The sequence below is a fragment of the Xanthomonas sp. NCPPB 2250 genome, from assembly GCF_056725265.1.
Genome location: NZ_CM161520.1, coordinates 3,947,545 through 4,003,101 on the forward strand (window position 1 = coordinate 3,947,545; position 55,557 = coordinate 4,003,101).

At 69.4% G+C, this 55,557-nt stretch carries 54 protein-coding genes, 1 pseudogene and 1 riboswitch (2 of these 56 cut by a window edge); of the genes and pseudogenes, 31 read left to right on the forward strand and 24 right to left on the reverse strand.

Annotation, left to right across the window (positions count from 1 at the left end; genetic code table 11):
* A protein-coding gene (locus AC1PMG_RS15790) for a hypothetical protein (protein ID WP_017912407.1) crosses the window boundary here: on the forward strand, positions 1-632 show its 3' portion. 4 nt of this gene lie to the left of the window's left edge; the window shows 632 of its 636 coding nt (coding positions 5-636); the start codon falls outside the window, past its left edge; its stop codon occupies positions 630-632.
* A gap of 78 nt (positions 633-710) precedes the next feature.
* On the opposite strand, the gene purT is transcribed toward AC1PMG_RS15790, so the two are convergent.
* Both purT and AC1PMG_RS15800 read right to left on the reverse strand, forming a co-directional pair.
* Positions 711-1,898: a formate-dependent phosphoribosylglycinamide formyltransferase gene (gene purT / locus AC1PMG_RS15795; protein WP_481109513.1), complete on the reverse strand. Its 1,188-nt coding sequence runs from the start codon at positions 1,896-1,898 to the stop codon at positions 711-713.
* A gap of 35 nt (positions 1,899-1,933) precedes the next feature.
* Positions 1,934-2,806 carry a LysR family transcriptional regulator gene (locus tag AC1PMG_RS15800; protein WP_481109514.1) on the reverse strand — a complete coding sequence of 291 codons (873 nt, stop codon included), beginning with the start codon at positions 2,804-2,806 and terminating at the stop codon, positions 1,934-1,936.
* Positions 2,807-2,937: 131 nt separating this feature from the next.
* On the opposite strand from AC1PMG_RS15800, the gene AC1PMG_RS15805 reads away from it, so the two are divergent.
* From AC1PMG_RS15805 to AC1PMG_RS15860, 12 genes are all read left to right on the forward strand, one after another.
* Positions 2,938-3,942, forward strand: coding sequence for a quinone oxidoreductase family protein (locus AC1PMG_RS15805; protein ID WP_481109515.1), 1,005 nt, complete (start codon positions 2,938-2,940; stop codon positions 3,940-3,942).
* A gap of 151 nt (positions 3,943-4,093) precedes the next feature.
* On the forward strand, positions 4,094-4,966 hold the full coding sequence (locus AC1PMG_RS15810) for an SPFH domain-containing protein (protein ID WP_148828822.1): 873 nt from the start codon (positions 4,094-4,096) through the stop codon (positions 4,964-4,966).
* A 13-nt stretch (positions 4,967-4,979) separates the two neighbouring features.
* On the forward strand, positions 4,980-5,270 hold the full coding sequence (locus tag AC1PMG_RS15815; protein ID WP_481111688.1) for a hypothetical protein: 291 nt from the start codon (positions 4,980-4,982) through the stop codon (positions 5,268-5,270).
* The gene (locus AC1PMG_RS15820) at positions 5,267-5,446 is read left to right on the forward strand and encodes a type II toxin-antitoxin system antitoxin (RefSeq protein WP_148828821.1); all 180 of its coding nucleotides are present in this window, start codon (positions 5,267-5,269) and stop codon (positions 5,444-5,446) included. Before AC1PMG_RS15815 ends, AC1PMG_RS15820 begins: the two co-directional genes overlap by 4 nt.
* On the forward strand, positions 5,443-5,619 hold the full coding sequence (locus AC1PMG_RS15825; RefSeq protein WP_481109516.1) for a DUF4177 domain-containing protein: 177 nt from the start codon (positions 5,443-5,445) through the stop codon (positions 5,617-5,619). The genes AC1PMG_RS15820 and AC1PMG_RS15825 overlap by 4 nt, the downstream gene beginning before the upstream one ends.
* 1 nt (position 5,620) lies before the next feature.
* Positions 5,621-6,943 (forward strand): alpha/beta hydrolase, encoded by a 1,323-nt coding sequence (locus AC1PMG_RS15830; RefSeq protein WP_481109517.1) that lies wholly within the window; start codon positions 5,621-5,623, stop codon positions 6,941-6,943.
* Positions 6,940-7,299 (forward strand): hypothetical protein, encoded by a 360-nt coding sequence (locus tag AC1PMG_RS15835; RefSeq protein ID WP_481109518.1) that lies wholly within the window; start codon positions 6,940-6,942, stop codon positions 7,297-7,299. Before AC1PMG_RS15830 ends, AC1PMG_RS15835 begins: the two co-directional genes overlap by 4 nt.
* Positions 7,257-7,535, forward strand: coding sequence for a hypothetical protein (locus AC1PMG_RS15840; RefSeq protein ID WP_481109519.1), 279 nt, complete (start codon positions 7,257-7,259; stop codon positions 7,533-7,535). The genes AC1PMG_RS15835 and AC1PMG_RS15840 overlap by 43 nt, the downstream gene beginning before the upstream one ends.
* A 248-nt stretch (positions 7,536-7,783) precedes the next feature.
* Entirely contained in the window at positions 7,784-8,602 is an 819-nt protein-coding gene (locus AC1PMG_RS15845; protein WP_481109520.1) for an APH(3') family aminoglycoside O-phosphotransferase, read from the forward strand.
* Positions 8,603-8,684: 82 nt separating this feature from the next.
* A complete protein-coding gene (locus AC1PMG_RS15850; protein WP_481109521.1) occupies positions 8,685-9,494 on the forward strand; it encodes a M15 family metallopeptidase in 810 nt (269 codons plus the stop codon).
* A complete protein-coding gene (locus tag AC1PMG_RS15855) occupies positions 9,491-10,087 on the forward strand; it encodes a hypothetical protein (protein WP_481109522.1) in 597 nt (198 codons plus the stop codon). The genes AC1PMG_RS15850 and AC1PMG_RS15855 overlap by 4 nt, the downstream gene beginning before the upstream one ends.
* 37 nt (positions 10,088-10,124) lie before the next feature.
* A complete protein-coding gene (locus AC1PMG_RS15860) occupies positions 10,125-11,561 on the forward strand; it encodes an FAD-binding oxidoreductase (RefSeq protein WP_481109523.1) in 1,437 nt (478 codons plus the stop codon).
* 64 nt (positions 11,562-11,625) lie between these two features.
* Here the strand turns inward: AC1PMG_RS15860 and AC1PMG_RS15865 are convergent, their stop codons facing one another.
* The 4 genes from AC1PMG_RS15865 to AC1PMG_RS15880 form a co-directional block, all read right to left on the reverse strand.
* On the reverse strand, positions 11,626-11,997 hold the full coding sequence (locus tag AC1PMG_RS15865) for a DUF423 domain-containing protein (RefSeq protein ID WP_267093667.1): 372 nt from the start codon (positions 11,995-11,997) through the stop codon (positions 11,626-11,628).
* A 101-nt stretch (positions 11,998-12,098) separates the two neighbouring features.
* Entirely contained in the window at positions 12,099-13,265 is a 1,167-nt protein-coding gene (locus AC1PMG_RS15870; protein WP_342074423.1) for a polyketide cyclase, read from the reverse strand.
* Positions 13,266-13,721: 456 nt separating this feature from the next.
* Positions 13,722-14,363 (reverse strand): response regulator, encoded by a 642-nt coding sequence (locus tag AC1PMG_RS15875; RefSeq protein ID WP_017907693.1) that lies wholly within the window; start codon positions 14,361-14,363, stop codon positions 13,722-13,724.
* A complete protein-coding gene (locus AC1PMG_RS15880) occupies positions 14,363-15,553 on the reverse strand; it encodes a sensor histidine kinase (protein WP_152240199.1) in 1,191 nt (396 codons plus the stop codon). Before AC1PMG_RS15880 ends, AC1PMG_RS15875 begins: the two co-directional genes overlap by 1 nt.
* 140 nt (positions 15,554-15,693) lie before the next feature.
* Between AC1PMG_RS15880 and AC1PMG_RS15885 the strand changes: the two genes are divergently transcribed.
* The 5 genes from AC1PMG_RS15885 to AC1PMG_RS15905 all read left to right on the forward strand — a co-directional run bounded on the left by AC1PMG_RS15885 (position 15,694) and on the right by AC1PMG_RS15905 (position 18,781).
* Positions 15,694-16,287 (forward strand): GNAT family N-acetyltransferase, encoded by a 594-nt coding sequence (locus AC1PMG_RS15885; RefSeq protein WP_019801958.1) that lies wholly within the window; start codon positions 15,694-15,696, stop codon positions 16,285-16,287.
* 2 nt (positions 16,288-16,289) lie between these two features.
* The gene (gene minC / locus AC1PMG_RS15890) at positions 16,290-17,051 is read left to right on the forward strand and encodes a septum site-determining protein MinC (RefSeq protein WP_184643995.1); all 762 of its coding nucleotides are present in this window, start codon (positions 16,290-16,292) and stop codon (positions 17,049-17,051) included.
* A gap of 36 nt (positions 17,052-17,087) precedes the next feature.
* Positions 17,088-17,897: a septum site-determining protein MinD gene (gene minD / locus AC1PMG_RS15895; protein WP_209029460.1), complete on the forward strand. Its 810-nt coding sequence runs from the start codon at positions 17,088-17,090 to the stop codon at positions 17,895-17,897.
* Between the two features lie 2 nt (positions 17,898-17,899).
* A complete protein-coding gene (gene minE / locus AC1PMG_RS15900; protein WP_017910131.1) occupies positions 17,900-18,157 on the forward strand; it encodes a cell division topological specificity factor MinE in 258 nt (85 codons plus the stop codon).
* A 126-nt stretch (positions 18,158-18,283) separates the two neighbouring features.
* On the forward strand, positions 18,284-18,781 hold the full coding sequence (locus AC1PMG_RS15905) for a hypothetical protein (protein WP_481109524.1): 498 nt from the start codon (positions 18,284-18,286) through the stop codon (positions 18,779-18,781).
* A 10-nt stretch (positions 18,782-18,791) separates the two neighbouring features.
* Here the strand turns inward: AC1PMG_RS15905 and AC1PMG_RS15910 are convergent, their stop codons facing one another.
* Entirely contained in the window at positions 18,792-20,105 is a 1,314-nt protein-coding gene (locus AC1PMG_RS15910) for a sensor histidine kinase (protein ID WP_481109525.1), read from the reverse strand.
* Positions 20,095-20,796, reverse strand: a complete 702-nt coding sequence (locus tag AC1PMG_RS15915) for a response regulator transcription factor (RefSeq protein WP_010340248.1) — start codon at positions 20,794-20,796, stop codon at positions 20,095-20,097. The genes AC1PMG_RS15910 and AC1PMG_RS15915 overlap by 11 nt, the downstream gene beginning before the upstream one ends.
* Before the next feature lie 303 nt (positions 20,797-21,099).
* Here AC1PMG_RS15915 and AC1PMG_RS15920 point away from each other — a divergent pair, with 303 nt between their 5' ends.
* The 3 genes from AC1PMG_RS15920 to AC1PMG_RS15930 all read left to right on the forward strand — a co-directional run bounded on the left by AC1PMG_RS15920 (position 21,100) and on the right by AC1PMG_RS15930 (position 25,655).
* On the forward strand, positions 21,100-21,879 hold the full coding sequence (locus AC1PMG_RS15920) for a phosphatase PAP2 family protein (RefSeq protein WP_481109526.1): 780 nt from the start codon (positions 21,100-21,102) through the stop codon (positions 21,877-21,879).
* Positions 21,876-23,537: a phosphoethanolamine transferase gene (locus AC1PMG_RS15925; RefSeq protein ID WP_481109527.1), complete on the forward strand. Its 1,662-nt coding sequence runs from the start codon at positions 21,876-21,878 to the stop codon at positions 23,535-23,537. The genes AC1PMG_RS15920 and AC1PMG_RS15925 overlap by 4 nt, the downstream gene beginning before the upstream one ends.
* Positions 23,538-23,663: 126 nt before the next feature.
* Entirely contained in the window at positions 23,664-25,655 is a 1,992-nt protein-coding gene (locus tag AC1PMG_RS15930) for a M2 family metallopeptidase (RefSeq protein ID WP_481109528.1), read from the forward strand.
* A 127-nt stretch (positions 25,656-25,782) separates the two neighbouring features.
* Here AC1PMG_RS15930 and AC1PMG_RS15935 read toward each other — a convergent pair whose 3' ends face one another.
* The 10 genes from AC1PMG_RS15935 to AC1PMG_RS15980 form a co-directional block, all read right to left on the reverse strand.
* Entirely contained in the window at positions 25,783-27,132 is a 1,350-nt protein-coding gene (locus AC1PMG_RS15935; protein WP_481109529.1) for a Tle-like phospholipase domain-containing protein, read from the reverse strand.
* Positions 27,129-27,719, reverse strand: a complete 591-nt coding sequence (locus tag AC1PMG_RS15940; RefSeq protein ID WP_481111689.1) for a hypothetical protein — start codon at positions 27,717-27,719, stop codon at positions 27,129-27,131. Before AC1PMG_RS15940 ends, AC1PMG_RS15935 begins: the two co-directional genes overlap by 4 nt.
* A 70-nt stretch (positions 27,720-27,789) precedes the next feature.
* Positions 27,790-28,314: a hypothetical protein gene (locus AC1PMG_RS15945; RefSeq protein WP_481109530.1), complete on the reverse strand. Its 525-nt coding sequence runs from the start codon at positions 28,312-28,314 to the stop codon at positions 27,790-27,792.
* Between the two features lie 24 nt (positions 28,315-28,338).
* Positions 28,339-28,665, reverse strand: coding sequence for a hypothetical protein (locus tag AC1PMG_RS15950; RefSeq protein WP_481109531.1), 327 nt, complete (start codon positions 28,663-28,665; stop codon positions 28,339-28,341).
* A gap of 22 nt (positions 28,666-28,687) precedes the next feature.
* Positions 28,688-29,011 (reverse strand): DUF4189 domain-containing protein, encoded by a 324-nt coding sequence (locus tag AC1PMG_RS15955; protein WP_481109532.1) that lies wholly within the window; start codon positions 29,009-29,011, stop codon positions 28,688-28,690.
* Between the two features lie 230 nt (positions 29,012-29,241).
* Positions 29,242-30,360 carry a type IV secretion system protein gene (locus AC1PMG_RS15960; protein ID WP_481109533.1) on the reverse strand — a complete coding sequence of 373 codons (1,119 nt, stop codon included), beginning with the start codon at positions 30,358-30,360 and terminating at the stop codon, positions 29,242-29,244.
* A 49-nt stretch (positions 30,361-30,409) separates the two neighbouring features.
* A complete protein-coding gene (locus tag AC1PMG_RS15965; protein WP_150411133.1) occupies positions 30,410-31,048 on the reverse strand; it encodes a hypothetical protein in 639 nt (212 codons plus the stop codon).
* Positions 31,049-31,565: 517 nt separating this feature from the next.
* A complete protein-coding gene (locus AC1PMG_RS15970; RefSeq protein WP_481109534.1) occupies positions 31,566-32,096 on the reverse strand; it encodes a GNAT family N-acetyltransferase in 531 nt (176 codons plus the stop codon).
* A 4-nt stretch (positions 32,097-32,100) separates the two neighbouring features.
* Positions 32,101-32,511 carry a hypothetical protein gene (locus AC1PMG_RS15975; RefSeq protein ID WP_481109535.1) on the reverse strand — a complete coding sequence of 137 codons (411 nt, stop codon included), beginning with the start codon at positions 32,509-32,511 and terminating at the stop codon, positions 32,101-32,103.
* A 50-nt stretch (positions 32,512-32,561) separates the two neighbouring features.
* Positions 32,562-33,812 carry a multidrug effflux MFS transporter gene (locus AC1PMG_RS15980; RefSeq protein WP_267116810.1) on the reverse strand — a complete coding sequence of 417 codons (1,251 nt, stop codon included), beginning with the start codon at positions 33,810-33,812 and terminating at the stop codon, positions 32,562-32,564.
* A gap of 289 nt (positions 33,813-34,101) precedes the next feature.
* Positions 34,102-34,206: riboswitch (glycine riboswitch) on the forward strand.
* Between the two features lie 102 nt (positions 34,207-34,308).
* Between AC1PMG_RS15980 and gcvP the strand changes: the two genes are divergently transcribed.
* The gene (gcvP, locus tag AC1PMG_RS15985) at positions 34,309-37,170 is read left to right on the forward strand and encodes an aminomethyl-transferring glycine dehydrogenase (protein WP_481109536.1); all 2,862 of its coding nucleotides are present in this window, start codon (positions 34,309-34,311) and stop codon (positions 37,168-37,170) included.
* A 232-nt stretch (positions 37,171-37,402) separates the two neighbouring features.
* The gene (locus AC1PMG_RS15990) at positions 37,403-39,517 is read left to right on the forward strand and encodes a catalase (RefSeq protein WP_481109537.1); all 2,115 of its coding nucleotides are present in this window, start codon (positions 37,403-37,405) and stop codon (positions 39,515-39,517) included.
* Between the two features lie 820 nt (positions 39,518-40,337).
* Here the strand turns inward: AC1PMG_RS15990 and AC1PMG_RS15995 are convergent.
* Entirely contained in the window at positions 40,338-41,501 is a 1,164-nt protein-coding gene (locus AC1PMG_RS15995) for a zinc-dependent alcohol dehydrogenase (protein WP_342074443.1), read from the reverse strand.
* Between the two features lie 153 nt (positions 41,502-41,654).
* Here AC1PMG_RS15995 and AC1PMG_RS16000 point away from each other — a divergent pair, with 153 nt between their 5' ends.
* A complete protein-coding gene (locus AC1PMG_RS16000; RefSeq protein WP_017910143.1) occupies positions 41,655-42,005 on the forward strand; it encodes a nucleotide pyrophosphohydrolase in 351 nt (116 codons plus the stop codon).
* Between the two features lie 367 nt (positions 42,006-42,372).
* Here AC1PMG_RS16000 and AC1PMG_RS16005 read toward each other — a convergent pair.
* The 3 genes and pseudogenes from AC1PMG_RS16005 to AC1PMG_RS16015 form a co-directional block, all read right to left on the reverse strand.
* Positions 42,373-42,888: pseudogene (locus AC1PMG_RS16005) on the reverse strand (DUF6496 domain-containing protein); the annotation flags it as partial.
* Between the two features lie 198 nt (positions 42,889-43,086).
* A complete protein-coding gene (locus tag AC1PMG_RS16010) occupies positions 43,087-43,620 on the reverse strand; it encodes a phosphatase PAP2 family protein (protein ID WP_481109538.1) in 534 nt (177 codons plus the stop codon).
* Between the two features lie 359 nt (positions 43,621-43,979).
* The gene (locus AC1PMG_RS16015) at positions 43,980-45,365 is read right to left on the reverse strand and encodes a DUF763 domain-containing protein (RefSeq protein WP_481109539.1); all 1,386 of its coding nucleotides are present in this window, start codon (positions 45,363-45,365) and stop codon (positions 43,980-43,982) included.
* 388 nt (positions 45,366-45,753) lie between these two features.
* Here AC1PMG_RS16015 and AC1PMG_RS16020 point away from each other — a divergent pair, with 388 nt between their 5' ends.
* The 4 genes from AC1PMG_RS16020 to AC1PMG_RS16035 all read left to right on the forward strand — a co-directional run bounded on the left by AC1PMG_RS16020 (position 45,754) and on the right by AC1PMG_RS16035 (position 50,485).
* The gene (locus AC1PMG_RS16020; protein WP_481109540.1) at positions 45,754-45,969 is read left to right on the forward strand and encodes a DUF4291 family protein; all 216 of its coding nucleotides are present in this window, start codon (positions 45,754-45,756) and stop codon (positions 45,967-45,969) included.
* A gap of 133 nt (positions 45,970-46,102) precedes the next feature.
* The gene (locus AC1PMG_RS16025; RefSeq protein WP_481109541.1) at positions 46,103-46,693 is read left to right on the forward strand and encodes a hypothetical protein; all 591 of its coding nucleotides are present in this window, start codon (positions 46,103-46,105) and stop codon (positions 46,691-46,693) included.
* Positions 46,694-46,913: 220 nt separating this feature from the next.
* The gene (locus AC1PMG_RS16030; protein WP_481109542.1) at positions 46,914-49,196 is read left to right on the forward strand and encodes a glycoside hydrolase family 3 N-terminal domain-containing protein; all 2,283 of its coding nucleotides are present in this window, start codon (positions 46,914-46,916) and stop codon (positions 49,194-49,196) included.
* Positions 49,197-49,606: 410 nt separating this feature from the next.
* Positions 49,607-50,485, forward strand: coding sequence for an SDR family oxidoreductase (locus tag AC1PMG_RS16035; protein ID WP_481111690.1), 879 nt, complete (start codon positions 49,607-49,609; stop codon positions 50,483-50,485).
* Positions 50,486-50,853: 368 nt separating this feature from the next.
* Here the strand turns inward: AC1PMG_RS16035 and AC1PMG_RS16040 are convergent, their stop codons facing one another.
* Positions 50,854-53,370 (reverse strand): excinuclease ABC subunit UvrA, encoded by a 2,517-nt coding sequence (locus AC1PMG_RS16040; protein WP_481109543.1) that lies wholly within the window; start codon positions 53,368-53,370, stop codon positions 50,854-50,856.
* A gap of 131 nt (positions 53,371-53,501) precedes the next feature.
* Positions 53,502-54,143 (reverse strand): HD domain-containing protein, encoded by a 642-nt coding sequence (locus tag AC1PMG_RS16045; RefSeq protein WP_481109544.1) that lies wholly within the window; start codon positions 54,141-54,143, stop codon positions 53,502-53,504.
* Positions 54,144-54,370: 227 nt separating this feature from the next.
* Here AC1PMG_RS16045 and AC1PMG_RS16050 point away from each other — a divergent pair, with 227 nt between their 5' ends.
* The 3 genes from AC1PMG_RS16050 to AC1PMG_RS16060 all read left to right on the forward strand — a co-directional run.
* Complete coding sequence (locus AC1PMG_RS16050) at positions 54,371-54,832, forward strand: GNAT family N-acetyltransferase (RefSeq protein WP_481109545.1); 462 nt, start codon at positions 54,371-54,373, stop codon at positions 54,830-54,832.
* A gap of 144 nt (positions 54,833-54,976) precedes the next feature.
* Positions 54,977-55,237 carry a hypothetical protein gene (locus AC1PMG_RS16055; protein WP_267105021.1) on the forward strand — a complete coding sequence of 87 codons (261 nt, stop codon included), beginning with the start codon at positions 54,977-54,979 and terminating at the stop codon, positions 55,235-55,237.
* A gap of 78 nt (positions 55,238-55,315) precedes the next feature.
* A protein-coding gene (locus tag AC1PMG_RS16060) for a hypothetical protein (protein WP_043092857.1) crosses the window boundary here: on the forward strand, positions 55,316-55,557 show its 5' portion. The gene runs 181 nt beyond the window's last position; only the first 242 of its 423 coding nucleotides appear in the window; it begins with the start codon at positions 55,316-55,318; its stop codon lies beyond the right edge, outside the window.

The following is a 55,557-nucleotide window of genomic DNA, read 5'->3' on the forward strand; positions in this document are numbered from 1 at the left end:
CCGCCCCCGACCCGACCAACTCCGAACCGACCTGGCTGATGCCGACCCCGCACGGCGTGCTGCACGGCTTCGCCAGCGCCACGCCCGACCGCCTGCAGCGCGCGCTGCAACTGCTGCTCGGCGCGCACGGCGCGCTGTCGCTGCAGGAATGGCGCCAGCGCGTGGGCGGCGACGCACAGCGGCTACTGCAGGAGGCGCGCGAACAGCAATGGGTGCAGTTGCTACGGCGCGCAGTGCCGGGCCCGGAAATCCGCCTGGACGATTTCGCCCAGCACGTGATCGCCCCGCTGTCGGCCGAACGCCGCGCGGTGCTGGCCTCCGACAGCGGCTTCTGCCTGGGCCATGCCGGCCTGGACCAGGAACAGGCCGACACGCTGAGCGTGGCCGCGGCCGACTTCTCCGGCTTCGCCCAGCGCCAGAGCGCGCGCGGCTGGCACGGCGCGCACCGCTACGTGGCGTTCTACAGCGAGCCGCAACTGCTGCTGCCGGACTGGTCGTTCGTGCCGTTCTGGGTCGACGGCGCCGGCTACTGGCTGGTGCTGGGCGGCGAGGCCCTGCTCAACAACCTGGCGATGGTCGAACTGGTGTGGAGCATCCGCCTGGCGGCGGCACGGTTTGCGCCGCCGGCTTAGCGGCTGGGAATGGGGAATCGGGAGTGGGGAATGGGAAAGCGGGTCCCCTTTGGCCCCGCTTTCCGAGCGCTCGCAGTTTTATGCGTCTAGATCAATGGTCAGGGCAGCGGCAGCGTCGCGGGCGGTCTGGCGTGCCTGCTCGATGTCGGTGCCGCGGGCCAAGGTCACGCCGACGCGGCGGTGGCCGTGCACGCTGGGCTTGCCGAACAGACGCAGGGCGGTGTCCGGCGCCTGCAGCGCGGCATCGACATTGCCGAAGCGTGGCACGCCTTCGCCGTGCGCCAGCAGCGCGCACGAGGCCGACGGACCGTTCTGGCGGATCGACGGAATCGGCAGGCCGAGGATCGCGCGCGCATGCAGGGCGAATTCGCTCAGTTCCTGCGACACCAGGGTGACCAGGCCGGTGTCGTGCGGCCGCGGCGACACTTCGCTGAACCAGACCTCGTCGCCCTTGACGAACAGCTCCACGCCGAACAGGCCCCAGCCGCCGAGATCGTCGGTGACCGCACGGGCGATGTCCTGCGCGCGCTGCAGGGCCAGCGCCGACATCGGCTGCGGCTGCCAGCTCTCGCGGTAGTCGCCGTCCTTCTGCCAGTGCCCGATCGGATCGCAGAACGCGGTGCCGCCGGCGTGGCGCACGGTCAGCAGGGTGATCTCGTACTCGAAGTCGATGAAGCCTTCGACGATGCAGCGGCCGGCGCCGGCGCGGCCGCCGGTCTGCGCGTACTCCCACGCCGCATCGATGTCGGCGGCGCTGCGCAGCGTGCTCTGGCCCTTGCCGGAGGACGACATCACCGGCTTGACCACGCACGGCAGGCCGACCGCGGCGATCGCTTCGCGGTATTCCTCTGGCGTGTCCACGAAGCGGTATGGCGAGGTCGGCAGGCCCAGGGTTTCGGCGGCCAGGCGGCGGATGCCTTCGCGGTCCATGGTCAGCCGCGCCGCACGCGCGGTGGGGATCACCCGCTGGCCGAGGTCGCGCTCCAGCGCCACCAGGGTCTCGGTGTGGATCGCCTCGATCTCCGGCACGATCAGGTGCGGCTGCTCGCGCGCGATCAGTTCGCGCAGCGCCATCGCATCGAGCATGTCGACCACGTGGCTGCGGTGCGCGACCTGCATCGCCGGGGCGTCGGCATAGCGGTCCACCGCAATCACTTCCACGCCGAAGCGCTGCAGTTCGATCGCCACTTCCTTGCCCAGCTCGCCGGAGCCAAGCAGCAGCACACGGGTGGCGGAAGCGGACAACGGGGTTCCCAGAGTGACCATGGCGGCGGCGCCTGCGCGAAGAGGGGGTGGCTATTTTAAAGCCGCCCGTCCGCCGCCTGCACCGCATCGGCGATGGCCTCGGCGACCCGCTGCACGCGTGGCGCGCGGCGCACGTCCGGATGCACGACCAGCCAGATCTCACGCTCGACGTCGCAGCGTGGCGCCTCGGGCAGTTCGACCAAGGCCCCGCCGGCGCTCACCGCGGTCGCCTCCAGCAGGAACCGCGGCAGCAGCGCCACGCCTGCCCCGGCCGCGCAGGCATGCAGCTGCGCGGCCATATCGTTGGCGACGAACGCGAACCGGCGCCCGGCCGCGAAGCGCTGCAGCCATTGCTGCTGCGGGGTGTGCGCGAGCGCATCGTCGTAGCCGACGAATGGCCAGCTGGCAGGCGCCGCGTCGGCCCACTCCGGGCTCGCGCACAACGCGAAGCGCATGGTGCCGATGCGCCGCGCCACCAGTCCCGGCGCCTGCGGCCGCGACAGCCGCACCGCCAGATCGGCGTCGCGCGCGTACAGGTTGGCCGCCTGCGCCTCGCCCAGCAGATCGATGCGCAGCGCCGGCCAGGCACGCTGCGCGCGGGCTAGGCGCGGCGCCAGGAAGTGGCTGGCGAACACCGGCGAGGCCGAGACCCGCACGACGCCGTCCAAGGTCGTGGCGCCCTGCGCGGCGCGGCCGAAGGCATGCGCCTCGGCTTCCAGGCGCGTGCCGTGCTCGGCCAACTGCCGCGCTTCGGCGGTCGGCAGCCAGCCACGCGGCAGGCGGTCGAACAGGCGCATGCCCAGTGCGGCCTCCAGCGCGTCGATGCGCCGCGCCACCGTCGAGTGCTGGACCCGCAAGGTCCGCGCCGCCGAGGACAGGCTGCCCTCGCGCAGGACGGCCAGGAAGTAGCGGACGTCGTCCCAGCTCATCGCGGGAGATGCGGCCGGGAGTGGGTTGGTATCGGTCGAATTTTGCACAACATCTGGGCGAAAGAAGGAAATTCCGCCGAATTATGCACAGCCGGATGATGACTGCTCCCTCCCCATCCCGAGAAACCGCCATGTCCCCTCCCCGCACGGCCCTGCGCATCGGCATCGACCGCTACGGCGACGCCGACGTGCTGCGCCGCCTCGACGCGCCGGTCGCCGCCCCCGGCCCCGGCCCCGGCGAGGTGCGCATCCGCCAGACCGCCATCGGCGTGAACTTCGTCGACATCTATTTCCGCAGCGGCGCGCATGCCTTGCCGCACCTGCCGGCGGCACTCGGCATCGAGGCGGCCGGGGTGATCGACGCAATGGGTGCCGATGTGCGCACGCTCACGCCCGGCCAGCGGGTCGCCTATGCGGGCCTGCCCAACGGCAGCTACGCCAGCCTGCGCACCCTGCCGGCCGCGCGCGTGCTGCCGCTCCCCGACGCGCTGAGCGACGAGGCGGCCGCGGCCGGGCTGTTGAAAGGCATCACCGTCCACATGTTGCTGCATCGCTTCCGTCAGGTCGCCGCCGGCGACACCGTGCTGGTGCACGCCGCGGCCGGCGGGCTCGGCCTGCTGGCGACGCAGTGGGCGCGCGCGCTCGGCGCACGCGTGATCGGCACGGTCGGCTCGGCCGCCAAGGCCGAGCTGGCACGCCGCTATGGCGCCGAGGCGGTGGTGGAGTATCGACAGGAGGATTTCGTCGCCGCCGCGCGCGCGTTCGGCGGTGGCGACGGCGTCGACTATGCCATCGACGGCATCGGCGGCGAGGTCCTGACCCGCACGCTCGGCGCCGTGCGCCCGTTCGGCCTGGTCGCGAGCATCGGCCAGGTCGCCGCGGTCGGCGCACGGCACTGCGTGGACCTGGACGATCTCGGCCCGGCGCGCTCGATCGCGCTGGCACGGCCGAGCGTGCTGGGCTTCATCGCCCGCGACCTGGACGGCTACCGCGCCGCGGCGCAGGCGACGCTGCAACGGCTGGCCGATGGCCTGCAGGTCGAGATCGGTGCACGGCTGCCGCTGGAGCGCGCGACCGACGCGCACCGGCTGCTGGAATCGCGCACGAGCACCGGTGCCATCGTGTTGCTGCCGTAGCCATGCGACGGTGCGTGGCGGTGTTTGACTGTGCAGCAGCATCCCGCGTCCTGGCCCCCACCAATCCCGAATCCCGACTCCCCAATCCCGGCCCCTTGCAACCTGATATCAATTTGATATCTTTTCGTCCAACCACCCAAGGACGTCCACCATGAAAGAGCAGCCCCGTTCCTCCCTGCCCGGCATTCCGATGATCGTGGGCCTGGTTCTGGTGTTCGTGGCCGGCGCCGGCGCGATCATTGCCACCGGCGTGCTGCAGCCGTCGGCGATGCCGTGGACCCTGCTGGTCGCGATCCCGGTGCTGACCGTCGCGCTGTTCCTGGTGGTTGGCCTGTACGCGCTGGAACCGAACCAGGCCGCGGTGCTGAGCCTGTTCGGCCGCTACGTGGGCACGGTCAAGGACCCGGGCCTGCGCTGGAACAACCCCTTCTTCAGCAAGCGCAAGGTCAGCCAGCGCGTGCGCAACTTCGAGAGCGGGCGGCTCAAGGTCAACGAACTGGACGGCAGCCCGATCGAGATCGCCGCGGTGATCGTGTGGCAGGTGATGGACGCGTCCGAGGCGGTCTACAACGTCGACGACTACGAGAGCTTCGTGCACATCCAGTCGGAGGCGGCACTGCGCGCGATGGCCACCAGCTATCCCTACGACCAGCACGAGGACGGGCAGATCTCGCTGCGCAGCCATCCCAACGAGATCAGCGAACAGCTCAAGCGCCACCTCGACGAACGGCTAACCCAGGCCGGCGTGGACGTGATCGAGGCACGCATCAGCCACCTCGCCTACGCCCCGGAAATCGCCCAGGCGATGCTGCAGCGGCAGCAGGCCAACGCGGTGATCGCCGCGCGCACCCGCATCGTCGCCGGCGCGGTGGGCATGGTGGAGATGGCCCTGGCCGAACTGCAGAAGAACGGTGTGGTCGCGCTGGACGAGGAGCGCAAGGCGCACATGGTCAGCAACCTGCTGACCGTGCTGTGTTCGGACCGCGGCACCCAGCCGATCGTCAACGCCGGCTCGCTGTACTGAGGTGCCGATGTCCATGCACGCCGCCATCGCGCCGCTGGCGCTCGCCCTCTCCGGCCTGCCGGCCCTGGTCATTGCCGCCTGGGTCGGCGGCAAGGGCGACGACCGTGCGCGCGGGCTGGGCCTGCGCTGGGCGCTGATCGGCCTGGCGATCCTGATCGGCGCGGCGGCGCTGTACTGGACCGGCGGCCAGCGCACCGGCGTCTATGCGGTGGCGATCGCACTGCTGCTGACGGTGAACGCGCTGATCGTGTCGATGCTGCTGCACCTGCGGCGCAGCGACGCCGCGCGGCAGGAGCGGTCATGAGCGAGAAGAAGGCCTATCCGCTGCGCATCAACGCCGACGTGCTGGCGGCGGCGCAGCGCTGGGCCGACGACGAACTGCGCAGCCTCAACGCGCAGATCGAATACGTGTTGCGCGACGCGCTGCGCAAGGCGGGCCGGCTGCCCAAGCCCGGCGACGACAAGGAACGCACCTCATGAGCAAGCGTTGGGAGTACCTCACCGTCGAGGCCAAGACCAACCTGATGCTGGGCCTGAAGCTGGACGAACTGCAGGCCGATCTGAACAAGCACGGCAAGCTCGGCTGGGAACTGGTCAACGTGCTCACCCTGGCTGGCACCAAGCCGCTGATGATGTTCAAGCGGGAGCTCTGACATGCGCCCGCATCGGGTTCTTGCGCTTGCACTGACGGCGCTGCTCGCTCCGCTCACGGTGCTGGCCGCGACGCCGCAACAGACCGCCAGCGCGCTGCTGGATCGCCTGCAGGCCGGCGATCTGGCTGCGGTCGAAGCCGAGTTCACCCCGGCGATGGCCAAGGCGGTGCCATCCGACAAGCTGGCCGAGGCCTGGCGCATGCTGTCCACACAATTGGGCGCGCTGCAGCAGCGCGGCCCGGCCAGCGAACGCGAGCAGCACGGACTACGCGTGATCGAACAGCGCCTGCAGTTCGAGCGCGGCGCACTGCTGGCGCACGTGTCGATCGATGCGGACGGCAAGATCGCCGGCCTGCTGTTCACTCCCGCACCACCGCCGGCGCCGGCGCCGCCCGCCGCCGACGCCGGCTTCAGTGAACAGGCGTTTGCGGTTGGTCCGCTGCCGGGCACGCTGGCGCTGCCGGCTGGCAAGGGTCCGTTCCCGGCGGTGGTCCTGGTGCACGGCTCGGGTCCGCAGGACCGCGACGAGACCATCGGCCCGAACCGTCCGTTCCTCGACGTCGCCCGTGGGCTCGCCGCGCAGGGCATCGCGGTGCTGCGCTACGACAAGCGGACCTTCGCCTTGCCGGAGAGCTTTGCCGGGCGCATCGACGAGGGTTTCACCATGGACGACGAGACCACCAACGACGCCGTCGCCGCGGTGGCGGCGCTGGCGCGCACGCCCGGCATCGACCCTGCGCGGATCGTGGTGATGGGCCACAGCCAGGGCGGCATGCTCGCCGCCCGCATCGCACGCCGCTCCGGCAAGACCGCCGGCATCGTGCTGTGGGCAGCCCCGGCGCGACCGTTGCTAGACCTGCTGATCGAGCAGAACCGCTATCTGTTGAGCCAGGAACATCCGCCGTCGCCGCAGCGGCAGGCGGCGCTGGCCGAGATCGAGCGCCGCGTGGCCAAGGTCCGCGGCAGTGGCCAGGTCGCGCGCAGCGATTCGCCGTTGGACGTGCCCGCCACCTACTGGCGTGCGTTCGACCAGGTCGACCCGGTCGCCGACGTCCGCGCGCTCGGGCAGCCGGTGCTGTGGCTGCAGGGCGAGCGCGACTTCCAGGTCACCGCGCCGGACTGGCAGCGGTGGCAACAGGCACTGGGCGACGATCCACACGCCACACTGCATCGCTACGCCGCACTGAACCATCTGGGCATCGTCGGCACCGGCGCGCCCGGACCAGCCGAGTACGCGACGCCCGGCCACGTCGACCCGGCCCTGATCGCCGATGTCGCCGCCTGGGTGCGCGCCCTGCCCGCCAACCACGGCGCCGCGCCATGAGCCGGCTGCGATCCACAGCGCCCTCGCCGGCACGGCGGTATCCGGTGGCGCCGGCGCATGGGTTGGGTCTGGCCTTGTGGCTGTGGCTGCCGCTGCTGCTCGTCGCCGCCGTGATCGGCGCCTTCGCGCTGCACGCCGCGCGGCCCGGTGCGCTGTGGTGGCATTTCGGGCTGCTGGGGCTGATCGGCGTGGCCGGCACCGCCACCTTCGCGCGGCAGCGCGTGCTGCTGCACGACGGCCTGGTGGAGGTGCGTGCGACGTTCCTGACCAAGCGCGTGCCGCTGGCTGCGCTGCGCCTGGGGGACGCGCGCGCGTGGTCGCGCTGTCCGAGCACACCGGCTTCAAGCCGGCCTTGAAGCTGCTCGGCTTCGGCTACCCCGGCTTCCATGCCGGCCACTACCGGACCCGCGACGGGCACAAGGCGTTCTGCCTGATCACCAGCGATCGCGTGCTGGCCGTTCCGCTGCACGACGGCGGCTGGCTGCTGCTCAGCGTCGAACACCCTCGGCAGGTGCTGCAGGAATGGCAGGCGCTGGCGGCGCCGGCGCGTGGCGGCGAAGACACACGCGGCGCGACCCGCCGCATGGCGTGAGTCCGACGCGCAGCGCCGCGTCGATCGCCGCTGCGAGCGGCCCTCGCACAGGGCAGGACATGCCGCGCGCAGTGCGGTAAGTTCTCGCGGCTCGTACGCGTCAAATGCGCCGAGGACGCCAAGCCGAGGGTTCCGGCGTATCCGAGGCGATACGCTGGACCAGCAGCAACGCTCGCCCTCGTCGCCAGCGGCATGCACAGGGACGCGACCTCGCCTCAACCATCAAGCAACTCTCCAGGATCGGCCCGATGGACGACACCGCGCCCCGCGAGACTCCCGCCACCGCACCGGCGCTGCCGCCGACGCTGTCGGCGCGGCTGCACGGCCTGCATTGGCACCGCGATCTGGTCGGCGAGGCCGGCGCCCTGGTCTATCGGCTCGGCGGCACCGGCACGCCAGACCTGTACCTCAAGCGCGGCACCGGCGCCTCGCACGACGACGTGGTGGACGAATTCGCGCGCCTGCACTGGCTGCGCGGAACGGGCTGCGTGCCGCGCGTGCTGCATTTCGAGGCCGACGCCGCCGGCGCCTGGCTGCTGAGCGAAGCGCTGCCGGGCAAGACCGCCTACCAGTGGCTGCAGGAGGCGCCCGCGCAGGCCGAGCGCATCGTGCAGACGCTGGCCGACTTCCTGCGCCACTTCCACGCCTTGCCGATCGACACCTGTCCGTTCGACGCCAGCCACTCGCTGCGCCTGGCCGCCGCGCAACGCCGGCTGCAGGCGGGCCTGGTCGACACCGAGGACTTCGACGAGGCGCGTGCCAGCTGGTCGGCGGACGCGGTGTGGCAAGCGATGACCGCGCTGCTGCCGCTGGCCAGCGAGCGCGTGCTGAGCCACGGCGACTATTCGCTGGACAACATCCTGCTCGACGCGCCGGACCACGTAGTCGGGGTGATCGACCTCGGCCGCGCCGGCGTCGCCGAACCGTACCAGGACCTGGCGATCCTGGCCAACTGCCTGGACGAATTCGGCCCGCAGCTCGCCGACCATTTCTTCGCCGCGTACGGCATCGCCACGCCGGACCTTACGCGGCTGCAGTTCCACCAGTTGCTCGACGAGTTCTTCTGAGCCGCGTCTGCCGCGGCGTGTGCAGCGCGGCAGGATCGCCCCACGACTGGCCGCCCGCGTTGCTTGGCTCTACCCTGTGCCGATGCGCACCGTCCCCAGCCTGCTGCTCAACACCGAGACCATCGAACTGCTGCCGGCCGCGCGGCTACGCGCCCGCAGCAACGCCGATGCGCGCCAGCTCGCGCAGGCGACCTGGCTGCTGCGGCGCAAGCACGACGGACGCTACCTGGCGACCGCGAACGCACACGGGCTGCACACGCTGGTGCCGCGGCTGATGCACGAACCCGGCATCGACGCGGCCCTGGATCGGCTCGACGCGCTGCCCGCACGCGGCGCGATGGCGGCTGATGAGACCTGGTTGCCGCTGCACGCGCTGCAGGAGCAACTGGTCCAGCTGGGCCTGGCCGCCGACGCCTACGCGCAGCGCACCGGCCTGCCGCTGCAGCCGGAACCGGCCACCCTGCACGCGGCCGGCGACGACCGCTACCGACGCCCGCTGTGGCTGAGCGCCGACGCCGCACGCGCCTGGCACGCGCTGCGCCATGCCGCCGCGCGCGATGGCGTGGTGCTGGAGGCGATCTCCGGCTATCGCAGCCACGCGTATCAACTGGGCATCTTTGCGCGCAAGTTCGCCCGCGGGCAGACTCTCGCGCAGATCCTCGCGGTCAATGCCGCGCCGGGCTTCAGCGAGCACCACAGCGGGCACGCCCTGGACATCGGCACGCCCGGCGAACCGCCGGCCGAGGAAAGTTTCGAGCGCACGCCGGCCTTCGCCTGGCTGCGCGACCACGCCGGCGCCTTCGGCTACCGCATGAGCTATCCGCGCGACAACCCGCATGGCATCGTCTACGAACCCTGGCACTGGTGCTGGCAGGAGGCCGCTTGCGCATGATCCGTTCCGACACCCGCCGGCCGCGCGCCGGCACCGCCGCCTGGCGGACCTTGACCCTGCTGGCCCTGGCCTTGCCCACCTGCGCCGCCGCGCAATGGCACGACCGGCAGGGCCAGGCGCTGCCGGACAGCGCCGAGCGCGGACACGACAAGGCCTTCGCCGCCGCGCTGCAGATCGCCGATGACGCCGACTTCAGCGCGTTCGCGCAGGAGTGGGGGCAGACCGAGGCCGCGCATGCGCCCAACCTGCGCACGATCGCGCGCGTGAAGCGCGGCCAGTTGCTGCGCGTGGCGCTGCTGTATTCCGGCTGCGCGCCCAGCCCCAACAACGGCGGCGCCTGCGATGCGCAGATGAGCCTGCGCGTGCTCGGCCCCGACGGCAGCACCACCCTGCAGGACCCGATGCGGCCACTGGGCATGGGCGGCCCACCAGCCGCCGCCGGCCTGCTGGAACTGGCGCCGCTGTCGGTGCAACTGCGTTTCGAGGACAGCGACCCGCTCGGCACCTATACCGTGCAGGTCACGGTCAACGATCCCAGCCAGGACGCGTGGGTGCGGTTGAAGGCGCAGGTGGAACTGGTCGGCGACCGCTGAGTACAGGCCGTATCGGCCACGAAGACCGGGAATGTTGATGAACGAGCACATCGATCATCGGCGCCGTGCCGCCAGCGCTACGCTGCTCGGCGCTGGCGCCGGCTTGGCGCTATCAGGATGCGGGCGCAGTGCCCCTGATCCACTGGAGATCGGCGACATCGCTGCCATCGATCGGACCCGCGTCGCGCGCATCGCGCGACCGCGCAGCACGGCCGAGGTCGCTGCCCTGCTGCGCGACAGCCGCGGCGCGGTGTCGGTCGGCGGCGCGTGTTACAGCATGGGTGGCCAGGTCAGCGCCGCCGGCTCGCTGCATCTGGACCTGCGTGAGCTGGTCGGCGTGGTTCATCTGGATCCGGGCGCGCAGCGGATCCGCGTGCGCAGCGGCATGCGCTGGCGCGATGTGCAGGACCAGATCGATCCGCACGATCTTTCGGTTGCGGTGATGCAGAGCTACAGCAATTTCAGCATCGGCGGCTCGATCTCGGTCAATTGCCACGGTCGCTACCTGCACGCCGGCCCGATCGGGCACACGGTAAAGGCCCTGCAACTGGTCGATGCGCAAGGCAGCGTGCACGAACTCGATCACGATCGCGAGCCGGCGCTGTTCGCCGCCGCGATCGGCGGCTACGGCGGGCTCGGCGTGATCACCGAGGCCGAGCTGTCGCTGGCCCACAACGATGTACTCGAACGCCACGTCCAGCAGCTGACGCTGGTCGAGTACCCGGCCTTCTTCGCCGAACGCATCGCCAGCGATCCGCTTGCGATCATGCACAACGCCGATCTGATGCCGCCACGCTTCGACCAGCCGTTGGCGGTGACCTGGCGCCGCAGCACCGGGACACTGACCGAGCCCCGCCGGTTGCTGCCCCGCGGACAGAACTACACGCGCGACCAAGCGATGATCTGGGCTGCCTCGGAGTTACCGCTGGGCCCATGGCTGCGCGAGCACTACCAGACCGAGCCGCTGCTGCACACGCCGGCGGTCATGCGCCGCAACTGCCAGGCCAGCCTGGATGCGAAGGCGCTGGAACCACGCACCCGGCGCCTGTCCACCTTCCTGCTGCAGGAATACTTCGTGCCAGTGTCCGCGTTCGCCGCATTCGCGAAGGAAATGGCCGCGATCCTGCGTCGCCATGAGGTCAATGCGCTCAACGTCTCCATCCGCCACTCGCCCGCCGATACGGTGGCGTTGCTGCGCTGGGCGACGCAACCGGTGTTCTCGTTCGTGCTGTACCACAAGCAGCGCAGCGGGATGGCCGCGGACCGCGCCTCGGCGGTGTGGACGCGGCAGCTGATCGATGCCGCACTTGCACACGGCGGACGCTATTACCTGCCGTACCGCCTGCATGCCAGCACCGACCAGTTCGCCGCGGCCTATCCGGAGGCCGAGGCGTTCGCGCGGATCAAGCGCCAGGTGGATCCGCAAGGACGCTTCCGCAACCACCTATGGGACAAATATCTGCCGCGCGCGTAGGGCAGCGCACAGAAGGCGCCTGGCTGGCGTGCATCGAGCGACACACAGCAGAATGCAACGCCACTCAGCGCCGCAGCGCGTCCACCGCCCACAGCAGCCAGCCCAGCATCAGCGTGGTGCCGCCGATCGGCGCCAGGCGCGTCGGCCACTGCGCCAGCGCGTTGCCGGCCAGGCTGCCGGAAAACAGCACGGTGCCGAGCAGCAGCAGGCACAGCGCACTCCGGGCGAGCAAGCGTTCGCTGCGGCGGCCTAGCGCCGCCAGCGCCACGCCGTGGCCGAAGGCGTACAGCGCCGCGGTCTGCAGGTGCGATTGCGCCAGGGGCTCGGCAACGCCGTGCGAGGCATAGGCGGACAGGCCGATGGACACGGCCGCCAGCAGCGCGCCGGCACTGCACAGCCAGAACGGCCCGCGCGTACGGCGATCGAACGTCAGCATGAGGGTTTCCTCCGGGAGCGCGGCAGCGTTTGCCGGCCCCATAAACAGAACGCGCCGCAAGATGCGGCGCGTTCCGGTTCACTCGTCCACCAGGGCAGGACTTACTTGATCGCCCAGTAGATGTCGTAGGTGCCTTCCGGCGTGAACGACTTGTCCACTCCGCCCTTCCAGGCTTCGTACGGACGGTCGGTCACGTCGTAGCCGCTGGTCGCGGCCCAGGCACGCAGCGCATTGCGCGCCGCATCCAGGCCCGCCATGTGGCCGGTGTAGCTGGCGAAGGCGGAACGGTGCGCTTCGGTACGCAGGTAGGTCACCGGAGCGCCCTGCGGGATGGTCACCTTCAGCGGCTCGCCGGAGGCGGCAACCGGGGTGGCATCGACCGGCGCGGCGGCCACGTCGTCCTTCTTGTCGTCCTTCTTCTCATCCTTCTTGGCGTCGTCCTTCGGCGCGCCACCGGCACGCTTGCGCACCGGCTGGGCGACGTCGAACGCGTACTTGTCGGCGCCGAAGTCGGTGGTGACGATGCGCACCGGACCGGCCGCTTCCAGGCCGTTGGCGTCCATCACCCGCTTGATCCACTCCTGGTTGTCCTTGATGGACTTCTTGATGGAGTCGTTGTCGCGGTCGATGTTGCCGGCGTTGACCACCAGCAGGTCCTCGGCCGGGACGTCGACGACCTTCAGGTCCTTCAACGGGGTGTCGTCGGAGCGGTAGTCCACGTTCGGCACGGTGGCCAGCACGTTGCTCAGGCGCGACAGACCCAGCTTGATGTCGTCGCCGACGTGGCGGCTGACGTACAGGCCGGCGTAACGACCCAGCAGGTCCCAACCGTACTTGACGGTGTAGTCCTGGGTGATCTTCACGTTGCGGCCGTTCTTGCCGGTCGGCTCCAGCTTGAAGCTGGTGGTCTTGTCCTTGCCCTTGGTCTCGTCCTCGATGGCGATGACCACGTCCTTGTTCTTCTCGGTCGAGGTGATGGTCCAGCTACCCTTGCCGATGTAGCCCTCCTTGGAGCTGTAGTCCAGGCGCGCGCCGACGCCGGATTCCGGGCCGGAGAGCTTCAGCTCGATGCGCGGGTCGCGCAGCACCAGGGGGTTCCAGTCCTTGAACCGACGCAGGCTGTTGACCGTGTCATAGACGATGGTCATGCGCCGATTGGTCTCGACGCTTTCGGACATGTGACGCTCCGAGGGCAGCACCACGCCGACAATGACGAACAGGCCAGCCACGATCCCCAGGGCGATCAGGAACTCGATAATACGGGTCATTCAGGAGGTCTCCGGGGCCGATCCCACGGCCGGGTTGATGAAGCGAAGCGCCCATCCTAGCAGGCTTCGCTGTCCGTGGTCAGCACATCACGGAATGCCGCTTCGCCCCGCGCCGCAACGGCCTTGCGCGGTGCCGGCAGCGGCGGTGCGCGCGGCGCCGGGGACGACCAGACCATTGTCCCAACGACGGCGGCGGACAGGCCGGCGCACCCAAGACCGGCCCGCATCGAATCGAGCAACGACGGCACTCTCGGACAGCCGGGCGTGTCCGCGCCATGCCAAGCCAAGGCCAGACCACTTGCCTGCGCGCGACAGGCGCGACAGCGCCATGCCGGCACGGTTTGCATGGCCTCCGGTGCCACGGGACCCGGCCGGCGTGCGCGCGACCCGCCTCCGCCGGCCGTCATCCTGTCTCGTTCAGACCACCTACGGCACCGCGCGGGGCATCCTGCTCGGTCAGACCAACTGCAGCTCGAACGCCTTCAGCACCGCCCGGGTCCGGTCGCGCACGCCGAGCTTGGAGAGAATGTTGGAGACGTGGTTCTTGATCGTGCCCTCGGCCACGCCCAGCGAGTTGGCGATCTCCTTGTTGGAGAAGCCGCTGGCCATCAGCCGCAGGATCTCGGTCTCGCGGTCGGTCAGCGGGTCGGGCCGGTCCAGGCTGACGAAGTCGTTGCGCATATGCTCCAGGCCGGACAGCAGGCGCTGGGTCACCGCCGGCTGCACCAGCGAGCCGCCCGCGGCCACGGTGCGGATCGCGCCGACCAGCTGCTCCAGCGACACGTCCTTGAGCAGATAGCCCTTGGCCCCGGCCTTGAGCCCCGCCAGCACCAACTGGTCGTCGTCGAAGGTGGTCAGGATGATGGTCGGCGGCAGCGCGGCGGCGCGCGACAGCGTCTGCAGCGCCTCCAGCCCGGACATCGACGGCATGCGCATGTCCATCAGCACCACGTCGGGCAGCACCTGCGGGATCAGTTCCACCGCCTGGCGGCCGTCGCTGGCCTCGGCCACCACCTCGATGCCGCCATCCAGCGCCAGCAGCGAGCGGATGCCCTGCCGCACCAGGGTTTGATCGTCGACCAGGCATACACGGATCATCACAACACTCCTTGGGGAACGGCGGGCGGCAGCAAGGTGGCGGCGCCGGGGACCGCGGCGCGCAGGCGGAAGCCGGCGCCCGGCGCGGCCGCCACGTCCAGGCTGCCGCCATACTGGCTCAGGCGCTCGCGCATGCCGCGCAGGCCGTTGCCGGGAGCCAGGGTCTCGCAACCGCGGCCGTCGTCGCGCGCCTGGATCACCACCTGCGGGCCGTCGCGGCGCACCTCGATCCACAGATTGTCGGCCTGGGCGTGGCGCACCGCGTTGGTGATGATCTCCTGGGTGCAGCGCAGCAACACGTGCGCACGCTCGGGATCCTCCACGGTCAGTGGCTCCTCCACCTGCAGATGGATCTGCAGCGACGGCACCCGCTCGGCCAGCGGCCGCAGCGCCGCCGCCAGGTCGATCGCGCCGCTGTCGCGCAACTGGCTGACCGCCTCGCGCACGTCGGTCAGCAGCAGCTTGGCCAGGGTATGCGCCTGCTGCACGTGCTCCTGCGCGCGGCCCTCGGTGATGTGCCCGGCCACTTCCAGGTTCAGGCTCAGCGCCGTCAGGTGGTGGCCGAGCAGGTCGTGCAGCTCGCGCGAGATGCGGGTGCGCTCGTTGACCCGGGCGCTCTCGGCCAGCAGCGCGCGGGTGGCGCGCAGTTCGGCGTTGAGCTGGCGCTGCTCCTCCCGCGCCTGGGTCTGCTGGCGCGCGACCAGGCTGGTGACGAAGATGAACATGGAGAAGCCGCCGTACAGCAGCGACTGCATCAGCGCCTCGAACGGCGGGAAGCCGATGGTCAGGTACACCGGCAGCACCGCCAACTGGCTCAGCAGCAGCCAGGCCACGCCGGCGCGCACCGGCAGCAGCCAGGGGATCACCCCGGCCGCCACCATCATCAGGATGCTGCCCAGCCCGGAGCGGTGCAGGTAGCCAACCGCCAGCGCGCAGATGGTCAGCAGCACCAGCATGCCGCGGTCGTACCACCGCACGCCGTCGCCGCTGTGCAGGCGCCGGGTCAGCAGGAAATAGACCACGCCGAAGCCCAGGTAGCTGGCCAGCAGCAGCCACACCTCGCCGCTGGGCATCCGCCCCGATTCCTCGACCGGCTCCCAGTACAGGTACAGCAACGGCATGCAGATGACGGCCCAGGTGAACAGGCCGGCATAGCGCAGGACGCGGGTATGGCTGAGATATCCCAACATGCAGCCATCTTAGGATGAACGGCGCGCATTGCACTCCCACGGAAGTCATGCCGGCGCGGCTCGCCGCCCCGGGTCGCGCGTGCGATAATCCGCCCCTGCGGTCCGCACGGGGCCGCGCGCGCATCAGCAATGGAGTCTCAATGTCGATCGTCATCCGCGACGTGCGCGAGCACGAGCTCGATTCGGTCCTGGCCCTGAACAACAACGCCGGACTGGCGATCCTGCCGCTGGATTCGGCCAAGCTGCACCGCTTCTACGAAACCGCAGAGTACTTCCGCGTCGCCGAGCGCGACGGCAACCTGGCCGGCTTCCTGGTCGGCTTCGGCAGCGACAGCGACCACGACAGCAGCAATTTCGCCTGGTTCCGCGAGCGCTACCCGCAGTTTTTCTATATCGACCGCATCGTGGTGGCCAGCCGCCGCCGCGGCGGTGGCGTCGGCCGGGCGTTCTACGCCGACGTGCAGAGCTACGCCGAGTTGCGCTACCCGCAACTGGCGTGCGAGGTTTTCCTGGATCACGGCGCCGATGCGGCGCTGCTGTTCCATGGCAGCTTCGGTTTCCGCGAAGTGGGCCAGAACACGATGAACGAAGTGGAGGTGCGTGCGAGCATGCTGTTGAAGGATCTGTGCAGTTACGCCTGGGTGCGCGAAACCTACGGCGACACCCTGCCCGAACTGCCCTGGGCCGGCCATGCCCATCGCCTGCAGCGGGCGCAGCGCCCGACCGGGACCTGAGCGTGTCGTCGGTGAATCTGGATTTCGAGCAGGCCGGCGAACTGAAGATCGGCCAGGTCGGCATCGCCAACCTGCGCGTGCGCACGCTGGACGTGGCGCGGCTGAGCCAGGAGATGCGCGAGCGGGTGCAGCGCGCGCCCAAGCTGTTCGGCCGTGCCGCGGTGATCATCGATTTCGGCGGGCTGGCGCAGACCCCGGACACGGCCACCGCGCAGGCGCTGCTGGACGGCCTGCGCGACGCCGGCGTGCTGCCGGTGGCGCTGGCCTACGGCACCCGCGAGATCGAGGAGCTGTCGGTGGCGCTGGGCCTGCCGCTGCTGGCCAAGTTCCGCGCGCAGTACGAGCGCTTCGATGGCGGCGCACCCGCTGCGGCGCCGGCACCGGTCTCGCCGCCGCCCCCGCCTCCGCCACCGCCCGCTCCGGCGGCGCGGCCGCAACCCGGGCGCATGCAGAAGAGCGCGGTGCGCTCCGGGCAACAGCTGTATGCCGAGAATTGCGACCTGACCGTGGTGGCCACCGTCGGCGCCGGCGCCGAGGTGATCTCCGACGGCAGCATCCACATCTACGGCAGCCTGCGCGGCCGCGCCCTGGCCGGTGCGCAGGGCAACACCGAGGCGCGGATCTTCTGCCGCGACTTCCACGCCGAACTGGTCGCCATTGCCGGCCACTACAAGGTGCTGGACGATATTCCCAAGGAACTGCGTGGCAAGGCCGTCCAGGTCTGGCTGGAGCAGGACCAGATCATGATCGCCGCGCAAGACTGACGCGGCCCAACCACGAACGTATCAGGAGATAGTCCTTTGGCTGAAATTATCGTTGTCACCTCCGGCAAGGGCGGCGTCGGCAAGACCACCACCAGCGCGAGCCTGGCCTGCGGGCTGGCGCGACGCGGCAAGAAGGTCGCCGTGATCGACTTCGACGTGGGCCTGCGCAACCTCGACCTGATCATGGGCTGCGAGCGCCGCGTGGTGTACGACTTCGTCAACGTGGTGCACAACGAAGCCACGCTGAAGCAGGCGCTGATCAAGGACAAGCGCTTCGACAACCTGTTCGTGCTGGCCGCCTCGCAGACCCGCGACAAGGACGCGCTGACCCAGGAAGGCGTGGAGAAGGTGCTCAAGGACCTGGCCGCCGACGGCTTCGACTACATCGTCTGCGATTCGCCGGCCGGCATCGAGAAGGGCGCGTTCCTGGCGATGTACTTCGCCGACCGCGCGGTGGTGGTGGTCAATCCGGAAGTGTCCTCGGTGCGCGACTCCGACCGCATCCTGGGCCTGCTCGACTCCAAGACCCACAAGGCCGAGAGCGGCAAGAGCCTGCCCGCGTTCCTGCTGCTGACCCGCTACAGCCCGGCGCGCGTGGAGACCGGCGAGATGCTCAGCATCACCGACGTGGAGGAAGTGCTCGGCCTGAAGGCGATCGGCGTGATCCCCGAATCCGGCGACGTGCTCAACGCCTCCAACAAGGGCGAGCCGGTGATCCTGGACGCCGAATCCCCGGCCGGCCAGGCCTACGAGGACGCCGTGGCGCGCATCCTCGGCGAGGAACGTCCGATGCGTTTCATCTCCGTGGAGAAGAAGGGCTTCTTCACCAAGTTGTTCGGAGGGTGAGCATGGGACTATTCGATTTCCTCAAGACCAAGAAGAACACCGCCGAAACCGCGAAGAACCGCCTGCAGATCATCATCGCGCAGGAACGCAGCCAGCGCGGCGGCCCGGACTACCTGCCGCTGCTGCAGCGCGAGCTGCTGGAAGTGATCAAGAAGTACGTCAACATCGACGCCGACGCGGTCAAAGTGGACCTGGTCAAGGACGGCGAGCACGACGTGCTCGACATCTCCGTCGCCCTGCCGGAAGGGCCGACGCCCTGAGGTCGCGCGTCGGCCGTGGCCGACGCCGCGGCTGACGCATCGTCGGGACCGGCGCCGCGATGGGCCGTGCCTGCCGTTCCCCGGGCGCGCCGGCCGCGCCCTTTCCGTCCCGACGAAGTTCACCCGATGCAGACCGATACCGCCCTTCCCGCTGCCGCCGCCCAGGTGCTGACCGTGGGCGCGATCGGCCTGGACGCGCCGCGCGCGCTGCTGGCCGGCTACGGGTTGGCCCTGCATCGCGTCGCCGACGGCGCCGCCATTCCCGGCAGCTACTGGGGCGAGCCGGAGGCGGGGGTGATCGCCAGCGACGTCTATGTGCGCGACGACACGCCGGTGCATTCGCTGCTGCACGAGGCCTGCCACCTGATCGTGCTGCCGCCGCAGCGGCGCGCGCAGGTGCATACCGATGCCACCGACTCGGTGGAAGAGGAAGACGCCACCTGCTACCTGCAGATCGTGCTGGCCGACGCCCTGCCCGGCGTGGGCCGTGCGCGGCTGATGGCGGACATGGACGCCTGGGGCTACACCTACCGGCTGGGTTCCACCCGCGCCTGGTTCGAACAGGACGCCGACGACGCGCGCGCCTGGCTGGCGCAACGCGGGCTGCTGCCGGCGCAAGCCTAGCCCGTCGTCCTTACGGCGCAGGCGACGGCGGCGACGCCCCGGGGCGCTTCAGCGCGCTGCTCAGGTCCAGTGTCGCGCGGGTCCCGCTGCCGGCCAGCGAATCCAGGTGCAGCGCCCAGCCCAGGTGTTCGCACAGCCGCGCGATCAGGTCCAGGCCGATGCCGCTGCCCTCGCGGCTGCCGCCGCCGCGTGCCATGCGCATGTAGATCGCGCTGATCTCTTCCGGACTCATGCCATGGCCGGGATCGTCGATGCACACCACGCCCGGCGCCGGCATGGTGATCTCGATCCGGCCCTTGTCGCTGTTCTCGATGGCGTTGCGCAGCAGGTTGCCGATGGCCACCTGCAGGATCGCCAGCGGCGTCTCCACCTCGCACGGCGGCAGCGGCGCCAGGGCCAGTTCCAGGCGCTTGTCCGCGCACAGGTGGCGATGGTCCTCGACGATCTCCGGCAGCAACTGGTCCAGCCGCACCAGGTCGCTGCCACGCGCCATCCGCGCCGGATCCTTGGCCAGCACCAGCAGCAGCGAGATGAGCTGGCCGACGCCGCTGGCGGTACGGCGGATGCGCAGCAACTGGTTGCGCACGCTGGGCGGTACGTCGTGCTGCTCCAGCGCCAGCTCGGCGGCGCCGCCGATCACCGCCACCGGCGTGCGCAGTTCGTGGCTGGTGCTGTCGATGAAGGCGCGCTCGCGCTCCACGAACAGGTCGTTGCGCGCCAGGTAGTCGTTCAGCGCTTCGGCGATCACCACCTGCTCGGCGCTGGCGCGCGGATGCACCTCGATGCGCTGCCCGGGCCGGTCCGGGCGCAGGCTGCCGATGCGCTGGGCCATGTCGATCAGCGGCTGCACCACCCGGCCCATGCCCCAGGCCACCAGCGCGCCGAGCAGCAGCACCGCCACCGCGTTGGATACCAGCATCCACAGCGCCAGGTTGTCCTCGTGGTCGTGCAGTTCGGTGATGTCCAGCGCCAGCGCCAGGCGACGGCCGCGCACGTCCTGCACCAGCACGACCTTCTCGCTGCCTTCCAGTTGCACTTCGTCGTGCAGGCCCGGACCCAGCGCCGTCACTGCCGGCGGTAGCGGTGCGCCACCCTCGTCGCCGTACAGGCTCACGGTGCGGGTGTCGATCCAGCGATAGTCCGGGTCGGCCGCGCTGCGCGCCAGGAAGTGGTCCAGCTCGGAGGTCAGCAACGAACGCCAGGTGAGCTGCTCGGCCTGGTCGTTGACGATGTAGCCATGCACGAACACCGCCAGCGACAGCAGCGCCGCGTAGCCCACCAGCCACAGGGTCAGCCGCTGCCGCAGCCCGGCCCTAGTCGGCATGCTCGCCCTCGTGGGGGCCGACCACCGCCAGGCGGTAGCCGATACGCGGCAGGGTGTGGATCAGCTTGGCCGCGAACGGGCCGTCGACGCTGCGGCGCAGGTCGTAGATGTGCGAGCGCAGCATGTCCCCGTCCGGCGGCTCGTCGCCCCACAGCGCCTGCTCCAGGCGATCGCGGGTGACCGCGGCCGGGCTGGCCTGCATCAGCACCTCCAGCAGCTTGCGGCAGGCCGGGTACAGGTGCAGGGTGCGCCCGCCGCGGGTCACTTCCAGCGTGGACAGGTCCAGCTGCAGGTCGCCCACGCGCAGCAGCTTGCTGCGGCCGCGGCCGCTGGCACGCACCAGCAGCGCTTCCAGCCGCACTTCCAGTTCCGGCAGCGCGAACGGCTTGGTCAGGTAGTCGTCGGCACCGGCACGGAAGCCGGCGATCTTGTCCGGCAGCTCGTCGCGCGCGGTCAGCATGATCACCGGCACGTCGGCATGGTGCTCCTCGCGCAGCGCACGCAGTACCTGCTGCCCGTCCAGGCGCGGCAGCATCCAGTCCAGGATCAGCGCGTCGTAGCGCTGGGTGGTGGCCAGGTGCAGGCCGGTCACGCCATCGGGCGCCGCGTCCAGGGTGTGGCCGCGCACCTCGAAGTAGTCGAACAGATTGGCGACCAGGTTCCGGTTGTCTTCTATGACCAGCAGCCGCATGGGGGCGCTCGAATTCGGGGGACTGACCCGCCCATGCTAGCGGAAGCGTGTCGGAACGCCGTCAGAACGGCCGCGCGCCTTGATCGAATCTCAATAAAACCTGGAAAGGATCCCAACACGGCGACGTCAGGCTGCCTTCCGCGCCGGCCGCCGGCACGCGTGGCCCGGCGCTTGCATCAGTGCGGCGGTGCGCAACCTTCGCTGAAGCCCTGGCCCTCTCACCGGCAGTTCCGACAGCTATCCGACACCGGCAACCTGACCATGCCCCCACTTTCCCGCCGTCCCTGGCCGCTTTCGTCGACCATGATCAGTACGCCCCTGCGATTGTCCGCTGCGGCGGCGCCCCACCTCGGCGCACGCCGGCACTTCTATCTGTCCCACCTCTGGGTGCCGCTGGCGCTGGTGCTGCTGGCCAGTGGCCTGCTGATGGGCCTGGGCGGGGATTTCTGGATCGCCGACCTGCTGTATCGCTGGGAAGGCGGGCAGTGGGCGCTGAAGGATGCGGCGCTGACCCGTAGCCTGATCCACCACGACGGCAAGATGCTGAGCGCGGCGGCATGGGCGGTGACCGCCGCGCTGGCGGTGTGGGCCTGGCGCCGTCCGGATGCCCGCCGCTACCGGCTGCCGCTGCTGTACCTGCTGCTGGCGGTGGCGCTGAGCACCGGCGTGGTGTCGCTGCTGAAGTCGGTGACCCACATGGACTGCCCCTGGGACCTGACCCGCTACGGCGGCGAGCGGATCTTCGTGGGCCTGTTCGAGACCCGCCCGGCGGGCATGCCGCGCGGGGTATGCTTCCCCGCCGGTCATTCCAGTGCCGGCTATGCCTGGGTGGGGCTGTACTTCGTCGCGCTGGCGCTCAAGCCGGCCTGGCGTTGGCCGGCGCTGGCGATCGGCCTCGGGGGAGGCCTGCTGTTCGGTCTTGGCCAACAGCTGCGCGGCGCGCATTTCATGTCGCACGACCTGTGGACGCTGGCCCTGTGCTGGGGCGTGGCACTGGGCCTGTACCGGGCGATGCTGTGGCCGCGTGCGACCCCGTCGCAGGCCGATCGACGCCCTTCCACTACCAACGACTCCGCCGCATGAGCCATTCCGTCGCCCCGCCCTCGCCGTCCACCGCCTCCCGCGCCCGCTGGTGGGCCTGGCGTCCGCAGTTGAGCAACGAGATGCTGGCGCTGGCGGCCAGCGCGTTCTTCGCCCTGGCCTGCAACGGCATGTTCTGGCGCAGCGCGATGAGCGGCCACGGCGGCGACGTGAAGCTGGCGCTGTCGCTGTTCCTGCTGCTGCTGGCGGTGCACGGCCTGCTGCTGGGCCTGCTGCTGTGGCGCGGCATCGCCAAGCCGGTGCTGACGGTGCTGCTGATCACCACCGCGTTCGCCGCGCACTACATGAACAGCTACAGCGTCTACCTGGACGCGGACATGCTGCGCAACGTGCTGGCTACCGACCACAAGGAATCGCGCGAGCTGATGACCCCGGCGCTGATCGCGCCGCTGCTGTTCTACGCGGCGCTGCCGATCCTGGTGCTGTGGCGGGTGCGACTGATCCGGCGTTCGCCACTGAAGGCGCTGGCGATCCGCGCCGGCTTCCTGGTCGGCATGCTGGCGCTGGGCGGCGTCGCCGCGATGCTGTCCTTCCAGGACCTGTCGGCGATGATGCGCAACCATCGCGAGATCCGCTACCTGGCCACGCCGATCAACTACCTGGTCGCACTGCGGCAGAACTTCAAGTCCGACAGCCCCACGCGCAAGGCGCCGAAGCTGCCGCTGGAACACGACGCCAAGGCCACCGTGCGCGCACCGGGCAGCAAGCCGCGGTTGCTGGTGGTGGTGCTGGGCGAGACCGCCCGCGCGCAGAACTGGGGCCTCAACGGCTATGCGCGGCAGACCACGCCGGAGCTGGCCAAGCGCGACGTGATCAACTTCCCCGACATGCACTCCTGCGGCACCAGCACCGAAGTCTCGGTGCCGTGCATGTTCTCGCCGTTCGGCCGCCACGACTACAACGAGAGCAACATCCGCAAGCACCAGTCGCTGCTGCACGTGCTCGAGCACGCCGGCATCAGCACGCTGTGGCGCGACAACCAGTCCGGCTGCAAGGGCGTGTGCGACGGCCTGCAGATCCAGCACCTGGACGACGCCAAGGATCCGCAGCTGTGCAAGGACGGGCGCTGCATGGACGAGATCCTGCTGCAGGACCTGGCCGCGCAGGTGCGCGCCAAGCCCGGCGACCGCGTGGTGGTGCTGCACCAGCTCGGCAGCCACGGCCCCAGCTACTTCGAGCGCTACCCGGCCGCGTTCCGCCGCTTCACCCCGACCTGCGATACCGCCGACCTGGGCAACTGCAGCCGCGAGCTGATCACCAACGCCTACGACAACTCGCTGCTGTACACCGACCACCTGCTGGCGCGCACCATCGACGCGCTGCAGGCGATGCCCGACTACGACACGGCGATGATCTACCTCTCCGACCACGGCGAGTCGCTGGGCGAGAAGGGCCTGTATCTGCACGGCGTGCCCTACGCGATCGCGCCGCAGGAGCAGACCCATGTGCCGATGGTGATGTGGTTCTCGCCCGGCTTTGCCAGCGCGCGCGGCCTGGACCTGGCCTGCCTGCAGGCGCGGTCGCGCCGCTACGCCGACCAGGACAACCTGTTCCCGTCGGTGCTGGGCCTGATGCAGGTCAGGACCGGCGTCTACGACCACACGCGCGACCTGTTCGCGCAGTGCGCCAGGCCGCAGTGACCGCCCGCTCACGCGCGGTCGTGGCGTAAGCGGGCGCGGCGGCGCCGCCCAGAGCACGCCGCCCGAACTTGCGGCGTTGCGGGCGGGCCACTAGCCTTCCGGGCAATCGCCCTGCAAGGATTCGCCGTGACCCACCGCTCTCCGCTGCTCGCGCTGTGCCTCGGCGCGAGCCTGCTGACGCTGTCTGCCTGCCGCAAGGAACCCGCGGCCGAGACCGCCGCCCCCGCCGCGGCCCAGCCCCAGGGCGAGAGCGCCGACCAGTTCGTCGCCCGCATCAACGAGGAGTACCGCGCGCTGCTGCCGGAACTGACCGCGGCGCAGTGGCTGTCGGCCACCTACATCAACGGCGACAGCGAGCGGCTGGCGGCCAGGGCCAACGCGCGCTGGCTGACCACCCTCAACGGCTGGATCGCGCAGGCGCGACGCTACGACGGCAAGCCGATGTCGCCCGACAGCGCCCGCGCACTGCGCCTGCTGCAGCAGATGACCGCGATGCCGGCGCCACGCGATCCGGCGCGGCTGGGCGAACTGGCCGCGCTGGCGACGAAGATGGAAGGCGCCTACGGTGCCGCCTCCTACTGCACCGGCGAAGGCGACGCGCGCCGCTGCCGGCAGTTGGGCGAACTGGAGGACGTGCTGCGCCGCAGCCGCGACTACGACCAGCAACTGGACGCCTGGCAGAGCTGGCACGCCGCCGTGCAACCGATGCGCAAGGACTACCAGCGCTTCGTCGAACTGGTCAACGAAGGCGCGCGCGACATGGGCTACGCCGACACCGGCGCACTGTGGCGCAGCGGCTACGACATGCCGCCGGCACAGCTCGCCGCAGAGACCGACCGGCTGTGGACGCAGGTCAAGCCGCTGTACGAACAGTTGCACTGCTACACGCGCGGCAAGCTCGACGCCGAGTACGGCAAGGACAAGGGCGAACTCGCCGGCGGCCTGCTGCCGGCGCATCTGCTCGGCAACATGTGGCAGCAGGACTGGAGCAACCTGTGGGACCTGCTGCAGCCCTACCCCGGCGCCGGCAGCCTGGACATCACCGACGCACTGGAGCGGCAGTACCAGGGCAACCTGAGCGCGGCGCTGGCGCGGCGCAACGGCGACACCTCGGTGGACGCGCGGTTCATGGCCCAGCGCGAGGCGCAGTTGCTCAGCGCACGGCAGATGACCGAGCGCGCGCAGGACTTCTACACCTCGCTGGCGATGCCCAAGCTGCCGGACAGCTACTGGACGCGCAGCCAGTTCATCAAGCCGCTGGACCGCGACGTGGTCTGCCATGCCAGCGCCTGGGACATGGACATGGCCGGCGACGTGCGCACCAAGATGTGCGTCAAGCCGAACGAAGAGGACTTCACCACCATCTACCACGAACTCGGCCACGTCTATTACGACCTGGCCTACAACCCGCTGCCGCCGCTGTTCCAGGCGGGTGCCAACGACGGCTTCCACGAAGCCATCGGCGACACCGTGGTGCTGGCGATGACCCCGCAGTACCTGCATTCGATCGGCCTGGTCGACGCACCGCAGGTGGGCCGCGAAGCGTTGATCAACGCGCAGATGCGCATGGCCCTGAGCAAGGTCGCGTTCCTGCCGTTCGGGCTGATGATCGACCGCTGGCGCTGGGGCGTGTTCGACGGCTCGATCGCCCCGGACCGCTACAACCAGGCCTGGTGGGAGCTGAAGGCCAGGTACCAGGGCGTGGCGTCGGCGACGCCGCGGGGCGAGGACTTCTTCGACCCCGGCGCCAAGTACCACGTGCCGGCCAACACCCCCTACACCCGCTACTTCCTCTCGCACATCCTGCAGTTCCAGTTCTACAAGAGCCTGTGCGACGCCGCCGGCTACAAGGGCCCGCTGTACGAGTGCACCTTCTACGGCAACAAGGAAGCCGGGCAGAAGTTCTGGTCGATGCTGCAACGCGGCGCCAGCCAGCCCTGGCAGGCCACGCTCAAGGAACTGACCGGCAGTGAGCGCATCGACGCCGGCCCGCTGCTGGAATACTTCGCGCCGATGCAGGAGTGGCTCAAGCAACAGAACCAGGGGCGGATGTGCGGGTGGGAGGCAGCATCTGCCGCAGCGCAACCCACTGCAGTCCCGGCGCAGAAGCAAGGTTGACGCGGCGCGGCGGGCGCAAAGCCGAAGCGCAGTCGTCAGGACAGACCGTGGAGGTCAGCGCGTAGAGGAAATGCGCGCCGTGCGGATCAGTCAGGCGGGAAAAGAAGCCGCGACATGCCTGAAGTGCTTATCGCGTCCGTGCAGACACGTGCTGCGCCTCGCTGTCGGCCTGCTGCAACGCGAGCGCCGCCCCGTCCTTGGCAGGTGACGCGATCGCCTCTTCCGGTCGCGATGGCACCGCAGAGAGATCGACCTTCACCCGGAACCCCGGGGTATACCCTTCGATCCAGGCATTGCCGCCATCGACCATGACATGTTTGATCTGCTCGGGGCGCGTCATGCCATCGCGCTGTGCCTGCGCCGCGGCATGCCTCAGCGCCGCATCCGGCATAGCGGCCGGGAATCGCTCCTTGATGGCACGAAACAACTGGTCTTCTTCCCGCACTGCCGCCGCCTGCTCCGGCACCTTCAGCGGCACGTGCCAACCCTGCGGCGCGTGGGCTTCCTGCTTCGGCAGATGCAGCCGCCGCATGTGCTCCGACCATTCCGGCGCACCGATGCCCTGCCGCCCCTCGCCCGGCGGCAACGGCCCGCGCAGTTCGTTGACAGCGTCACCGGCCAGCCCGCGCACGCCGCGCGCCAGGAGCGTGGTACCGATCCGCATGGATTCGACATCCTCCCGATACCTGCCGATCATCGGTGCGTACTGCTCCGCGCGCTGGTGCGCCGCCGGGTCTTCCAACACGGAGCGGTCGGGCCGCCCGTTGCCGTCCACCGGCAGGAAGTTGTGCATGCGGTGCGACTCGACGAGCAACCCGCCGACCGCGCTGAACGGATTGCGCGCATCCCAGCCGCCGCTGCTGTTGTCGTAGCCGGCGCGCTGCAGCGTGGCGACTTCCTCGGGCGTGGCGTAGATGCGGACCTGGCCGTAGTGCCGGCTGGCGGCGCTGACGGGGTCGCCGGCCATGACGTGGTTGACGACGTCGGTGCCGCCTTCGGGGATCCGGCGATCCAGGCTGACCGCGCCGTAGGCGTTGAAGGTCTCGCCCTTCAGGCGGAAGTGGTGGGCCGTGACCTGCGCGAGATCGCCGCCCAGGGAGTGGCCGGTGACCGTGACGGCCGGCCTATGCCCATCTCGCTGCGCCTGGCGCTCAGCCAACTCAAGCGCGTGCCTAGTGAACTGGATCGCGTCTGCCACTTGCGCATTGTGGCGAGTCGCCACCATCCCGCCATCGACTCCGAGCCCGTCAAGCAACGGCTGGCGATCGAACTCCGTTCCGCGGTGCGCAACGACCAAGTCACCCGTATCTAGACGTTGGTAGAGCGTGCCTTGGTAGCCGGACGGGCGATCCACATACTCAAGTCGCTTGTAAGCCACCTCGCCGATCACGACAGGCTTGCTGTCCTCTCCTGTCTCGCGCGGCTTTTTATACACGTCATCCGCGAGAAAAGCGTACTGTTGGCTTGTCGGATTCATGGTACTTCCTTAGTGGAAGACAATGTGATCTTGAACAATGCGCGCTGCAATTCCTGCTTGAACTTCTCTGGATCGCGGTGACCCGAATCCGGGTAATTTTCCATCTGGTCGCGTGGATAGCCACCTTTCCAGAAGTACGTCGCAATAGAAGCAGATTTCTCGACCTCGCCCTTGAAAAGCGCAGGCTGAAAGCGGGTTTCCACTTGGTTGCCTGTCGCTCTCAGCGTCACGCCCACGCCACTCAGCGCGAACCTGCATACTCCTTTACCGTAATAGTTCTCGTCGACCATGCCATCCGCGTAGACCGTTCCGACATACGTGCTTTCATCGACCTTCTTGAAGTCGATCGGCATGCCGCTTTCGCCAGGCTTGCTCCACACCCCTTCGATGGGTTCGATAGGCGTGCATTGCTCATGATTGATCATGTCGTAGAAAGCGGTACCCGACACGTACCCGAACGGTCCCGGCGCATCCTCAATCGTCATCGTGATCCGATACGCCTGCGTCGGATGCGGATTCTTGCGGTACACCGGGTCACCATGGGCGTCGACATGAGGACTGGCGGCATTCTCCGAGGCAGTGTTCATCGGGTTGCATCCTGTCAACAAAAGCAGAAGGGAAAAAGCGCAAAGGATCTTGGCGTTCACGGAAAGGGCCTCAGGCCACGAGGGTGCGCCGCGCGGCATGCTCTGCGGCGGCAAGGGCGTCGGTGAGCCGGCGGCAGCCATGGCGCACGTGCAGGCGTTGCATGAGCAGCAAGGCGATCAAGATCGGCAGCGACAGGCCCAGTTCCGGCACCTGGATGAAGAGCGGCAGGGAACCGGGGAGCGCGACGGCCGCCAGGGCAGACAACCACATCAGCAAGGTCATCCCGGCTACCTGCAGGATGGCATGGCACAACTGCCTGGACTGCACCGTCCGCTTGCCACCGGAGCGCAGACGCCACCAGGCGCGCGACGCGCGCACGACCAGCAGCGCCAGCATGCCCACCATGCCCAGTTGCAGCAGAGCACCCAATACCGCCAGTGTCTGGGCCATCAGCAGTGCCGTGCCACCCGCATGACGGTAGGCCAGCGCGGCCATCCCGGCGGTGAGCAGCAGTGCGAGCAGCGCCGTGGTCAGCAGCGCACACGTGCGCCGCACGCAAATCTGCCACTCCTTCGACCACAGCATGTGGGACATGTCACGGCTCCTGCATCGACCAAGTCAGGGAACGGCAGCGCTGTCCCGCACCACGGAAGAGCTTGGCGTCGCCGCCGCTGACCCCACCTTCCCGCTCGTGAACGCATGGGGGCAGACACGCGCATACATCGCGGACGAGTACGCGTTGTAGCAGTACGGATTGGTGACGGTGAACGCGCCCGTGGCCGGATTGATCGGCGCCCAGCAGTCGCTGGGCACGCCGATCGTGCAAAAGAGAAACGGATCGTTGTTGTAGTACGGAATGAACTCGTAGTAGCCGTCAGTCTGCGCCAGAGATGGCGCTGAACTGAAACAGCACAAAAATGAAAGCAACAATAAGCGAATATTCACAACATCTCTCTCCGTGACGAGCCTAGTACTGTTCGTAGACGGGTTCCGTGCAAGCTGTGTAGATGATCTTGCATATCGCCCCAGACTTATTGCTTCTGCCGCAACGTTCTAGAGCAACCTTGCTAGCTTTTGCTGTGCTTCCGGCACCGACAAAGTTGGACGCGCCGTCAGCGAATGTTTTTCCATCAATGCTTGGCTCAGCTACCGCGGCGCACTGATTCTTGTAGGCAAGGCCAATCTTGCAGTTGGCTTCGCCATGAGACGCACATCTCTTCAGCGCATCACTTTCTGCTTCGGACTTGGAGCGCTTGCCGGTTGTCACTCCGTAGCTATTGATGGAGTCCATGGAACCCATCGCTATCGCCCCCCAAGTCTCCACCCACCTTCCTGCCGGTCGTGCAGCCTGCTGCTGCGAAGGCTGATCTTGCGGTATCGGCGCGCAGCCGACGGCGCCCTGACCCCCGATGGGATATTGACCGGGTGGACAGCCACCCTCGGCATACACAGTGCCCGCGAGGATCAACCCAGCGATGCATACAATCAATCGAATTTTCTTAATCATAGGCCTCAGATGAATCATGTAATGCGGCTTCCGTTATTAGCATTACCCCTGGAGCCGGTTCCTTCAGATTGCTGCGACCTCGGTTCTCCCTGCGAGGTTGTACGGATTACGGAATCGGGAGTCAGCGAATCGCTTTTCGCAATTTGAGGCGGAACATAAGACCCCGGCGGCTGCCCCTGCGGCCCCGGCGAAGACGCAGTCGCAGGGCCGAAGGCCGTGTAGGTCATGAACGTGCCCATGTTGCCTTGCCAGACCGCCGCCGCGATCGTGGGGACGGTGACGATCAGCACCGTCATCAGCAACCCGATCCCTCCCTGCTGCAAGGCCTGGGACGACAGGCCTTCGGCATTCGCCAACGGAATGAACTTCATCGCCCAGTACGCCGCCGCCACCTTGGCGGTGAACTTCAAGACCATCGCCGACACCACCGACAGCATGGACATCGAGAACAGGGTGCCGATCACGTAGAACAGCCACTTCCGGAACAGGTCCTTGGTCTGGTCGAACATCAGGAAGAAGATGAAGATCGGGCCGATGCCCACCAGGAATGCCATGGTGAACTTGAACAGCAGCAACATCGCGCCCGCCGCCATGGGCGGGCTGGCCGTGCCGAAGCTGGCCAGCAGCATCGAGCGCCCCTTCTTCTCGATCGATTCTGGATCGTTGGCGTCCACACGCACCGCGTCGAGCGCTGACAAGGCCAGCTGCGTGTACTTCAGGTTGTCGTCGATCGATTCGGCCGCGCTGCTGGTGTCGTCTCCGGTGAACAACCCGTGGATCTCCATGTCCAGGTTGTCCGTCATCGCCTTGTGCAACGCCGCGCCGTTTGCACCCAGGGTCGACGCGATCATCAGGATCACCGCCACCTTGGCCGCCTTGACCATCGTCGCCATCGCCGATTCGCGCGACTGCCCGGTGACGATGCGGTAGCCCTGGATCAGGATCCAGAACGTGGTCGCCGTCAACGCGATCACGCTCACCCAATGCATCGCGCGGCGCATCAGTTCAAGGCCGAACTCGGCGATCTCGTTGGTGAAGTAGTTGTTCACCAACCGGAAGAACAGGAAGTCGCCCAGATTGGCGTCCGCCAACGGCTGCATCCAGTGCGTGGCGGTGTCGAAGAATCCGTTCATGCTGCGTGCCTACCCGATGTCCCGTGCTGTGTTGGAGTTGCCGGTGCCATCACTTGGACAGCGCCCCAGCGAGCACGCCCGCCTGGATCACCTGCCCCAGGATGTTGTTCTTGTTGCCATCCAGCGCCCGCCGCGCCAATCGCGACTGGTCGTCCTTGAGCGCCACGATGTAGGTGTCGTAGGCCTTCATCTGCGCCTGCCAGTAATCCAGGTCCATGGCGTTCTGCGCCACGAAGCGCCGCACCTCGTTGTCGTTGGCGGCCAGCGCGCCCTGGCTGGTCCCAATGCCGTCGCGCTGCGACTGCACCTGCTTGAACTGCTCGTTGCGCTGGATCAGGCGCTTGAGCATGCGCACCGTCTCGTTGTACTGGGCGTTCTTGGCCATCACGATGCGCGCACAGACCTTCATCTGCTCGTCGACCGCGCTACCGTTCATGTCCGGGGCCAGCGCCTTGAACTGGTTCATCAATCCGGCGATGCCGCTCTGGCTCGCGCCGGGGCAGCTGTCCTCCAGCCCGTAGTCCTGGGGACGCTCTGGAAAGTTGTCGGCCATGGTGGAGTCGCCGAACTGCAGCCGCTGGAGCTTGATGAGTTGCTGCTGGTAGTGCTCCAACTGCATCTGGTACTGCTTGATCGTCTCGCCCCAGCGTTTGGCCTGCTCGGCGTATTCCTGCAACGCCTTGGCCATCGACATCGGGTCGTTGACGATCCAGGTGGCATTGGCGGGTCCGGCAGCCAGGAAGGCGGCGAGCGCGACGCCTGCGAACAGGCGCGACAAGCGGGGGCGACGGGTCGAGGAGTGGGTCATGGGCGATCTCGGCAAGTCTCGTGCGATACAGGGCGCAGCGACGGTTTCCAGCTGCTGCGCGTGGGCGGCAGAGGCCGACGGACAGCCGTCGGCGGCAGCAGCGGAGCCACTGGGTGGTCGGATTGGGGAACCTGCTGCGGCCATAGTCCTTTATGAGCAGATGAGGCAGGGTGCGGCGGACTCTTGCATGAAGTGCATTCCACTTCCACCGTTCCATGCGGCCCCGTAGGGAAGCGCATTCAGCGAAGCCAGGCACGCCAATGGTTTCGCCGATCGGGGTAGGAAAACTCCGACATTTCGTCGCGGCATGTCCCGAGCCAGCCAGCGACGCTGTCACCGTCCGTTTTGCGCAGCCAGGTCCGCGCCGGCCCGCCCAGGCCGACCGCGGTGCGCCAGCTCAGTCGTCGGCCAGCCGGGCCCAGCGCTCGTGGTCGCGCCACACCCCGCCGATGCGCAGGTAGCGTGGCGAATAGCCTTCGCGGCGGAAGCCGGCGCGCTGCGCCAGCGCCAGCGAGCGGGTGTTGTCCGGCTGGATGTTGGCTTCCACCCGGTGCAGGCCCAGTTCGGCGAAGGCGTAGGCCACGCACAGGCGCAGCGCATGCGTCATCAGTCCGCGACCTTCGCAGCCGGCCATGGCGTGGTAGCCGAGGTAGGCGCTCTGGAAGCAGCCGCCGACCACCTGGCTGAAGGTGAACAGACCGGCGAGCGCGCCGCTGCTGCGTTCGCGCGCCAGCAACGCGATGTTGCTGCCGTCCAGGGTCTGCGCGTACCAGGCCTCGAAGCCGGGCACGTCGGTGAACGGGTAGGTCCACGGGTGATGCAGGGCGACGCTGGCGCGGTGCGCCTGGATCAGCGCGATGCCGTCGCGGCGCCGCACTCGCGCCAGCGACACGGCCTCCTGCGCAGCCTGGCCGGCGTTCTGGCCCATGGCCTCAAGCCGGAGCCGCCGCGCCGTCGTCGCGACGCATGACCTGGGCATGGCGCGTCTTGAACTCCTCGAAGCTCAGGCCCTGCGCCTGCGCATCGGCCTGCGCGGCGTCCTTCAGCGCGTCCGAGTACATCAGCCGCACCGGCGTGCCGGCGCGCTCGTGCAGTTCCGCCGCCTGCATGATCAGCGAGAGCACCTGCGCGGCGCTCTCGCTCTGCCCGGCGATGCGCCCGTCCATGCCCAGCACCCACTCGCCGTCGCGGCGCACGATGCCGGCCAGCAAGGTGCGCTGCTGGTCGCGCAGTTCCGCATGCGGTTCGATGGGCGCGGCCGGCGCGGCGCCCTCGGCGCGGTGGCGCAGGCGCTCGGCCAGCTTCTTGCGCAGGTCGCGGCGCGGCTTGGACTGGATGGACATGCGGTTTCCTCAACGATGACCCGACGACGATAGCCCAACCGCGGCGATGCTCACAGCGGGTCGGCCGGTTCCAGCCGCGGCACCTGCGCATCCGGCCGCGGCAGGCGCTTGCCGCTGCGCCGCTCCCAGCGCCAGAAACCCCAGCCGAGCAGGAAGAACGCGCCCGAGCCCAGCGCCAGGTGCAGGGCGTGGCCGCTGAGCAGCGGCGACAGCACCCCGGCCACCAGCACGGTGACCATCAACTGGGTGAAGGCCTGCAGCGAGGAGGCCAGCCCGCGCTGGCGCGGGTACATGTCCAGCACCGCCAGCGCCAGGATCGGGAAGATCAGCGCGGTGCCCAGGCCGGCGAAGAAGATCGGCAGCACCGCCCACGGCAGCGCGATCGCCGGCGCCAGCGCGGTATAGGCGATGTTGCCGGCCATCGACAGGCCGCAGCAGACGAAGCCGAAGCGCACCTGGCGCATCGGCCCCAGTCGCCCGGCCATGCGCCCGGACAGGAACGCGCCCAGGGTCATGCCGCCGATGGTGGGCAGGAACAGCCAGGCGAAGTCGCGCTCGGTCTTGCCCAGCAGGTCGATCATGAACACCGGCGCCGAGGCGATGTACAGGAACACCCCGCCGAAATTGAACGCGCCGGCCGCGGCCAGCCGCTGGAAACGCGGATTCAGCGCGATGCCGATGTAGTCGCGCAGCAGCGTGCGCGGCGCCAGCGGCGTGCGCGCCTGCGGCGGATGCGTCTCCGGCATCCAGCGCAGGGTCGCCACCAGCAACAGCGAGGAGAAGCCGACCAGGAACCAGAAGATCGTCGGCCAGCCGCGGCCGCTGCCCAGGATCCAGCCACCGATGACCGGCGCAATCGCCGGGGCGATGCCGAAGATCATCGACACCTGGCTCATCAGCCGCTGCGCATCGTCGCCGTGGAACAGGTCGCGGATCACCGCGCGGCCGACGATCATGCCGACGCCGGCCGACACGCCTTGCAGCGCGCGGAACACCAGCAGGGTCGGCAGGTCGCGCGACAGCGCGCAACCGGCCGAGGCCAGGATGAACACGACCAGCCCGGCCACGATCACCCGCCGCCGCCCCAGCGCGTCGGACAGCGGCCCGTGCGCCAGGCCCATCAGCGCGTAGGCCAGCAGGTACACGCTCACCGTCTGCTGGATCGCCACCGGATCGGCATGCAGGCGCTGCGCCAGCTGCGGGAACGCCGGGAAGATGGTGTCGATGGAGAACGGGCCGAACATCGCCAGCCCGGCCAGCAACAGGGCCATGCGGCGTGTGGACACGGACGGGAGCGTCATGGGGACATCATCCTGAAAAGTCGGCCGCGGCGGCCGCAGGACGGGCGCACGCGCGGCGACGCCGTCCGGCATGGACGGGCGCGAGAAAAGGGAGTGCGGCCATGATACGCGCTGCGGCCGCAGGCGCGCATCCGCCGCGGCTTGCCCATTCAGGCTGGCGTGGGTGCGCGCGGCCCGCCGTGGGCGCCGCCGGCCACGTTATAATCGCGGCGCAGCAAGGTGGGAGAAGCGGGGCGACCCGCTGCCGAAGGCGCAAACGCCCGTAATCGCTCAGGCCCGATACCACCCGCACCAAGACTCTGGAGAGACCGGTCAAACCCGGCGCCGAAGGGGCACGAAGCGCAGCGCCAGCCGCCGCTTCCAAACTCTCAGGCAAAAGGACAGAGGGGCATTGGGAAGACGCGTGCTTCCCGTCGATCGTGCCCGCCGCTGCGGCCCGACGACGGCCTTGCGCGCGTCCCCGTCTCCTCGTGCCTTCCTCAGCCGGACGACTGCCATGTCTCACACCTCTTCGCTGCGCGACCTCGAACACCACTCGGCCTTCATCGAGCGCCACATCGGCCCGAACGACGCCGAGATCGCGCACATGCTGCGCACCGTCGGCCACGACTCGCTGGAGGCGATGACCGACGCCATCGTGCCCGGCAACATCAAGTCGCCCGCCGCGCTGGCGCTGCCCGACGCCATCACCGAGGAGGAGGCGCTGGCCAAGATCCGCGCCATCGCCGACAAGAACACCGTGTTCCGCAGCTTCATCGGCCAGGGTTACTACGGCACCCACACGCCGAAGGTGATCCTGCGCAACATCCTCGAGAACCCGGCCTGGTACACCGCCTACACCCCGTACCAGGCGGAGATCTCGCAGGGCCGCATGGAAGCGCTGATCAACTTCCAGACCATGTGCGCCGACCTCACCGGCATGGAGATCGCCAACGCCTCGCTGCTGGACGAAGCCACCGCCTCGGCCGAGGCGATGACCCTGGCCAAGCGCTCGGCCAAGTCCAAGTCCGACACCTTCTTCGTGCACGACGCGGTGCATCCGCAGACCCTGGAACTGCTGCGCACCCGCGCCGAGCCGCTGGGCATCGTGCTGCGCGTGGGCACGCCGGAGGAAGCGCTGCAGGCCGAGTGCTTCGGCGTGCTGCTGCAGTATCCGGACAGCTTCGGCCACATCGGGGATCACCAGGCGCTGGCCGACGCGGTGCATGCGCAAGGCGGCCTGGTCGCGGTCGCCACCGACCTGCTCGCGCTGACCCTGATCGCTGCGCCCGGCGAATGGGGCGCGGACATCGTCGTCGGCAACTCGCAGCGCTTCGGCGTGCCGTTCGGCTTCGGCGGCCCGCATGCCGCGTTCATGGCCTGCCGCGACGCCTACAAGCGCTCGATGCCGGGCCGCCTGATCGGCGTGTCGATCGACGCCGCCGGCAACGCCGCCTACCGCCTCACCCTGCAGACCCGCGAGCAGCACATCCGCCGCGAGAAGGCCACCTCCAACATCTGCACCGCACAGGTGCTGCTGGCGGTGATGGCCTCGATGTACGCGGTGTACCACGGCCCCGAGGGCCTGGTGCGCATCGCCCGCCGCACCCACCGCCTGGCCGCGATCCTGGCCGCGGCGCTGCGCGGCGCCGGCGTCGCCGTCGGCGAGCGCTTCTTCGACACCCTGCACGTCACCGGCATCGACGCCGAGGCCATCCACGCCAAGGCGCGCGCGGCCGGCATCAACCTGCGCGCGATCGACAGCACCGCGCTGGGCATCAGCCTGGACGAGACCGCCACCCGCGCCGACGTGGTCGCGCTGGCGCAACTGTTCGGCGCCCAGGCCGACGTGGACGCGCTCGACGCCGCCACCGCCGACGCGCTGCCGCCGCAGTTGCTGCGCCACAGCGCGTTCCTGCAGCACCCGGTGTTCAACACCCACCACAGCGAGCACGAACTGCTGCGCTACATGCGTGCGCTGGCCGACAAGGACCTGGCGATGGATCGCACCATGATCCCGCTGGGCAGCTGCACCATGAAGCTCAACGCCACCGCCGAGATGATCCCGGTGACCTGGCCGCAGTTCGGCGCGATCCATCCGCTGGCCCCGGCCGAGCAGAGCGTCGGCTACAAGCAGCTGATCGACGAGCTGGAAGCGATGCTGGTCGAGTGCACCGGCTACGACGCCGTCAGCCTGCAGCCCAACTCCGGCGCGCAGGGCGAGTACGCCGGCCTGCTGGCGATCCGCGCCTACCACCGCGCGCGCGGCGAAGGCCACCGCGACATCTGCCTGATCCCCGAATCGGCGCACGGCACCAACCCGGCCTCGGCGCAGATGTGCGGCATGACCGTGGTGGTGACCAAGTGCGACGGCAACGGCAACGTCGATGTCGCCGACATCCGCGCCAAGGCCGAGAAGTATTCCGAACGCCTGGCCGCGCTGATGATCACCTACCCGTCCACCCACGGCGTGTTCGAGGAAGACGTGGTGGCGATCTGCGAGGCGGTGCACGCGCACGGCGGCCAAGTCTACACCGACGGCGCCAACATGAACGCGCTGGTCGGCCTGGCCAAGCCCGGCAAGTGGGGCTCGGACGTGTCGCACCTGAACCTGCACAAGACCTTCTGCATCCCGCACGGCGGCGGCGGCCCCGGCGTCGGCCCGTGCGCGGTCAAGGCGCATCTGGCGCCGTACCTGCCGCGCACGCTCGGTGGCGACGGCGACGTCGGCATGGTTTCGGCGGCCAGCTTCGGCTCGGCCTCGATCCTGCCGATCAGCTGGATGTACATCACCATGATGGGCAACAGCGGGCTGCGCAAGGCCACCCAGGTGGCGCTGCTCAACGCCAACTACATCGCCAAGCGCCTGGCGCCCTACTACAAGACGCTGTACACCGGCCGCAACGGCCTGGTCGCGCACGAGTGCATCCTCGACGTGCGCCCGCTGGAGAAGACCAGCGGCATCGGCGCCGAGGACATCGCCAAGCGCCTGATCGACTTCGGCTTCCACGCGCCGACGCTGAGCTTCCCGGTCGCCGGCACGCTGATGGTGGAGCCGACCGAGAGCGAATCGCAGCACGAGCTGGACCGCTTCATCGACGCGATGATCCAGATCCGCGAGGAGATCGCCGCGATCGAGGACGGCCGCCTGGATCGCGAGGACAATCCGCTCAAGCACGCCCCGCACACCGCCGCGCAGGTCACCGCCAGCGAGTGGACCCACGCCTACCCGCGCGAGCTGGCCGCGTTCCCGCTGCCGACGCTGAAGCAGCAGAAGTACTGGCCGCCGGTGGCGCGCGTGGACAACGTGTACGGCGACAAGAACGTGATGTGCGCGTGCATCCCGGTGGATGCGTACAAGGAAGACGCGGTGGTCTGAGCCGCGTTACCGTTCGACGGTGTCTCCGAGACCCAGCCTCGTACGCGAGGCTGGGTTTTTTTATGCGTGCGCAGCACGCACACCCAGGTAGACAAGTGCGCGCGATGCAGCGCGTTGCACGGCTCGTTCACGCCGCGCCGCCCAGGATCGGGACTTCCGCCGCGCCCGCATCCTCACGCACCGGGCACCCCACCGCGACGCCTTCTTCCGCCACGCACCGGAGCGATCTTCCATGGCCAGCCGCAAGCGCACGCCCAGCGATTCCGCATCGTCCACCGCCCTCGCCTCCACCGCCGCGCCCGCCGACCAGCGCGGCCATGGCGACGAACTGCACCAGCAGGCCGGCGGCACGCATCCGCCGCTGACCACCAACCAGGGCATTCCGGTCGCCGACAACCAGAACTCGCTGCGCGCCACCCCGCGCGGACCGACGCTGCTGGAAGACTTCATCCTGCGCGAGAAGATCACCCACTTCGACCACGAGCGCATTCCCGAACGCATCGTGCACGCGCGCGGCAGCGCCGCACACGGCTACTTCGAATTGACCAAGTCGCTGGCCAAGTACACCACCGCCGCGCTGCTGACCGAGGTCGGGGTGAAGACGCCGGTGTTCACCCGCTTCTCCACCGTCGCCGGCGGCGCCGGCTCGGTGGACACGCCACGCGACGTGCGCGGCTTCGCGGTCAAGTTCTACACCAAGGAAGGCAACTGGGACCTGGTGGGCAACAACATCCCGGTGTTCTTCATCCAGGACGCGCTGAAGTTCCCCGACCTGATCCACGCGGTGAAGATGGAGCCGGACCGCGGCTTCCCGCAGGCGGCCAGCGCGCACGACACGTTCTGGGACTTCGTCTCGCTGATGCCCGAGTCGCTGCACATGATCATGTGGGCGATGAGCGACCGCACCATCCCGCGTTCGCTGCGCATGATGGAAGGCTTCGGCATCCATAGCTTCCGCCTGCTCGACGCGGAAGGCCGCAGCACCTTCGTCAAGTTCCACTGGCGGCCGAAGCTCGGCCTGCAGTCCACGATCTGGGACGAGGCGGTGAAGCTGGCCGGCGCCGACCCGGACTTCCACCGCCGCGACCTGTTCGAATCGATCGAACGCGGCGACTTCCCGGAATGGGAACTGGGCGTGCAGTTGTTCACCCAGGAACAGGCCGACGCCTTCCCGTTCGACCACCTGGACGCCACCAAGCTGATCCCGGAGGAACTGGTGCCGCTGCAGATCGTCGGGCGCATGGTGCTGGACCGCTGGCCGGACAACTTCTTCGCCGAGACCGAGCAGGTGGCGTACTGCCCGGCCAACATCGTGCCCGGCATCGACTTCTCCAACGACCCGCTGCTGCAGGGCCGCCTGTTCTCGTACCTGGACACCCAGCTCAGCCGCCTGGGCGGGCCCAACTTCCACCAGTTGCCGATCAACGCGCCGAAGTGCCCGTTCGCCAACATGCAGCGCGACGGCCACATGCAGATGGGCGTGCCCAAGGGCCGCGTCGCCTACGAACCCAGCTCGCTGCAGGCCGACAGCCCGCGCGAGACCGCGCGCGGCTTCGTCAGCCACCGCACCCAGCCCGACGACGGCGCCAAGGGCCGCGTGCGTGCCGAGAGCTTCGCCGACCACTACAGCCAGGCACGGATGTTCTACCGCAGCCAGACGCAGCCGGAACAGGCGCACGTGGCGTCGGCGCTGGTGTTCGAGCTGTCCAAGGTCGATACCGCGCACGTGCGCGAGGCCGTGGTCGGGCATCTGCGCCACGTCGATCCCAAGCTGGCGCAGCGTGTCGCCGATGGACTGGGCATGGATGCGTTGCCACCGGCACCGCCGGTGGCGATCGCACCGCAGGACCTGCCGCTGTCGCCGGCGCTGCAGTTGATCGGGCGGATGAAGCCCACCCTGCAGGGCCGCGCGATCGGCATCCTGATCGACGAGGGATCCGATGCGAAGGCCGTGCGCGACCTGCGCAAGGCCGCCACCGACGCCGGTGCCGCGGTCAAGATCGTCGCCCCCAAGCTCGGCGGCGCCGTCCTCAGCGACGGCAAGCGCCTGACCGCCGACGGCCAGCTGGCCGGCACGCCCTCGTTCGTGTTCGATGCGGTGGCGGTGGTGCTGTCGGCCGAGGCCGGCAAGCGGCTGAGCAAGGAGTCGGCGGCCATCGACTTCGTCAGCAATGCCTTCGCCCACCTCAAGGCGATCGCCGCCGACGCCGGCGCGCAACCGCTGCTGAAGGCCGGCAACGTGCAGAAGGATGCCGGGGTGGTCGAAGCCAGCGACAGCAAGGGCTTCATCAACGCCGCCAAGACCCGCCAGTGGAGCCGCGAACCGAAGCTGCGCCTGCTGGCCTGAGCGAGGCGGCGGTTTCCGCCATGGCGCCGCAGGGTTGGCGCCATGGCGATGCAGGTGAAGCTGGCCGGGCGCCGGCCTCACTTGCCAGCTCGCGAACCCCGGCCACACGCTGGCCGCGGCCCGGGATCTTCGGCACGTGGCGCCGCGATCGCCTCAGGACAGCCATGCCCTCGCCTAATGGTCGCGCCCGGGCGTTCTCCGGACTGCCGTGCCGCATAGGCACCGATACGACCGCGAGGCGATCGGCGCTCGTCGCCACCGCACCGGCCGCGCCCCGAATGTGCCCCCGCGGGGTCACGGCACAGGGTCAAAGGTCCGGCCCAATCGCGGCCGCAAAATCGCCTGGTCAATTTTTCGCCACCCCTCTTGACACTGTTGTGTCACGGGCCGGCATCGGCCTTATCCACAACCTTATGCAGAAGTCATCCACACCCCCTGTGGACAAGCCGCCGATGTCGCCCTCACCTCACCGGAACATCCAAGTCATTGATTCTTGATTAAAAAGCTTGTCACGGACTTGACAAGAAGCGGGCGGACCACTCCTGCGTGGCCGCCTGACTGCGACCGCGGGAAAAACTTATCCCGAGCCTGGGGGCGGCGTGTCTACAGCGGAGCAAGGTGAAGGGGGCGTGAAATCTTCACCTGTTCGCGACGGACGGTTGGCGCGGCGTCTCCCACTCGCGCCAGGCAGGCCGAACGCCCATGCCCCGGCGCGGGTGACCGCCTCGCGGGTTGTGCAATGCACCATGTTTTCCGCCCGTTCCGGCACCCTCGGGCGGGGCCGGGGTGGCCCGCCATGGGACACCCGGCCACACCACGGTCACGGCGTCAGGATCACCTTGCGGCAGTCCTGCTCCTTCTTGTCGAAGATCGAATACCCCTGCGCGGCCTCGGCCAGGCTCAGGCGGTGGGTGATGATCTCGTTGGGCCGCAGCCGGCCCTCGCCGATGTGCTCCAGCAGTTCGGGCATGAAGCGCTGCACATGGGTCTGGCCCATCTTGAAGCTCAGCCCCTTGTCGAAGGCGTCGCCGAACAGGAAGCCGTGGATGAAGCCGGCGTACACGCCCGGCACGCTGACGGTACCGCCGCGACGGGTGGCGGCAATACACTGGCGCAGCGCCGTGCCGCTGCTGCCTTCCAGCTTCAGCGTGGCCATCACCGTCTCCACCGTGCTGCCCTTGGCCTCGAAGCCGACCGCGTCGATGCTGGCGTCCACGCCACGCCCGTCGGTCTGGCCGACGATGATGTCGGCCGGATCGTCGATCTCCTCGAAGTTCAGCGGAATCACCCCGTAGGTGCGCTGGGCGAAGTCGAGCCGGTACGGATAGCGATCGACCATGAAGATCCGCTCGGCGCCGAGCATGCGGCAGCAGGCGGCGGTCATCAGCCCGACCGGGCCGGCGCCGAAGATCGCGACGGTACTGCCCTGACGCACGCCCGCGTTGACCGCGGCCTGGTAGCCGGTGGGCAGGATGTCGGACAGGAACAGCACCTGCTCGTCGTGCAACACGTCCGGCACCACCAACGGGCCGACATTGGCCTTGGGCACGCGCACGTACTCCGCCTGGCCACCGGCCACGCCGCCGTACAGATGGCTGTAGCCGAACAGTGCCGCCGGCGGGCGGATGCCCTTCTGGTTCAGCGCCGCGCCCTTGCCGGTGTTGGTGGTCTCGCAGGCGGCGTATTCGGTGAGGCGGCAATGGAAGCACTCGCCGCAGGCGATCACGAACGGGATCACCACGCGGTCGCCCTTCTTCACCCGCTGCACGTCCGAGCCGACTTCTTCCACCACACCCATGAACTCGTGCCCAAGCACATCGCCGGTGTGCAGGTCGGGGATCTTGCCGCGATACAGGTGCAGGTCCGAGCCGCAGATCGCGGTGGCGGTGACGCGCAGGATGATGTCGTCGGTTTCGACCAGCACCGGGTCGGGAACGGTTTCCACGCGCACGTCCCGGGTGCCGTGATAGGTCAGAGCTTGCATGGGTAGGTCCTTTCGTCTGCGAACACGTGCCCGCAGTGTCGCCGCCGATGCCGTGCATCGTCGGTGACCACGCCGTGAGTCCGATGTCGCGACCAGTGCCTGCGCGCATGGTCGCTGCTTTACCATGCGCCGTCCCCACTGCGAGCCGATGCCATGCCCGACAGCCTCCACGACCTGCAGGCCGCCCAGCGCGCCTTCGCCGACGCCCGCGACTGGGGTCAGTTCCACAGTCCGCGCAATCTCGCCGCGGCGCTGTCGGTGGAAGCGGCGGAATTGCTGGAGCATTTCCAGTGGCTGGACGATGCGCAGAGTCGGCAGTTGTCTGCAGAAAAAAAGCAGCAGGTCGGCAGCGAGATCGCCGACGTGCTGCTGTATCTGGTGCAGTTGTGCGACAAGCTGGAGATCGATCCGATCGACGCCGCGCAGCGCAAGATGCTGGCCAACGCCGCCAAGTATCCGGTGGAGCGCGCCAAGGGCCGCATCACCAAGTACACCGAGCTGTAAGACCCCGGCGAGTCGCGCCGATCGCGGATGCGTCGACGCGCGGCGGTGGCATCCGCCGCCGCGCGCCATGGAGCGACTAGCCGCTCGAGCGCGAACTGCGTGTGCGCGCGGACGACGTCTTGCCTGCGCGCTTGCTGGTCGTGCGCCTGCTGGATGCGCTCTTCTTCGCTGGTGTCTTCCTGGCGACCGAGGTCTTCGCCGTCGACTTTTTCGACGCTGTCTTCCTGGGCGCTGTCTTCTTCGATGCCGCCTTCTTCGTCGCAGTTTTCTTTGCCGAAGAAGTCTTGCTCGCCACCTTCTTGCTCGCGGCCTTCTTGGCCGGCGTCTTCCTGGCCGAGGCGGTCTTCGCCGTGCGCTTCTTCGCGGCAGCCGTCCGCGTACCGGCCTGCTTTGCCCGGGTCTTCGCGGCCTTCTTGGCTGCGTTTTTGCGCACCGTCGCGCCCTTGGTCTGCGCGGCCTTCTTCGCCGCGGCCGAGCGGCTGCTGGCACTGCGCTTCTTCGCCGCGCGCTTGGTCTGCGTCGACAGCGCCTCGCTGCCCACCGTCTGCGTTGCGTTCTTGCCCTTGCTGGCGGTCTTCAGCGCCTTCTTGGCGCCGCGCGAGCGCGTTGGCGACGGCTTGGCCTGCTTGCCGCCCTTGGCCTCTTCCTGCGCAACCTTCTTCTTGGTGTCTTTCGACGCCGTCTTCGACGCGCCGGTCTTGACCCCGGCGCGGCGCGCCTTGGACAGGCCGATGGCGATCGCCTGCTTGGTCGACTTCACCTGGGTCTTGCCCTCGCGCACGCGGTCGATTTCCTCGCGCACGAATTCGCCGGCCTGGGTCGTGCCAGCCTTGCCTTCGCGCTTGGCACGGCGCGCACGGGTGGAGGTGGATTGCTCCGGCATCGATACATCTCCTGAAAGCGGCCACGACGGCCATCGGCTCCGGGTGTAGCAACGCGCAGGTCAAGAGCAGGCATACGACAGGCGAAGCGCGCGTGCATATGCCTGCACGCGGAAGACGGCGCAATCAGCTGTCGCGACCGCACAACGCCGGCGAATAGGTCTGGATGGCATGCTGGATCGGCGCGTGTCGTCCGTACATCAACGCGCCGACCAGGACCACCGACACGATGGCGTACCTGCGCAGGCGCGCAGGCAGCTGCGGCGCACCGCGCCACTGCAGATAGCACGCCGTTGCGGCGCACCGCGCCACTGCAGATAGCACGCCGTCGTCGCCGCCCCGACCACCACACCGGCCGCGACCTCGGACAGGCTGTGCGCACGCGCGTAAACGCGGGCAATGGCGATCACACTGGCGATGGCGAACCCGCAGGCGATCGCCAGCCGCGGCCGCGGACGGGCGCGCAGGCACAGCATGCAGGCCATCGGCCATACGCAGGCGGCGAGCATGGTGTGTCCACTGATCACCCGGAACTGCAGCGCGCGCAGTTCCACCCCACAGCCGGCGTAGAGAATCTTGGTCGCCCCGACCAGGGCCGCGGCGCTCGCCAGCAGGCCAAGCCACGTCGCCGCGGCGCGCCATCCATCACTCCCCAAGGCCAGCCACAGCGCGCAGACGAGCGCCAGCGGCAGCGTCATCGCCGCGTCGCCGAAGTTGCTGATGGCAGACCACATGCTGGGGAAAACGTCCTTCGGCGTACGCGTCGTTCGGAGCCACCGACGCCGTGCGCCGGGGCGGCCATGATACGGGCGATCGCTCGAACGGGAAGATCGTGGTGCGCAGCGCGCGACGGAGGCGCAAGCGCGGCCACGGATCCAGCCGCCGCCCCGCGCGTGCCGGCAGCCCCCTGAGCCACAGCAAGCCCCTGATAGGAGCGGCTTCAGCCGCGACGGGCTTTACAGGGAACGCCCATCGCGGCTGAAGCCGCTCCTACAGCACACGTCTCGAAGCCATCAAAGGCGCCCTGACGCCGCTTCTGCACGAAAGCCTGCATCTGTTCGCGTGCAGCGTAGGCAACGCACGCACGCGCTTTTCAGCTCGCGCGTGCGGCGCGCCCCACTGCGACCGCCTGCGGCGCCGGCTCCCAGCCGAACACACTGCGCCCGCCATAGGCGTGCGACTGCGCGCGTTCCTCGGCGATGTAGTCCTCCACCGACGGACCGCGTGCGGTCGGTTCCAGCAAGCGCGCCTGCGCGTCCAGGCGGCGGATCGCGTCCAGTTTCTCTTCGCGGCCCAGCTTGGCCTGCGCCACCGCGGTCTTGAGCACGCCGATGGTGTGGTCGTAGACCCGCGTCGGCACGGGGAACGGATGCCGGTCCTTGCCGCCATGGGCCAGCGAGAACCGTGCCGGATCGCTGAAACGGCACGGCGCGCCGTGCAGCACCTCGGCCACCAGCGCCAGCGCGCGCACCGTGCGCGCGCCGACGCCCGGCACCTGCAGCAGGTCGGCGAAATCGCGCGGGCCGCATTCGGCGGCGGCGGCCAGCGCACCGTGCAGGCGCCGCACCACGATGTCGCTGCCGCGCACGTCGTGGTGGTCGGGCAGCGACAGATGCGGCAGGTCGGCCGGCCGGCGCTCGGGCACCGTGGCGGCCACCGGCGCGAACAGGTCGCCGGTCTCCGCGAACAGCGCATCGGTGGCCTGCGCAGCGGCGCCCCGCCCCTGCGCGGCGTGGGTCGGCGCCGCGGCGGCCGATGCCGGCGTCCGCGCGGCCTCCAGCGCGGCGTATTCGCGGGCGATGCGCTCCGGTGCCAGCGTCTGCAGCAGCTCCACCTGCGCCGCACGCGCGGCGGCGGCGCGATGATCGGCGAGATTGACGATGCGTCCCTGCCGCGGGCCGTCGATCGCCGCATGCGGCGCATCGACGAAGCTGCTCAGGCCTTCCGACAGCCAGTGGTAGCGGCGTGCCTGCTTGCGCGCGCCGTGCATGCCCTGCTGCACCACCACCCAGCGCCCGTCGTCGCTGACGATGAAGCCGTGCAGGTACAGGTCGAAGCCGTCCTGCACCGCGGCACTGTCGACCTTGGCCACCAGGCGGCTGACCCGCGCCAGGTCCGCGCCGTCCAGACCGGTGCGCTCGCCCACCGCCTGCAGCTCGTCCGGCGTGGCCCGCGAATGCCGCCCGCGGCCGCCGCACACGTGGATGCCCAGTTCGCCGGACAGCGGCGCCAGGCCGCGCTTGAGCGCGCCCAGCACGCTGGTGGTGATGCCGGAGGAATGCCAGTCCATGCCCATCACCGCCCCCAGCGACTGGAACCAGAACGGATGCGCCAGGCGCCGCAGCAATTCGTCGCGGCCGTAGCTGTGCACGATGGCCTGGCACATCACCGCGCCGAGCCGGGTCATGCGCGCGCCCAGCCAGTGCGGCACGCGACCGCCATGCAGGGGCAGATCGGCGCTGCCGGAACGTCGGCTCATGGGGGCTCCGAGGAACGGGGTGCACCAGGGTAGCCAGTGCGGGTCTCAGCGCGCGAGTCTGGAGGCGAGCGCAGGCTGAGTGATTCAGTGCGGCCGCACGCGCGAAAGCACCCAGGGCGCTGCATGGATCGGCCCTGCTCGTTGCGTGTCCCGCAGCGCATGCCTTTCGACGACGCCGACGGGCAACTGGATCCCCAAGGGAGTCAGCGCCGCTCTTACGGAGGCAAGCACCTCCGCGCAACCGCGCCTGCCATCGAGGCTTCAGCCCTGACAGAACGTGTTATGGCTTGCGTCCCGGTCCAGGCGAACGCATCGCGCGGCAGCGGACCGACGACGTCGCTGCGACGACGTAGGCTGCGCGACGCCGCATCCTGTTCCTTACGCTGCCTTGCAGCTCAGCTGGCCGCGCCAGGGCCGTCACATCCTGTCGTGCTTCGACACCGATTCGATCGATGTCTACCAGGTGCATCGCCCTGCGATTGCACAGTTCGCCTTGGACCACCGGCGCTTCGGCGGCGAGTTCAGCTACGACCGGATGAGCTGGATCAAGCCGAGTTTACTGTGGATGATGTACCGCGCCGGTTGCGCGCAGAAGCAAGCGTAGGAGCGGATCCTGGCGATCCGGCTGCCACGCGCCTGCTTCCACTACGCAGGCACTGCCGGCACGGCATCACGCACACGGCGCGCGACACGCGCCGGGCATAATGCCCCTCAGGTCGACTGTCGCCACACGCCCGATGTCCTACGCCGCCCTCCGCACGCTGCTCGCCTCCTGGGGCGAACTGCGTCCGCAACCTGCATCCGACTGGCAGGGCACGCTGCCGCTGCCACAGGCGCTCGCCGACTTCTATGCGCAGGTGGGGCCATGGGGCGACATCCGCGACGCCACGGCCGGCCCCACCGGCCTGTCGCTGCAACTCGGCGGCAACCCGCTCGACATTCCCGCGTTGTGCAAGCTGTGGGCGCTGCAGGCCGGCTACCGCTGGAACGCGATCGACGGCAAGCCCATAGCCGCCTGGCGCGACCACTGGCTGGTGATCGCGGACCAGGGCGCGGACCCTGTCATCCTCGACACCGCCAGCGGCGGCGTGCTGTTCGCGTTCCACGGGGCCGGCACATGGCGCCCCCGACCGCTGGCCGCCAGCCTGGAGATCGCATTCGGTGGCCTGGCGACCATGGCCAACACCATGGCCGAACTCGGCGATGCCGCATTCGACGACAGCGCCGCGCTGTGCGCCACTGCCCACAACGCGGTCGCCGCGTCGCTGGCCGCCTACCTGGGCAGCGACGTCGAGGCCGCGCGCTTTCTGGAAACGCTGGATTGGTAGCGGGCTGAGCAAGCAGGGCGCGGCTGCGCCAAGCGCGACGTCTACGCCCACGTTGGCGACGGCATCGCCCCCTGCCGGTCGCCCCATCGCGATCACGCGGATGCACGGTGATGTTCCAGGGAGCGCGCCTGCCGACCCACGATTATCGTGCACCGCATCACAACTTCCCGCTCCTGATGAGGTAGCGTGACCATCGGGGCCCAAACAGGGGGATTTGCCGATGACGTTTCGTACCACGCGGCGCGGGCTGTTGCTCGGCGCCGGTTCGTTCGCGTTGCTGTCGCACGTGCCGATGGGCCTGGCCCTGCCGCGCACGCCGGCGAAGACGCCGGCCTTCATCGATGCGCTGATCGCGCGGATGACGCCGGAAGAGAAGGCCGGGCAGCTGACCCTGTTCGGTTCGGCGCAGCAGACCGATGCGGCGGCCGCCGCCAATCCGGTCAACGTGCGCCCCACCGCCGAGGGCCAGTTGGCCGCGGCGCGCGCCGGACGCCTGACCGGCATCTTCAACGGCTCCAACGTGCGCTGGCACCAGCAACTGCAGCAGGCCGCGCTGGAGAGCCGGCTGAAGATCCCGATGCTGTTCGCCGCCGACGTGATCCACGGCTTCACCACCGTGTTCCCGGTGCCGCTGGGCGAAGCCGCCAGCTTCGAGCCGGAGCTGGCGCAACGCACCGCGCGTGCCGCCGCGCTGGAGGCCAGCGCGGTCGGCATCGACTGGACCTTCGCGCCGATGGTCGACATCGCCCGCGATGCACGCTGGGGCCGCGGCGTGGAAGGCAGCGGCGAGGACGTGCTGCTGGGCCGGCGCTTCGCCGAGGCGCGCGTGCGCGGCTTCCAGGGCGAGGGCATCGACCATGCCGATGCGCTGGCCGCCTGCGCCAAGCACTTCGCCGCCTACGGCGCGGCCGAGGCCGGCCTGGACTACAACACCGTCGACATCTCCGAGCGCACCCTGCGCGAGGTGTATTTCCCGCCGTTCCAGGCCGCCTTCGGCGCCGGCGCGGTGACCACCATGGCCTCCTTCAACGAGCTGTCCGGCGTGCCGGCCACCGCCAACACCTGGCTGCTCAGCCAGGTGCTGCGCGGCGAGTGGAACTACAGCGGCCTGGTCGTCTCCGACTACACCGGCGACCTGGAACTGGTCGCGCACGGCTACGCCCGCGATGCGCGCGACGCGGCGCGGCTGGCGTTCCTGGCCGGCGTGGACATCAGCATGCAGAGCGGGCTGTACCTGCAGCACCTGCCCGGCCTGGTCGCCGACGGTGCGGTGCCGATGGCGCGGCTGGACGACGCGGTGCGCCGCGTGCTGCGCTTCAAGGCCGCGCTGGGCCTGTTCGACGACCCGTTCCTGCGCATCGTGCCCGAGCGCGCGCAGGCGCGGCAGCGGCGTCCGGAGACGCTGGCGCTGGCGCATGAGGCGGCGCGCAAATCGGTGGTGCTGCTCAAGAACGAGGGCGAGCTGCTGCCGCTCAAGCGCCAAGGCCAGCGCATCGCGCTGATCGGGCCGATGGCCAGCAACTGGGTGGAGAGCGCCGGACCGTGGACGCTGTTCGGCGGCGACGACAGCGGCAACGACCTGGCCACGGCCCTGCGCGCGCAACTGGCCGATCCGGCCGCGTTGCAGGTGGTGGAAGGCTGCGCGTTCGAACACGCATTGCCGGGCGGCGTGCAGGCGGCGGTCGCCGCGGCGACCGCCGCCGACGTGGCGATCCTGGCCATCGGCGAACCGCTGCGCTACTCCGGCGAAGCGCAGTCGCGCACCGACATCAGCATTCCCGGCGCGCAGCAGTCGCTGCTGGCCGCGGTGGCGGCCACCGGCACGCCGGTGGTGGTGGTGCTCAGCAATGGCCGTGCGCTGGTGCTCGACGGCGCGGTGCTGGACGCGCCGGCGATCCTGGTCAGTTGGTTCCTCGGCTCGGCCTCCGGCCCGGCGCTGGCCGACATCCTGTTCGGCGTGCACGGCCCCTCCGGGCGCCTGCCGGTGAGCTTCCCGCACGAATCCGGGCAGTCGCCGTACTACTACGCGCACAAGCCCACCGGTCGCCCGGATCCGCGCCCGAACGCGCTGACGCCGTTCACCACCCACTACCGCACGATCTCCAACACCGCGCTGTTCCCGTTCGGCCACGGCCTGACCTATGGCCGCATCGAGTACGGCGAACTGACCTTGAGCACGTCGCGGCTGGCCGCCGGCGGCACGCTGAAGATCGCCGCACGCATCCACAACCGCGGCCACCGAGACGCCGAGGAAGTGGTGCAACTGTATGTCCGCGACCGCAGCGCCAGCATCACCCGCCCGGTGCGCGAACTGAAGGATTTCCGCAAGGTCGCGGTGCCGGCCGGCGGCAGCGCCAGCGTGGAGTTCGTCCTGCGCCGCGAGGATCTGCTGTTCGTCGGCCAGGCGCTCAAGCCGACGGTGGAACCGGGCCAGTTCGATCTGTGGGTAGCGCCCTCGGCGCAGGCACCGGGGCTGACGGCCAGCTTCGAACTGCTGGGCTGATCGCCGCATCGGCAGCCGCTGGCGGTGGCGGCCACGCTGTCGCCACCGCGGCAGGCGCGTGGCCAACGCGGGCGGCGTTTCACGTCGGCGGCACTGCGCGCTCACGTGGTGCTGCCGCGCACGGCGCTCAGATGGGAATGTCGTCTGCAGCGATGTCGCGCATCGCGCGCGCCAGATCCTTGCGTCGCATCCGCAGACGATGCCGCACCGGCGGCGCTTGCGATGCGCACCGCCGCGCCTTCCCCCACGCCAGGAGCCGCGCCATGCACGACCACGATCCCGACCACTCCGCCGGCCGCCGCCGCGCGCTCGGCGCCCTCGGCAGCGGCCTGGCCGCTGGCGGCGCACTGGCGATGTCCGCCGGCGCCAGCGCGCAACCCGCCGCTGCGACCGGCGCCGCCCGCCCGCCGATGCAGAACCCGCGCACGCAGTACCCGCGGCCGCCGTTCGACACGCCGAAACAGGAATGGCCGGGCCTGGCCTCGAAGATGGTGCCGGTGCCCGACCATGGCGAGCGCAGCTACGTCGGCTCCGGCCGCCTCACCGGGCGCAAGGCGCTGATCACCGGGGGCGACTCGGGCATCGGCCGCGCCGCGGCGATCGCCTTCGCCCGCGAAGGCGCGGACGTGGCGATCAACTACATGCCGCAGGAAGAATCGGACGCGCGCGAGGTGGTCGCGCTGATCCGTGCGGCCGGGCGCAAGGCCGTGGCCATCCCCGGCGACCTGCGCGACGCCGCATTCTGCAAACGACTCGTCGCGCAGGCGGTGCAGCAACTCGGCGGCCTGGACCTCCTGGTCAACAACGCCGCGCGACAGACGGCGCAGACATCGCTGCTGGACATCGACGACCAGCAACTGGACGACACCCTCAAGACCAACCTCTACGCGCTGTTCTGGGTGACCCGCGCCGCCCTGCCGCACCTGCCGGCGGGTGCGGCGATCATCAACACCACCTCCATCGTCGCCGACGACCCACCCGAGTCGCTGCTCGATTACGCCACCACCAAGGGCGGCATCGTCAGCTTCACCAAGAGCCTGGCCAAGCAGTTGGCGCCCAAGGGCATCCGCGTCAACGCGGTCGCACCGGGGCCTTACTGGACGCCGCTGCAGCCCAGCGGGGGGCAGTTCATGGACAAGCTCAAGACCTTCGGCGCCGACGGCCCCACCGGCCGCCCCGGGCAACCGGCGGAGATCGCGCCGATCTACGTGCTGCTGGCCTCGCAGGAATCCAGCTTCACCACCGGCAGCGTGTTCAGCAGCGTCGGCGGACGCGGCAACGTGGGTTGATTCGCCGTCACGTCATGCGGCTGTAGGAGCGGCTTCCGCCGCGACGGGCATTCCTGCGACAGCCCGTCGCGGCTGAAGCCGCTCCTACGTGGGTTTATCCAAGGCAGAAAGCGTGCAATGTCACCGTCCGATCACTCCGCCAACTCCGCCGCCAGTGACGGCGCGGTTCGACTGTCGGCCTGCTGCGCCACCACACCCGGCACACCCGCCACGACGGCCTTGGTTGATTCGCCGCCAGGCCGTCAGGCGATCGTAGGAGCGGCTTCAGCGGCTACAGGCACTCCTGGGAACGCCTGTCGCGGCTGAAGCCGCTCCTATGTGGATTTAGGCCAGGCGACACGCGTGCAATGCCCCATGCCGCAGCCCGATCATCCTGCCAATTCCGCCGCAAGGAACGGCGCGGTTCGACTGTCGGCCTGCTGCGCCACCACGCCCGGCACGCCCGCCGCCACGACCTTGCCCCCCGCCCCACCCGCGCCTGGCCCCATGTCGATGATCCAGTCGCTGGCCGCGGCCACGCGCATGTCGTGCTCCACCGCCACCACGGTGTTGCCCGCCTCCACCAGCCCGTGCAATTGCCGCAGCAGCGTGTCCACGTCGGCCGGATGCAGACCGGTGGTGGGTTCGTCCAGCACGTACACGGTGCCGCGGCGCTGCGCGCGCTGCAGCTCGCTGGCCAGCTTGATGCGCTGCGCCTCGCCGCCGGACAGTTCGGTGGCCGGCTGGCCCAGGCGTAGATAGCCAAGTCCCACCTCCATCAGCACCTGCAGCGGCCGCGCGATCGGCATATCGTCGGCGAAGAAATCCAAGGCCTCCGCTACCGTCATCCGTAGCACCTGCGCGATGTTGCGGCCGTGCAGCTCGATCTCCAGCGTCTTGGCGTTGTAGCGCGCACCATGGCAGGTCGGGCACGGCGCATACACGCTAGGCATGAACAGCAGTTCCACGCTCACCGCCCCCTCGCCTTCGCACGTCTCGCAGCGCCCCTTGGCGACGTTGAACGAAAAACGCCCGGCGTCGTACTTGCGCTTGCGCGCTGCCGGCGTGGCCGCGAAGCGCTTGCGCACGTGGTCGAACAGGCCGGTGTAGGTGGCCAGGTTGGAGCGCGGGGTGCGCCCGATCGGCGCCTGGTCCACCTGCACCAATCGCCGCACGTGTTCCAGGCCGCCGGCGATGTAGCCATCGGTGGCGACGCGCGCGCCGCGCTCCAGCGGATCCAGTTCCTCCTCCGCCTCGGCCGGCGCCTGGCCCAGTTGCGTGCCCAGCAACTCCACCAGCGCCTGGCTGACCAGCGAGGACTTGCCCGAGCCGGACACGCCGGTGACGGTGGTGAACACACCCAGCGGGATGTCCACGTCCAGCGCGACCACGTTGTTGCGGCTGACCTCGCGCAACTGCAGCCAGCCCTCCGGCGTGAGCGGCGCCTGCGCGGCGGCCTGCGGCGTGGCGAACAGATAGCGGCGCGTGGACGAGGCCTGCACCTGTGCCAGTCCCGCCGGCGGACCGCTGTACAGCACCTGCCCGCCATGCTCGCCTGCACCGGGGCCGACATCGACGATCCAGTCGGCATGGCGGATCACGTCGATCTCGTGCTCGACCACGAACAGCGAATTGCCCGCGCCCTTGAGCTGGTCCAGCGCGCCCAGCAGCGCCTGCGTGTCGGCCGGATGCAGGCCCGCCGACGGCTCGTCCATCACGTAGACCACGCCGAACAGCTGTGAGCGGATCTGCGTGGCCAGGCGCAGCCGCTGCAGTTCGCCGGGCGACAGCGTCGGCGTGCTGCGTTCCAGGGTCAGATAGCCCAGCCCCAGCGCCTCCACCACCTGGATCCGCGCCAGCAGGTCCTGGGCGATGCGCTGTGCGGCCAGCGCCTGTTCCGGATGTCGCGAACGGCCCTGCATGCGGCCCTCGGCCGCGGGCCGCAGCAGCTCGGCCACCTCGCCGAGCGGGCGCTGCGACAGTTCGCCGATGTCCAGCCCGGCGAAGGTCACCGACAGCGCCTCGCGGCGCAGCCGCTTGCCGTCGCAACTGGGGCACGCGGTGCTGATCAGGTACTGCGCCACGCGCTTCTTGATCAGCGCGCTCTGGGTGCTGGCGAAGGTGTGCAGCACGTAACGGCGCGCGCTGCTGAAGGTGCCCATGTACGCCGGCTCCTGCTTGCGCTTGAGCGCACGCTGGGTCTCGGCCAGGGTGAAGCCGGGATACACCGGCGCGGTCGGTTGCTCGTCGGTGTACAGGATCCAGTCGCGGGTCTTCTTCGGCAGCTTCGCCCACGGCACGTCGACATCGTGGCCAAGCGTGGTGAGGATGTCGCGCAGGTTCTGCCCGTGCCAGGCCGGGGGCCACGCCGCCACCGCGCGCTCGCGGATGCTCAGCGAACGGTCCGGCACCATCGACGCCTCGGTGGCGTCGTAGATGCGCCCCAGCCCATGGCAGGTGGGGCAGGCGCCGGCCGGCGTGTTCGGCGAGAAGCCGTCGGCGTGGATGATGTCCTGCCCCGGCGGATAGGTGCCGGCACGCGAATACAGCATGCGCAGCGAGTTGGAGATGGTGGTGACGCTGCCCACCGACGAGCGCGTGCTCGGCGCACCGCGATGCTGCTGCAGCGCCACCGCCGGCGGCAGGCCGTCGATGGCGTCCACGTCGGCCACGCCGGCCTGGTCGATCAGGCGCCGCGCATACGGCGAGATCGAATCCAGGTAACGCCGCTGCGCCTCGGCGAACAGCGTACCGAACGCCAGCGACGACTTGCCGGAGCCGGACACGCCGGTGAACACCACCAGCGCATCGCGCGGCAGCTCGACGTCCACGTCCTTGAGGTTGTGCTCGCGCGCGCCACGGACGCGCACGAAGCCGGAAGCGGCGAAAGCGGAAGGCGTGGACATGGGCAAGACCGGCAACGCGAAGGAGCGCGCAAGCTTAGCCGGTCGGCTGACATCGGCGTGTCGCGGCGGACGCGATGCAGCACGCTCGGTCGGCCGTCGGCGAAGGCGAACCGTCGCCGGTGCCTCAGGTCTCAGCTCAACGCAGGCGCCGCCAGCGTGTCGGCATCCTCGTCGCGCGCGGCCAGCGCCTGCATCCGCGTCACCGCAGTGGCGAACGCGCGCAGCACCGCTACGCCGCGTTCGGCGTAGATCGCATGCAGCGCCTGGTAGTACCACAACGTGCCGTCGCGCCCGGCAGTGAAGCGCTCGAACACTGCCGCACCGACCTCGGGATCTTCCAGATCGGCGACGATGCTGCGTGCGTTGTAGAGCTTGTCGCAGGCCGACACCAGCAGCACCGCATCCGGCGCCTCGGCCAGATGCGCCAGATACGCCTGCTTGCGGATGCGCCAGTCGCGGCGTTTGGCCGGCACGTCCGCGGGCACTGCCTTGCGCTCGGCCGTGGCGTCGGTGCAGGCCATCACCATGTCGGCCACCGCCTCGCCGAACTGCGCGCGGATCACGCCCTCATGGCCGGCACCGCAATCCTCCACCACGTCGTGCAGCAGCGCCGCGATCGCCTGGTCCTCGTCGCCGCCGGCCTCCAGCACCAGCGTCGACACGCCCAGCACGTGGCTCAGATACGGCACCGTGCCGCCCTTGCGGAACTGGCCGGCGTGGGCGATGCGCGCGTAGTCCACGGCGCGCGCGTAGCGTTCGGTGAGAGCGGTCATGCGGCGATCCTGACGGAACAGGCCGGCATTATCGCCAAACTTGCCGGCGTGAGCGCGTGGAGACGCGAGTGGAGGTGGCCGCCGTTCAAGCCGCGTGCGGCGGCCGTTGCGCGCATGCTCGGCCCGACAACACGCACGGACGCAGGCTGCCGCGCAGCCCTGCCCTGATCCAAGCGCATTCCCCGCTTACACTTCCCTGCTCCCACGCCACCGCAACGCCCGCACACATGGACGTCCGTCATCTCGACCAGCACGCCCCGGAACTGCCACAGATCGCCGCCTGGTACCACGCGGCCTGGGGCCGCGAGGCGGGTTTCACCCTGGACGACGAACTGCGCCAACTCCAGCGTGCCCCGGATGCGCATGGCCTACCGCGGCGGCTGGCCGCCTTCGATGGCGCCCAGCCGATCGCCGTGGTGCAGCTGAAAGACCGGGAAATGGACGCCTTCCCGCAATACCCGTACTGGCTGGGCGGCATGTACGTCGCCGAGGCCTATCGCGGGCGCGGCATCGCCGGTCGCCTGCTCGCCCATGCCCTGGCCGACGCCGCGGACCTTGGCCTGGACGCCCTGTACCTACAGACCGAGCAGTTGGACGGGGGCCTGTACGCCCGCCACGGCTGGCAGCCCGTGCAGGAAGCCGATTCCCACGGCAGCCGCGTGCTGCTGATGGTCCGCCCGGTCGGCTGAGCGGGTGCCCACGTGGCCGCGCCTGCACATTACTTTTCCCCCGCGCCGCGTTAACGTGGCGCTTGGAAAGATAGGGCGTCAGCCACCAACCGACCGCCCGCTCGACACACACGCATGAACGCAGCGCCGAGGATGCAACCCACCATGATCACCGACACCGTCCACGCCGTGGACGACACCGCTACCGACAGTGCCCCGACCCCACCCGCACGCCGCGCCGCCGTCTCCGGCCGCGCCGCCGCGCACAGCGTGTACCGCTCGCCGCTGTCCGCCGACGACGCCAGCGGCGACGCACTGCGCCTGCGCGAACAACGCGCCAAGCGCGCGGCGCAGGTCGCCGCCGTGGGCACCGTCGCCGCCCTGGCTGCCGTGGCCCTGATCGCCTGGCGTCGCGCACGGCGCTGACCGCGCAACAGCCCAAGACGGATCCGGCATCATGCGCCGAGCAGGAAGCTCGGCATCGCCTCTGCAAGGAACGTCCTCATGACGCCATGGCACCGCATCGCCCAATTCGCCGGCCTGGCGCTGGTCGCCAGCGCCTGCAGCATGCCCGCCGCCGCCCGCAAGACGCCCATGGCCTCGGCGGTGCTGCGCGTCCCGGCCGACCTGCCCAACCAGCGCCTGTTCGACTGCGCCGAATCCAGCATCGCCACCCTGTCGGAGACCAGCAGTTCCTGGCCCAAGGTCACCCGCGAAGATCCGGCCAAAGGCATCCTGGAATCGGG

Bases quoted from the DNA above. Each gene is read 5' to 3' on its own strand.
- AC1PMG_RS15860 (WP_481109523.1), top strand. From the start codon at position 10,125: ATGAACGAGCACATCGATCATCGGCGCCGTGCCGCCAGCGCTACGCTG.
- AC1PMG_RS15865 (WP_267093667.1), bottom strand. From the start codon at position 11,997: ATGCTGACGTTCGATCGCCGTACGCGCGGGCCGTTCTGGCTGTGCAGT.
- AC1PMG_RS16050 (WP_481109545.1), top strand. From the start codon at position 54,371: ATGGACGTCCGTCATCTCGACCAGCACGCCCCGGAACTGCCACAGATC.
- AC1PMG_RS15845 (WP_481109520.1), top strand. From the start codon at position 7,784: ATGGACGACACCGCGCCCCGCGAGACTCCCGCCACCGCACCGGCGCTG.
- AC1PMG_RS15800 (WP_481109514.1), bottom strand. From the start codon at position 2,806: ATGAGCTGGGACGACGTCCGCTACTTCCTGGCCGTCCTGCGCGAGGGC.
- AC1PMG_RS16045 (WP_481109544.1), bottom strand. From the start codon at position 54,143: ATGACCGCTCTCACCGAACGCTACGCGCGCGCCGTGGACTACGCGCGC.
- AC1PMG_RS15885 (WP_019801958.1), top strand. From the start codon at position 15,694: ATGTCGATCGTCATCCGCGACGTGCGCGAGCACGAGCTCGATTCGGTC.
- gcvP (WP_481109536.1), top strand. From the start codon at position 34,309: ATGTCTCACACCTCTTCGCTGCGCGACCTCGAACACCACTCGGCCTTC.
- AC1PMG_RS15880 (WP_152240199.1), bottom strand. From the start codon at position 15,553: ATGTTGGGATATCTCAGCCATACCCGCGTCCTGCGCTATGCCGGCCTG.
- AC1PMG_RS16030 (WP_481109542.1), top strand. From the start codon at position 46,914: ATGACGTTTCGTACCACGCGGCGCGGGCTGTTGCTCGGCGCCGGTTCG.
- AC1PMG_RS16055 (WP_267105021.1), top strand. From the start codon at position 54,977: ATGATCACCGACACCGTCCACGCCGTGGACGACACCGCTACCGACAGT.
- AC1PMG_RS16010 (WP_481109538.1), bottom strand. From the start codon at position 43,620: ATGTGGTCTGCCATCAGCAACTTCGGCGACGCGGCGATGACGCTGCCG.
- AC1PMG_RS15975 (WP_481109535.1), bottom strand. From the start codon at position 32,511: ATGTCCATCCAGTCCAAGCCGCGCCGCGACCTGCGCAAGAAGCTGGCC.
- AC1PMG_RS15940 (WP_481111689.1), bottom strand. From the start codon at position 27,719: ATGAACACTGCCTCGGAGAATGCCGCCAGTCCTCATGTCGACGCCCAT.
- AC1PMG_RS16000 (WP_017910143.1), top strand. From the start codon at position 41,655: ATGCCCGACAGCCTCCACGACCTGCAGGCCGCCCAGCGCGCCTTCGCC.
- AC1PMG_RS15980 (WP_267116810.1), bottom strand. From the start codon at position 33,812: ATGACGCTCCCGTCCGTGTCCACACGCCGCATGGCCCTGTTGCTGGCC.
- AC1PMG_RS15835 (WP_481109518.1), top strand. From the start codon at position 6,940: ATGAGCCGGCTGCGATCCACAGCGCCCTCGCCGGCACGGCGGTATCCG.
- AC1PMG_RS15925 (WP_481109527.1), top strand. From the start codon at position 21,876: ATGAGCCATTCCGTCGCCCCGCCCTCGCCGTCCACCGCCTCCCGCGCC.
- AC1PMG_RS15970 (WP_481109534.1), bottom strand. From the start codon at position 32,096: ATGGGCCAGAACGCCGGCCAGGCTGCGCAGGAGGCCGTGTCGCTGGCG.
- AC1PMG_RS15820 (WP_148828821.1), top strand. From the start codon at position 5,267: ATGAGCGAGAAGAAGGCCTATCCGCTGCGCATCAACGCCGACGTGCTG.
- AC1PMG_RS15805 (WP_481109515.1), top strand. From the start codon at position 2,938: ATGTCCCCTCCCCGCACGGCCCTGCGCATCGGCATCGACCGCTACGGC.
- purT (WP_481109513.1), bottom strand. From the start codon at position 1,898: ATGGTCACTCTGGGAACCCCGTTGTCCGCTTCCGCCACCCGTGTGCTG.
- AC1PMG_RS15875 (WP_017907693.1), bottom strand. From the start codon at position 14,363: ATGATCCGTGTATGCCTGGTCGACGATCAAACCCTGGTGCGGCAGGGC.
- AC1PMG_RS15935 (WP_481109529.1), bottom strand. From the start codon at position 27,132: ATGAATCCGACAAGCCAACAGTACGCTTTTCTCGCGGATGACGTGTAT.
- AC1PMG_RS16025 (WP_481109541.1), top strand. From the start codon at position 46,103: ATGTCCTACGCCGCCCTCCGCACGCTGCTCGCCTCCTGGGGCGAACTG.
- AC1PMG_RS15815 (WP_481111688.1), top strand. From the start codon at position 4,980: ATGCACGCCGCCATCGCGCCGCTGGCGCTCGCCCTCTCCGGCCTGCCG.
- AC1PMG_RS15855 (WP_481109522.1), top strand. From the start codon at position 9,491: ATGATCCGTTCCGACACCCGCCGGCCGCGCGCCGGCACCGCCGCCTGG.
- AC1PMG_RS15910 (WP_481109525.1), bottom strand. From the start codon at position 20,105: ATGCCGACTAGGGCCGGGCTGCGGCAGCGGCTGACCCTGTGGCTGGTG.
- AC1PMG_RS15810 (WP_148828822.1), top strand. From the start codon at position 4,094: ATGAAAGAGCAGCCCCGTTCCTCCCTGCCCGGCATTCCGATGATCGTG.
- AC1PMG_RS15870 (WP_342074423.1), bottom strand. From the start codon at position 13,265: ATGACCCGTATTATCGAGTTCCTGATCGCCCTGGGGATCGTGGCTGGC.
- AC1PMG_RS15955 (WP_481109532.1), bottom strand. From the start codon at position 29,011: ATGGACTCCATCAATAGCTACGGAGTGACAACCGGCAAGCGCTCCAAG.
- AC1PMG_RS15960 (WP_481109533.1), bottom strand. From the start codon at position 30,360: ATGAACGGATTCTTCGACACCGCCACGCACTGGATGCAGCCGTTGGCG.
- AC1PMG_RS15905 (WP_481109524.1), top strand. From the start codon at position 18,284: ATGCAGACCGATACCGCCCTTCCCGCTGCCGCCGCCCAGGTGCTGACC.
- AC1PMG_RS15915 (WP_010340248.1), bottom strand. From the start codon at position 20,796: ATGCGGCTGCTGGTCATAGAAGACAACCGGAACCTGGTCGCCAATCTG.
- AC1PMG_RS15945 (WP_481109530.1), bottom strand. From the start codon at position 28,314: ATGTCCCACATGCTGTGGTCGAAGGAGTGGCAGATTTGCGTGCGGCGC.
- AC1PMG_RS15920 (WP_481109526.1), top strand. From the start codon at position 21,100: ATGATCAGTACGCCCCTGCGATTGTCCGCTGCGGCGGCGCCCCACCTC.
- AC1PMG_RS16035 (WP_481111690.1), top strand. From the start codon at position 49,607: ATGCAGAACCCGCGCACGCAGTACCCGCGGCCGCCGTTCGACACGCCG.
- AC1PMG_RS15825 (WP_481109516.1), top strand. From the start codon at position 5,443: ATGAGCAAGCGTTGGGAGTACCTCACCGTCGAGGCCAAGACCAACCTG.
- AC1PMG_RS16015 (WP_481109539.1), bottom strand. From the start codon at position 45,365: ATGAGCCGACGTTCCGGCAGCGCCGATCTGCCCCTGCATGGCGGTCGC.
- AC1PMG_RS15850 (WP_481109521.1), top strand. From the start codon at position 8,685: ATGCGCACCGTCCCCAGCCTGCTGCTCAACACCGAGACCATCGAACTG.
- AC1PMG_RS15830 (WP_481109517.1), top strand. From the start codon at position 5,621: ATGCGCCCGCATCGGGTTCTTGCGCTTGCACTGACGGCGCTGCTCGCT.
- AC1PMG_RS16040 (WP_481109543.1), bottom strand. From the start codon at position 53,370: ATGTCCACGCCTTCCGCTTTCGCCGCTTCCGGCTTCGTGCGCGTCCGT.
- AC1PMG_RS15990 (WP_481109537.1), top strand. From the start codon at position 37,403: ATGGCCAGCCGCAAGCGCACGCCCAGCGATTCCGCATCGTCCACCGCC.
- AC1PMG_RS15965 (WP_150411133.1), bottom strand. From the start codon at position 31,048: ATGGCCAAGGCGTTGCAGGAATACGCCGAGCAGGCCAAACGCTGGGGC.
- AC1PMG_RS15995 (WP_342074443.1), bottom strand. From the start codon at position 41,501: ATGCAAGCTCTGACCTATCACGGCACCCGGGACGTGCGCGTGGAAACC.
- minE (WP_017910131.1), top strand. From the start codon at position 17,900: ATGGGACTATTCGATTTCCTCAAGACCAAGAAGAACACCGCCGAAACC.